Annotated in this window: 56 protein-coding genes, 2 pseudogenes and 2 riboswitches (2 of these 60 only partly in view); of the genes and pseudogenes, 45 read left to right on the top strand and 13 right to left on the bottom strand. The window is 36.3% G+C overall.

Annotation, left to right across the window (positions count from 1 at the left end; all coding sequences use genetic code 11):
* On the top strand, nt 1–229 hold the 3' portion of the coding sequence (locus IGL98_RS10720; protein ID WP_206842103.1) for an Asp23/Gls24 family envelope stress response protein. The gene continues 194 nt to the left of window position 1, outside the view; only the last 229 of its 423 coding nucleotides appear in the window; its start codon lies beyond the left edge, outside the window; its stop codon occupies nt 227–229.
* A gap of 103 nt (nt 230–332) precedes the next feature.
* Here the strand turns inward: IGL98_RS10720 and IGL98_RS10715 are convergent, their stop codons facing one another.
* Entirely contained in the window at nt 333–800 is a 468-nt protein-coding gene (locus IGL98_RS10715; protein ID WP_206842100.1) for a methylated-DNA--[protein]-cysteine S-methyltransferase, read from the bottom strand.
* Nucleotides 801–891: 91 nt separating this feature from the next.
* Between IGL98_RS10715 and IGL98_RS10710 the strand changes: the two are divergent.
* The 8 genes and pseudogenes from IGL98_RS10710 (at nt 892) to IGL98_RS10675 (ending at nt 7,640) form a co-directional block, all read left to right on the top strand.
* Nucleotides 892–2,271, top strand: a pseudogene (locus IGL98_RS10710) (bifunctional metallophosphatase/5'-nucleotidase).
* Nucleotides 2,272–2,305: 34 nt separating this feature from the next.
* Nucleotides 2,306–2,965, top strand: coding sequence for a YutD family protein (locus IGL98_RS10705; protein WP_206842094.1), 660 nt, complete (start codon nt 2,306–2,308; stop codon nt 2,963–2,965).
* A 6-nt stretch (nt 2,966–2,971) separates the two neighbouring features.
* On the top strand, nt 2,972–3,742 hold the full coding sequence (locus IGL98_RS10700; RefSeq protein ID WP_206911509.1) for a TIGR01457 family HAD-type hydrolase: 771 nt from the start codon (nt 2,972–2,974) through the stop codon (nt 3,740–3,742).
* Between the two features lies 1 nt (nt 3,743).
* A complete protein-coding gene (locus IGL98_RS10695) occupies nt 3,744–4,385 on the top strand; it encodes a TIGR01906 family membrane protein (protein WP_242590059.1) in 642 nt (213 codons plus the stop codon).
* Nucleotides 4,386–4,578: 193 nt separating this feature from the next.
* The gene (locus IGL98_RS10690; RefSeq protein ID WP_206911510.1) at nt 4,579–5,211 is read left to right on the top strand and encodes a MarR family winged helix-turn-helix transcriptional regulator; all 633 of its coding nucleotides are present in this window, start codon (nt 4,579–4,581) and stop codon (nt 5,209–5,211) included.
* Nucleotides 5,212–5,358: 147 nt separating this feature from the next.
* A complete protein-coding gene (locus IGL98_RS10685; RefSeq protein ID WP_206911511.1) occupies nt 5,359–5,928 on the top strand; it encodes a DUF1836 domain-containing protein in 570 nt (189 codons plus the stop codon).
* Entirely contained in the window at nt 5,921–6,778 is an 858-nt protein-coding gene (locus IGL98_RS10680) for a DegV family protein (protein ID WP_206911512.1), read from the top strand. The genes IGL98_RS10685 and IGL98_RS10680 overlap by 8 nt, the downstream gene beginning before the upstream one ends.
* Nucleotides 6,779–6,974: 196 nt before the next feature.
* Nucleotides 6,975–7,640 (top strand): MIP/aquaporin family protein, encoded by a 666-nt coding sequence (locus IGL98_RS10675; protein ID WP_206842080.1) that lies wholly within the window; start codon nt 6,975–6,977, stop codon nt 7,638–7,640.
* 57 nt (nt 7,641–7,697) lie between these two features.
* Here IGL98_RS10675 and IGL98_RS10670 read toward each other — a convergent pair whose 3' ends face one another.
* A complete protein-coding gene (locus IGL98_RS10670; RefSeq protein ID WP_206911513.1) occupies nt 7,698–8,465 on the bottom strand; it encodes an SDR family NAD(P)-dependent oxidoreductase in 768 nt (255 codons plus the stop codon).
* Nucleotides 8,466–8,649: 184 nt separating this feature from the next.
* On the opposite strand from IGL98_RS10670, the gene IGL98_RS10665 reads away from it, so the two are divergent.
* Nucleotides 8,650–9,015 (top strand): MerR family transcriptional regulator, encoded by a 366-nt coding sequence (locus tag IGL98_RS10665; RefSeq protein WP_206842074.1) that lies wholly within the window; start codon nt 8,650–8,652, stop codon nt 9,013–9,015.
* Between the two features lie 50 nt (nt 9,016–9,065).
* On the opposite strand, the gene IGL98_RS10660 is transcribed toward IGL98_RS10665, so the two are convergent.
* The gene (locus IGL98_RS10660) at nt 9,066–10,025 is read right to left on the bottom strand and encodes a S66 family peptidase (protein WP_206842071.1); all 960 of its coding nucleotides are present in this window, start codon (nt 10,023–10,025) and stop codon (nt 9,066–9,068) included.
* Between the two features lie 198 nt (nt 10,026–10,223).
* On the opposite strand from IGL98_RS10660, the gene yycF reads away from it, so the two are divergent.
* The 7 genes from yycF (at nt 10,224) to IGL98_RS10625 (ending at nt 17,844) form a co-directional block, all read left to right on the top strand.
* Entirely contained in the window at nt 10,224–10,928 is a 705-nt protein-coding gene (yycF, locus tag IGL98_RS10655; protein ID WP_206842068.1) for a response regulator YycF, read from the top strand.
* 6 nt (nt 10,929–10,934) lie between these two features.
* The gene (gene walK, locus IGL98_RS10650; RefSeq protein ID WP_206842066.1) at nt 10,935–12,764 is read left to right on the top strand and encodes a cell wall metabolism sensor histidine kinase WalK; all 1,830 of its coding nucleotides are present in this window, start codon (nt 10,935–10,937) and stop codon (nt 12,762–12,764) included.
* Nucleotides 12,761–14,068, top strand: coding sequence for a YycH family regulatory protein (locus tag IGL98_RS10645; protein ID WP_206842064.1), 1,308 nt, complete (start codon nt 12,761–12,763; stop codon nt 14,066–14,068). The genes walK and IGL98_RS10645 overlap by 4 nt, the downstream gene beginning before the upstream one ends.
* Nucleotides 14,068–14,949 carry a two-component system regulatory protein YycI gene (locus tag IGL98_RS10640; protein WP_206842062.1) on the top strand — a complete coding sequence of 294 codons (882 nt, stop codon included), beginning with the start codon at nt 14,068–14,070 and terminating at the stop codon, nt 14,947–14,949. Before IGL98_RS10645 ends, IGL98_RS10640 begins: the two co-directional genes overlap by 1 nt.
* Before the next feature lie 53 nt (nt 14,950–15,002).
* A complete protein-coding gene (locus tag IGL98_RS10635; RefSeq protein ID WP_206911514.1) occupies nt 15,003–15,809 on the top strand; it encodes an MBL fold metallo-hydrolase in 807 nt (268 codons plus the stop codon).
* A gap of 266 nt (nt 15,810–16,075) precedes the next feature.
* The gene (locus IGL98_RS10630; protein WP_206842058.1) at nt 16,076–16,981 is read left to right on the top strand and encodes a permease; all 906 of its coding nucleotides are present in this window, start codon (nt 16,076–16,078) and stop codon (nt 16,979–16,981) included.
* Between the two features lie 14 nt (nt 16,982–16,995).
* Complete coding sequence (locus IGL98_RS10625; protein WP_206842056.1) at nt 16,996–17,844, top strand: TIGR03943 family putative permease subunit; 849 nt, start codon at nt 16,996–16,998, stop codon at nt 17,842–17,844.
* 34 nt (nt 17,845–17,878) lie between these two features.
* Here the strand turns inward: IGL98_RS10625 and IGL98_RS10620 are convergent, their stop codons facing one another.
* The 3 genes from IGL98_RS10620 to IGL98_RS10610 form a co-directional block, all read right to left on the bottom strand.
* Nucleotides 17,879–18,307 (bottom strand): GNAT family N-acetyltransferase, encoded by a 429-nt coding sequence (locus IGL98_RS10620; RefSeq protein WP_206842055.1) that lies wholly within the window; start codon nt 18,305–18,307, stop codon nt 17,879–17,881.
* Nucleotides 18,308–18,388: 81 nt separating this feature from the next.
* Nucleotides 18,389–18,871: a threonine/serine exporter family protein gene (locus IGL98_RS10615; RefSeq protein WP_206842051.1), complete on the bottom strand. Its 483-nt coding sequence runs from the start codon at nt 18,869–18,871 to the stop codon at nt 18,389–18,391.
* A 54-nt stretch (nt 18,872–18,925) separates the two neighbouring features.
* Entirely contained in the window at nt 18,926–19,678 is a 753-nt protein-coding gene (locus IGL98_RS10610) for a threonine/serine exporter family protein (protein ID WP_206842049.1), read from the bottom strand.
* 234 nt (nt 19,679–19,912) lie between these two features.
* Between IGL98_RS10610 and IGL98_RS10605 the strand changes: the two genes are divergently transcribed.
* The 9 genes from IGL98_RS10605 (at nt 19,913) to IGL98_RS10565 (ending at nt 26,671) form a co-directional block, all read left to right on the top strand.
* A complete protein-coding gene (locus IGL98_RS10605) occupies nt 19,913–20,611 on the top strand; it encodes a DUF554 domain-containing protein (protein ID WP_206911540.1) in 699 nt (232 codons plus the stop codon).
* A gap of 96 nt (nt 20,612–20,707) precedes the next feature.
* Nucleotides 20,708–21,097, top strand: a complete 390-nt coding sequence (locus IGL98_RS10600) for a GyrI-like domain-containing protein (RefSeq protein WP_206842047.1) — start codon at nt 20,708–20,710, stop codon at nt 21,095–21,097.
* Between the two features lie 216 nt (nt 21,098–21,313).
* Nucleotides 21,314–22,345 (top strand): N-acetyl-gamma-glutamyl-phosphate reductase, encoded by a 1,032-nt coding sequence (gene argC / locus IGL98_RS10595; RefSeq protein ID WP_206911515.1) that lies wholly within the window; start codon nt 21,314–21,316, stop codon nt 22,343–22,345.
* Nucleotides 22,346–22,397: 52 nt separating this feature from the next.
* A complete protein-coding gene (gene argB, locus IGL98_RS10590; protein ID WP_206842042.1) occupies nt 22,398–23,150 on the top strand; it encodes an acetylglutamate kinase in 753 nt (250 codons plus the stop codon).
* Complete coding sequence (locus IGL98_RS10585; RefSeq protein ID WP_206911516.1) at nt 23,147–24,325, top strand: acetylornithine transaminase; 1,179 nt, start codon at nt 23,147–23,149, stop codon at nt 24,323–24,325. The genes argB and IGL98_RS10585 overlap by 4 nt, the downstream gene beginning before the upstream one ends.
* A gap of 6 nt (nt 24,326–24,331) precedes the next feature.
* On the top strand, nt 24,332–25,264 hold the full coding sequence (gene argF, locus IGL98_RS10580; RefSeq protein ID WP_206911541.1) for an ornithine carbamoyltransferase: 933 nt from the start codon (nt 24,332–24,334) through the stop codon (nt 25,262–25,264).
* Between the two features lie 359 nt (nt 25,265–25,623).
* Nucleotides 25,624–25,893, top strand: coding sequence for an IreB family regulatory phosphoprotein (locus tag IGL98_RS10575; protein ID WP_010760982.1), 270 nt, complete (start codon nt 25,624–25,626; stop codon nt 25,891–25,893).
* Entirely contained in the window at nt 25,890–26,318 is a 429-nt protein-coding gene (gene ruvX / locus IGL98_RS10570) for a Holliday junction resolvase RuvX (protein ID WP_206911517.1), read from the top strand. Before IGL98_RS10575 ends, ruvX begins: the two co-directional genes overlap by 4 nt.
* A 44-nt stretch (nt 26,319–26,362) precedes the next feature.
* Nucleotides 26,363–26,671 carry a DUF1292 domain-containing protein gene (locus tag IGL98_RS10565; RefSeq protein ID WP_069646511.1) on the top strand — a complete coding sequence of 103 codons (309 nt, stop codon included), beginning with the start codon at nt 26,363–26,365 and terminating at the stop codon, nt 26,669–26,671.
* Between the two features lie 193 nt (nt 26,672–26,864).
* Here IGL98_RS10565 and IGL98_RS10560 read toward each other — a convergent pair whose 3' ends face one another.
* From IGL98_RS10560 to IGL98_RS10550, 3 genes are read right to left on the bottom strand one after another with little or no spacing between them, the layout of a single operon-like run.
* Nucleotides 26,865–28,034, bottom strand: coding sequence for an FtsW/RodA/SpoVE family cell cycle protein (locus IGL98_RS10560; RefSeq protein WP_206911518.1), 1,170 nt, complete (start codon nt 28,032–28,034; stop codon nt 26,865–26,867).
* The gene (locus IGL98_RS10555) at nt 28,031–29,212 is read right to left on the bottom strand and encodes an FtsW/RodA/SpoVE family cell cycle protein (RefSeq protein ID WP_206842035.1); all 1,182 of its coding nucleotides are present in this window, start codon (nt 29,210–29,212) and stop codon (nt 28,031–28,033) included. The genes IGL98_RS10560 and IGL98_RS10555 overlap by 4 nt, the downstream gene beginning before the upstream one ends.
* Complete coding sequence (locus tag IGL98_RS10550) at nt 29,209–30,135, bottom strand: LCP family protein (protein ID WP_206842034.1); 927 nt, start codon at nt 30,133–30,135, stop codon at nt 29,209–29,211. Before IGL98_RS10550 ends, IGL98_RS10555 begins: the two co-directional genes overlap by 4 nt.
* Nucleotides 30,136–30,425: 290 nt before the next feature.
* Nucleotides 30,426–30,595: riboswitch (M-box (ykoK) riboswitch) on the bottom strand.
* Between the two features lie 446 nt (nt 30,596–31,041).
* Here IGL98_RS10550 and alsS point away from each other — a divergent pair.
* Entirely contained in the window at nt 31,042–32,703 is a 1,662-nt protein-coding gene (gene alsS / locus IGL98_RS10545; RefSeq protein WP_206911519.1) for an acetolactate synthase AlsS, read from the top strand.
* Nucleotides 32,704–32,716: 13 nt separating this feature from the next.
* Entirely contained in the window at nt 32,717–33,430 is a 714-nt protein-coding gene (gene budA / locus IGL98_RS10540; protein ID WP_206842030.1) for an acetolactate decarboxylase, read from the top strand.
* Nucleotides 33,431–33,475: 45 nt separating this feature from the next.
* Here the strand turns inward: budA and rnhC are convergent, their stop codons facing one another.
* Nucleotides 33,476–34,405: a ribonuclease HIII gene (gene rnhC / locus IGL98_RS10535; RefSeq protein WP_206911520.1), complete on the bottom strand. Its 930-nt coding sequence runs from the start codon at nt 34,403–34,405 to the stop codon at nt 33,476–33,478.
* Nucleotides 34,406–34,825: 420 nt separating this feature from the next.
* Between rnhC and rimP the strand changes: the two genes are divergently transcribed.
* From rimP to IGL98_RS10485, 10 genes are all read left to right on the top strand, one after another.
* Nucleotides 34,826–35,299 (top strand): ribosome maturation factor RimP, encoded by a 474-nt coding sequence (rimP, locus tag IGL98_RS10530; RefSeq protein ID WP_010760992.1) that lies wholly within the window; start codon nt 34,826–34,828, stop codon nt 35,297–35,299.
* Nucleotides 35,300–35,423: 124 nt separating this feature from the next.
* The gene (gene nusA, locus IGL98_RS10525) at nt 35,424–36,605 is read left to right on the top strand and encodes a transcription termination factor NusA (RefSeq protein ID WP_069644957.1); all 1,182 of its coding nucleotides are present in this window, start codon (nt 35,424–35,426) and stop codon (nt 36,603–36,605) included.
* 18 nt (nt 36,606–36,623) lie between these two features.
* Nucleotides 36,624–36,920: an RNase P modulator RnpM gene (gene rnpM, locus IGL98_RS10520; protein WP_206842023.1), complete on the top strand. Its 297-nt coding sequence runs from the start codon at nt 36,624–36,626 to the stop codon at nt 36,918–36,920.
* Complete coding sequence (locus IGL98_RS10515) at nt 36,913–37,215, top strand: YlxQ-related RNA-binding protein (RefSeq protein WP_206842020.1); 303 nt, start codon at nt 36,913–36,915, stop codon at nt 37,213–37,215. The genes rnpM and IGL98_RS10515 overlap by 8 nt, the downstream gene beginning before the upstream one ends.
* Nucleotides 37,216–37,227: 12 nt before the next feature.
* Complete coding sequence (infB, locus tag IGL98_RS10510) at nt 37,228–39,840, top strand: translation initiation factor IF-2 (protein ID WP_206842017.1); 2,613 nt, start codon at nt 37,228–37,230, stop codon at nt 39,838–39,840.
* A gap of 33 nt (nt 39,841–39,873) precedes the next feature.
* Complete coding sequence (gene rbfA, locus IGL98_RS10505; RefSeq protein WP_069644953.1) at nt 39,874–40,224, top strand: 30S ribosome-binding factor RbfA; 351 nt, start codon at nt 39,874–39,876, stop codon at nt 40,222–40,224.
* Nucleotides 40,225–40,419: 195 nt separating this feature from the next.
* Nucleotides 40,420–41,691 carry a PcsB-like coiled-coil domain-containing protein gene (locus IGL98_RS10500; protein WP_206911521.1) on the top strand — a complete coding sequence of 424 codons (1,272 nt, stop codon included), beginning with the start codon at nt 40,420–40,422 and terminating at the stop codon, nt 41,689–41,691.
* A gap of 257 nt (nt 41,692–41,948) precedes the next feature.
* On the top strand, nt 41,949–42,869 hold the full coding sequence (gene truB, locus IGL98_RS10495) for a tRNA pseudouridine(55) synthase TruB (RefSeq protein WP_206842008.1): 921 nt from the start codon (nt 41,949–41,951) through the stop codon (nt 42,867–42,869).
* 17 nt (nt 42,870–42,886) lie between these two features.
* On the top strand, nt 42,887–43,834 hold the full coding sequence (ribF, locus tag IGL98_RS10490; protein WP_206842004.1) for a riboflavin biosynthesis protein RibF: 948 nt from the start codon (nt 42,887–42,889) through the stop codon (nt 43,832–43,834).
* Between the two features lie 161 nt (nt 43,835–43,995).
* Entirely contained in the window at nt 43,996–44,223 is a 228-nt protein-coding gene (locus IGL98_RS10485; RefSeq protein WP_206842001.1) for a hypothetical protein, read from the top strand.
* A gap of 93 nt (nt 44,224–44,316) precedes the next feature.
* Here the strand turns inward: IGL98_RS10485 and IGL98_RS10480 are convergent, their stop codons facing one another.
* Complete coding sequence (locus IGL98_RS10480; protein WP_206841999.1) at nt 44,317–45,210, bottom strand: LysR family transcriptional regulator; 894 nt, start codon at nt 45,208–45,210, stop codon at nt 44,317–44,319.
* A 25-nt stretch (nt 45,211–45,235) separates the two neighbouring features.
* Nucleotides 45,236–46,117, bottom strand: coding sequence for a LysR family transcriptional regulator (locus tag IGL98_RS10475; RefSeq protein WP_206841996.1), 882 nt, complete (start codon nt 46,115–46,117; stop codon nt 45,236–45,238).
* A 691-nt stretch (nt 46,118–46,808) separates the two neighbouring features.
* Nucleotides 46,809–46,979: riboswitch (M-box (ykoK) riboswitch) on the top strand.
* A gap of 105 nt (nt 46,980–47,084) precedes the next feature.
* Between IGL98_RS10475 and mgtA the strand changes: the two are divergent.
* The 6 genes and pseudogenes from mgtA to dnaJ all read left to right on the top strand — a co-directional run.
* Nucleotides 47,085–49,757, top strand: a pseudogene (gene mgtA, locus IGL98_RS10470) (magnesium-translocating P-type ATPase); the annotation flags it as partial.
* A 182-nt stretch (nt 49,758–49,939) separates the two neighbouring features.
* Nucleotides 49,940–51,097: a radical SAM family heme chaperone HemW gene (gene hemW, locus IGL98_RS10465; protein WP_206911522.1), complete on the top strand. Its 1,158-nt coding sequence runs from the start codon at nt 49,940–49,942 to the stop codon at nt 51,095–51,097.
* A 208-nt stretch (nt 51,098–51,305) separates the two neighbouring features.
* On the top strand, nt 51,306–52,349 hold the full coding sequence (hrcA, locus tag IGL98_RS10460) for a heat-inducible transcriptional repressor HrcA (RefSeq protein WP_206841986.1): 1,044 nt from the start codon (nt 51,306–51,308) through the stop codon (nt 52,347–52,349).
* Nucleotides 52,350–52,390: 41 nt separating this feature from the next.
* Nucleotides 52,391–52,954, top strand: coding sequence for a nucleotide exchange factor GrpE (gene grpE, locus IGL98_RS10455; protein ID WP_206841983.1), 564 nt, complete (start codon nt 52,391–52,393; stop codon nt 52,952–52,954).
* 66 nt (nt 52,955–53,020) lie between these two features.
* The gene (dnaK, locus tag IGL98_RS10450; protein WP_206911523.1) at nt 53,021–54,850 is read left to right on the top strand and encodes a molecular chaperone DnaK; all 1,830 of its coding nucleotides are present in this window, start codon (nt 53,021–53,023) and stop codon (nt 54,848–54,850) included.
* A gap of 196 nt (nt 54,851–55,046) precedes the next feature.
* Nucleotides 55,047–56,213, top strand: a complete 1,167-nt coding sequence (dnaJ, locus tag IGL98_RS10445; RefSeq protein WP_206911524.1) for a molecular chaperone DnaJ — start codon at nt 55,047–55,049, stop codon at nt 56,211–56,213.
* 60 nt (nt 56,214–56,273) lie between these two features.
* Here the strand turns inward: dnaJ and IGL98_RS10440 are convergent, their stop codons facing one another.
* The gene (locus tag IGL98_RS10440) at nt 56,274–57,212 is read right to left on the bottom strand and encodes a helix-turn-helix transcriptional regulator (protein ID WP_206841976.1); all 939 of its coding nucleotides are present in this window, start codon (nt 57,210–57,212) and stop codon (nt 56,274–56,276) included.
* 283 nt (nt 57,213–57,495) lie between these two features.
* On the opposite strand from IGL98_RS10440, the gene IGL98_RS10435 reads away from it, so the two are divergent.
* Nucleotides 57,496–57,671, top strand: the beginning of a protein-coding gene (locus IGL98_RS10435) for an energy-coupling factor transporter transmembrane component T (protein ID WP_206841975.1). 712 nt of this gene lie beyond the right edge of the window; 176 of the gene's 888 nt are visible here — the first part of the coding sequence; the start codon lies at nt 57,496–57,498; its stop codon lies beyond the right edge, outside the window.

Raw genomic sequence — 57,671 nt, 5'->3', positions numbered from 1 at the left:
AGTTGGCACAAAACAAGTGGCTGTTGATGTATCAGTGATTTGCAAATACGATGTCAATATTTCAAATGTTTTTGATCAAACCGTTGAAAAAGTAAAAGAAGCAATTGCTTATATGACAGGCTTAGAGCTAGTTGAATTTAATATGAGCGTAGATGATGTTATGACGAAAGAACAATATTTGGAAAAATATCGTGGGAAAGATAGCGATGACAATAAGGGCAACAGCTAATAGGTAGTAGATATATTTTTCATTCTATTTAGACAACAACAAAAATAATGGGAAGCAGAACGAAGACCGTTTTGTTTCTCATTATTTTTGTTGTTTTTGAAAGTTAATTTTTATTGAGGGATACATGTTCCACCTGCAGTAAAAATATTTTGATACTAAGCCTATCATGTTCAGAACTACCTAAGTAACCTGTCAATTTTCCATTTTTACCAATTACTCGATGGCATGGGACAATTATTGGAATGGGATTTTTACTATTGGCCTGACCAATTGCTCGAACGGCTTTGGGTGAATCAACAGCTTGGGCAATATCTAAATAACTGCGAGTTTCACCAAAAGGAATTTTAGAAAGCGCGTGCCAGACTTTTCTTTGAAATTCAGTACCGCTGCGAATGGATAAAGGGACAGTAAAATGTGTACGTTTACCAGCAAAATATTCTGTGAGTTCTTTGGCAGCAAGTTCTGTAAAAGGATTCGTTTTATGATGAGCGAGCTCAAAAAAAGAAAGAGCGCTTAGACCTTCATCATCAGCATCCAACCAGATCGAGCCGAAAGGAACGTTAATTTTCATTTTTTTCTCCTTTGTTTGTGTGGTTACTTTATTATACTCTATCGAGAAGTATGGTACTATATTTTTATATACTGAAATCGGGGGCGATAAAATGGAAGAAATCGTCATCTTTCATACAAATGATCTACATTCACATTTAGAAAATTGGCCCAAGATCAGAAGATATTTGATAGGTCAAAAAGAAGAATATGAGAAATCTGGTAAAACAGTTTTGACCGTCGACTTAGGAGATTTTGTTGATCGATGGCATCCATTGACTGAAGCAACCGATGGTCAAGCGAATATTGAACTGATGAATGAGATTGGCTATGATGCAGCAACAATTGGAAATAATGAAGGTGTTGGAAATTCTAAAGAGCAGTTGAATCATTTATATGATCATCGGAAATTTGATGTATTATTGGGAAATTTATTTGACTTAGAAACGGGACAAGCACCTGATTGGGCAAGATCATATAAAATTATCGAAACAACAGAAAAAACAAAAATTGGTTTGATTGCGCTCACTGCACCTTTTCCTTTGACTTATAATCCAAATGGTTGGGATATTCGTTCAACGAAAGAAATGCTGCCGCAATTGATCAGAGAAATCCAACCGTAATGTGACGTTTTAGTCTTAATGAGCCATTTGGGTATCGATGAAGATATTAAAATCGCCAATGAATTTCCAGAAATCAATGTATTATTAGGATCCCACACCCATCATTTATTTAAACAAGGTGAAAAAATCAATGGCACACAACTTTCAGCTGCTGGGAAATTCGGCTATTATATTGGGGAAGTTCACCTAACAATCAATAATGGCAAAATCGTTCGTAGTGAAGCTAAAGCAGTATCAACAGAGCAACTGCCTACATTATCTGCAGATCAAAGTGAAATAGAGGACTATATGGGGTTAGGTCATCAGTTATTAAAAGCAAAAAAAATCGCAGTAATTCCCCATTCTTTATTGGTTGATTTAAATGCTGAACATCCCTTGATCGTAACCACTTTAAAAGCTTTGAAAGAAAAAGGGCAGACGGATGCTGCGATTTTAAACAATGGCTTATTTTTATCAGACATACCAAAAGGAATCGTTGATGCAGATCAACTGCATGAAACACTGCCTCATCCAATGCATTTGATTCGCGTGACTTTGTCTGGCGCTGAATTGATTCGAATGGTCAAAGAAATGGAAAAAAACCGACATTACTTGCGTAAGTTTCAAATTACAGGTATGGGCTTTCGTGGTAAAGTATTTGGTGAACTATATTATGATGGACTAAAGTATGATAAACAGAAAAGACAAGTTTTATGGCAAAATCAGCCAATTGATTTAGAACGGAAATATACATTTACCACTGTTGACCATTTCATGTTTATTCCTTTTTTCCCAACAATCGAGCTTGCGGGAGAAGTTGACTTTATCTTTCCAGAATTTATCCGAACCGTTTTAGCTAACTACTTGAACGAGCACTACCCAATCCTATAAAAACAAGGTATAATAAAATCTAGGCGGTGAAAAAATGACAGAAAAAGTAAAAAAACCATACAAATCAACTAAACCAGTTAAACATAAAGAAGAACCGGCAGTAACCTTAACAGATGAAATCACAGCTGTCCTTGAAGAGATAAAAGAAGAACCTGTCAAAGAAAAGAAAAAAGGCGAAATCGTAACACTCATTGATGATGTTCACGTAACGATCGGTGCTCGCGAGTATCTTTTAGTAAAAAATCATCGGGAAGCCTTTGATACAGAAAGATTAGGAGAACGTTTTAGTGATGTTCTTTCAAGATATGATTATATTGTTGGTGATTGGGGCTACGATCAACTTCGTTTGAAAGGTTTTTTCAATGAATCCAATCGTAAAGCAGCTCCTGAACAAAGAATCGATACACTAGAAGATTATTTATATGAATATTGCAATTTTGGCTGTGCTTATTTCGTGATCGAACGAGTTGGTGGGAAACGTGAAAAACAACAAACACGGCGCAAGAAACCAAATAAAAAACCAGTGAATCAAACGCAAGCACACACGGAAGAAAAACGTGTACCAGTGACTAATAAAACGAAACCAGTGATCAAGAACCGTAAAGAAAATGAACCGAAAAAAGCTGTCATTGGTAAGAAAGAGAACGATACCAATAAAGGCCGCTCATTTACTATTCGTCAACGTGAGGAGTAATCATTCGTGAAGAAGCAATATAAAGGATATTTAATTGATTTAGACGGCACGATTTATTTAGGGAAAGAAGTCATTCCAGCAGGAAAACGATTTGTTGAACGCCTGCAAGAACTGAAACTGCCTTTTCTTTTTGTGACTAATAATACGACAAAAACACCTGAGGCAGTCGCTGATCGATTAGCACAGGAGTTTGAAATTCAGGTATCAGCTAAGACTGTCTATACAGCAAGCCTTGCAACGATCGATTACATGAAAGAACAAGGTAAAGGAAACCGAGTTTATGTAATCGGAGAATCTGGTCTTGTTGATTTGATTTTATCTGCAGGTTTTGAGTGGGATGAAGAAGAACCAGATTATGTTATTGTGGGACTAGATACTGATATTAATTATGAAAAATTTGCGACAGCCGCACTGTGCATTAGAAATGGTGCAACTTTTATTGGCACCAATCCAGATAAGAGTATCCCGACAGAACGTGGTTTATTACCTGGAGCGGGTTCATTTATTTCTTTAATTCAAACCGCAACACAGACAGATCCAATCATGATCGGAAAACCAAATGCGGTCATTATGAATGAAGCGCTAAAAGTCATGAAAGTGAATAAAGAAGATGTAATTATGGTTGGCGATAATTATGAAACAGATATTCAGTCGGGACTTCAAAATGGAATCGATAGTTTACTTGTTTTGTCAGGATTTACGGCGAAATCAGCAGTTCCAAGTTTACCTGAACAACCCACCTATGTAGTGGATTCTTTGGATGAGTGGACTTTTTGATATGAAAGAAAAAGGTTGGATTTGGCGAGAGCGAGCTGGAATCGTATGTTTGATTTTGACGATCATTTCTTTAAGCGTTGCGATCACTATCAATTTTCGTCTGTTATATGTTTTTGATATCGATTCATTAAAGATATTAGACTATGTAGATATGGACAAGCCAACATTACTAAAAAACTTTGATCAGTTGATGGCCTATTTAAATAATCCGTTTAATCATACATTGAAATTATCTGATTTTCCATCATCAAAAAGTGGAGCATTCCATTTTTACGAAGTAAAACGTCTTTTCTTACTCTGTTATGGTGTACTACTTTTGACAGTGATTCCAAGCGGCATCTTTGTTTTCCGTTTGATCAAGTCAAAACGAGTATGGCGTTTGATTCGTCCGTTTCAATGGGGAATGATCATTCCAGTATTTTTTGGTGTTTTAATGGCTATTGGATTCGATCGATTCTTTGTGGCATTCCATGGCGTATTTTTTAATAACGATGACTGGTTATTTGATCCGGCTACTGACCCGATCATCAATGTTTTACCAGAACAATATTTTATGCATAGTTTTATTTTGTTTTTTGTTTTGCTAGAACTGTTCTTCTTTATCGGAATCGTTTTAGGAAAAAGGGAATTAAAAAAATTATAGATAGAATTTTAAATCTCTAGAAGCAGACTCAATGAGTTGCTTATGGAGTTTTTTTTATTACACAGGTAGCTTTGTAAAAGGAAGTGAAAACAGTAATTTATTCTTATTCATTAATTGTTGACATTTTAAACAGGTGCCTTTATAATATAAAACAGATAACTGATTTATATTATATTTTATGGAGGAATCTATTATGGAAGAACAAACATTGATGGAACAGTTTCTAAGCTTACAAGCAATGATGCAAAGATATTTTATGAAACGTCGTAGAGAACATGGACCTTTCGGGAATCCACATAGAGGGCAAGGGAGAGTTTTAAATCTGTTAAAACTTAAACCAGAAACAACGCAAAAAGAGCTGTCTTACTTGTTAGATATGCGTCCGCAATCTTTAGGTGAGCTCTTAGGTAAATTAGAGAAAAATGGTTATATAAGTCGTGAACCATTGGAAAGCGATCGTCGAGTGATGGTGATCCGTTTAACGGAAGCTGGAATGGCAGCAGCTGATAATAGTAAGCAAGAAGAAGAAACGATTTTTGATGTATTATCAGAATCTGAACAAGAATCATTCAAAATCATCATGAGTAAATTGCTCGAAGCACTAGAAGCAGAAATTCCTGAAGAAGAGCGTGACTTTAGAGGTCCTCATATGCGTGGCAGACATGGAGGGCACGGTCGTGGTTTTGGTGGAGGTCCTGGTAAAATGGAGCCAGAATTTGATCCTCGTGATATATTTGGATCACCTGATTTTCCAAAAAGAGGAAAATTTGGTTTTGATTCGTTCAAACGAAATACAGAAGACGATGATGGGTTTAATGATTTTTAATAAATGTTGATTGGATATACTAAAACAAGCTTTCTTTAATGAGTAAGCTTGTTTTTTTATTACTATTTTCAATCTAGTTTCAACAACTAGATTGAATGTTTTTGAAAAGAATGTTAAACTGTTTTAGTAAATAGAAGGAGGGATCTTGTGAATGAAATAAAATCCTCTTTAGAAATTTGGGGAAAAGAATTGGTGGATGTCCACTTGCCACGATGGCATGAATTGCCGGAATTAGAATTATATATGGATCAAGTCATCACACTAGTTGAACGGTACTTGTCACCAGTTATTTTAAAGGAAAAGCATACCTTGCTAACTTCGTCGATGGTCAATAATTATGTGAAATTAGGACTGATACCAGCCCCAAATAAAAAACGTTACAATCAAAAGCATTTGGCTTTTTTAATAGCCATTACGCTATTAAAGCAAGTTCTAACTATACCGGAAATCAAACAAGGCATTCTTTATCAAGGTGTAGCAGTTGGTATTCGTGAAGCATATAATCTTTTTTGTGACGAACAAGAAGTAGCCTTAGCAGTAGTTGTTGCTCAAGCCTTAGGAAATGAACCAGTTGCAGCCTTTGATCAACCCATACCAGTAGAATTTTTAATTGTAAAAGGTGCAACTTTATCATTTGCTACCAAATTATTTACTGAAAAGGTCATTGAATTAGCACAAAAAAAATTAGAAGAAGATGGAGAAAAAGTGGATGAATAAAGAGAAAATTGCATTATTAGTAGATTCGGGGACAGATGTGCCTAAGGAGTTAGTTGAGCAATATGGAATGTACATGATTCCGTTGCAAATTATATATAAAGACCGCATTTATACAGATAAAGTAGATATCACACCAGAAGAAGTTTACGAGCGTTTAGCTGTAGAAATTCCGAGTACATCATTGCCAGATGGTGAAACAATCACGAAAATTTTTGAAAAAATCAAAGCAGACGGTTATGAAAAAGTATTGGCTGTGACAATTTCCAGCGGATTGAGCGGGACGTTTAATGTGGTTCGTTTGATTGCAGAAGAATTTGAAGGATTAGAAACATTCGTTTTGGATACAAAAAATATCGGAATAGGTAGTGGTCTTCAAGCGATTGAGGCAGCTAAATTGGTTGAAGCGGGTCTTCCGTGGAATGAAATTAAAACAAAATTAACGAATAATGTAGCGAAAGCCAAAGTTTTCTTCAATGTTGCCACACTTGAATATTTGCAAAAAGGTGGACGGATCGGTTTGGTTGCGTCGATTTTAGGAACGGCGTTAAAATTAAATCCAATTATTTCTTGTAACGGTGAAGGTGTTTATCATACCGTAGCTAAAGCACGAGGTAGAAAGAAAAGCTTAGATAAAACGTTCGAATTAGTAAAAGCTTTCGTTGGAGATCATAAGAAATTTGTATTAGCAGTTGCCCAAGGACAAGCAGTAGAAGAATCGGAAAGCTTTTACGAAAAGCTGAAGGAACAGTTTCCTCAAGCAGAAAAGATTTATTTTGGTACGATCAGTCCAGCTTTAGTTGTTCACACAGGACCAGGACTTTTAGGAATCGGAATCCAGCTTTTAGACTAAATTTAAATACCAACAAAGGTACATTTATTAGATGCTTTTTGTTGGTATTTTTTTTATTTTCCTCTTATGATTATATGTATCAATCATATTGAGATATTACTCACTGAACTTTCTCTCAATTTTAGTTGAAACTATCACGAAAATTTTCATGAATGTGATAATCTATTTAAGAATAAAAGTGAAGGGAGGGAAATATATGAAAAAAGCAATTGCAGAATGTCTTGGAACATTTATCTTGGTTTTCTTTGGTACAGCGACAGCTGTTTTAGGAGGCGGGATTGAAGGTATTGGTACAACTGGAATCGCTTTGGCTTTTGGTTTGACGATCATTGCAGCAGCTTACAGTATTGGTACGATCTCTGGGGCTCATTTAAATCCAGCAGTTTCATTGGGAATGTGGGTCAATAAACGAATCTCAACAATGGATTTAGTTTATTATATCGTTGGTCAAATCATTGGTGGTTTGATTGCTTCTTTTGCTTTGTTATCAATTTTGAATGCATCAGGAAGAGAAACAACAAACTTAGGTCAAAATGGTTTTGGCGACTTTAGCGCAGTTGGTGCTTTAACCGTGGAAATTATTTTAACATTTATTTTTGTTTTGGTTATCATGACTGTCACAAGTGCCAAAAAAGGCAATGCGAAACTTGCAGGAATCGTAATTGGTTTGACATTAACAATGATTCACTTGGTGGGAATTCCGCTAACTGGTACATCTGTCAACCCAGCTAGAAGCTTAGGTCCAGCAATTTTTGCAGGTGGAGAAGCATTATCTCAAGTTTGGGTATTTATCGTAGCACCACTGATCGGTGGTATACTTGCTGCTTTAGTTAGCAAATACTTACTTGATACTGAAGAGTAAAACCAAAAAAGTGCTTGATAGAATCATTCTATCAAGCACTTTTTTTGTGTAAGACCCTTACATATTTTTAATTCCAGTTTGGTAATGAGCAAAAATTGGACCAGACAAATCAAACTTAAAAGTATTACGATCAACAAGACCGACGACTTCTTGACTTTGATAAAGTTCTATGAGAAATTGAGCCATTTCTTTTGCAGTGTGAAATGTTCCAAAACCTTTAGTATAGTCATAAGTTTTTGAGCCATTAGCAACTTGAGCAAATTCTGTTTCAGTAGCGGCTGGCGCTAAGACTTTTGCTTTAAGAGGAGACTCTTTGGTTTGTAACTCCAAGGCAATCGCCTCAGTAAATGCACTTACATAAAATTTTGTTGCACAATACGTAGCGGCATTTGGAACATTTTTGTATCCACCAGCAGAAGAAACGTTAATCAATTGTGTATTCTCTTTTTGTTCATAATCTGTGACATAAAGAGAGGATAGTAACGTTAGGGCTTCGATATTCAAATGCAACATTTGACTGACCTTTTCTAAATCTTGGTCAGCGACTGAATGGTAATAGCCAAAACCAGCGTTATTGATCCATGTTTCAATGTCATAAATTTTTAAATCCTGGTACAGATCAAGTACGTTTTCTTTTTGAGATAAGTCGACGGTTTTATTCACGATTTCAAGAGTAGGATGTTCTAATAAAATTTCCTCTTTCAAATGATCAAGTAGATCAGTCCTTCGAGCAATTAAGATAAGATTTTTCCCTAGTTTTGCAAATGCTTTGGCGGCTTCCAAACCAATTCCTGAACTTGCGCCTGTGATTACTATGTACTTCATATTATTCCTCCTAATTTAAAAGCGTAGCGGACTCATTCAACTCTGACAGATTTTAAGAATTAGCAGAGCGTAGTGTTAGCCCGTGAAACAAGATGATGCTAAAACGTAAACTGAGTGGTACAATCGAAGTATAAGGGTTAGAGACGACTCTAAAGCAACAAAAAAATAAAAGAAGGGAGAAAATATGTATACAATCAGTGAATTTGCAAAGAAAATTGGCATCAGTGAGCATACGTTACGGTATTATGAAAAAGAAGGATTGATTGAACCAGCTAGAGATGAACACAATTATCGTGTTTTTGGTGAAGAAGAAGTGGAGTGGGCGAATTTTGTGATCAAGCTAAAAAACACAGGTATTTCGCTAAAGGATATCAAAAAATATACTCATTTAAGAAATCTCGGAGATTCAACGATCACAGAACGCAAAAACTTATTATTAAACCATCGAATAAAAATCCTAACCGAATATGAAAGAGCGAAAAGTCATCTTGACTTACTGGATAATAAAATTACATTATACGAACAGATGGAAAAAAAGTATAAAAAATAAACCGTATACTGTTTGATTGTTGAAAAAAGCAAACAGTATATGGTTTTTGTTTAGAAAAAGGTAATCATTTTTGTTGTTGTATCGACTGTCGCTTGATCTCCGATCGGGATTGTGAAAATCGGTTGTGTATGACCAAAGTTCATATCATAAATCACGGGAATCTCTCGTAATAAAGGATATTTTGATAGAATTGCTAAAAGCCGTTCTTCGGTCATTTCGGTTTCTTTAGGAAAACGTCCGATCAGTAAGGCTTGAGGATGTTTCACTACTTGGAGCAAGGCAGCTAATCCACGAGCAAAATCATGATAATCATCTTCTTCAGCAGTTTCTACAAATAAAATAGCACGTTCGAGATTTGGTAAAAAACGAGTACCAAAAAGCAATTGAAAAGTGCCTAAATTACCGCCATAACAAGTTCCAGTCACAGGGACCGAGTGGCTGTAGACTTTCCAAGCATTGGCTAATAATGTACGTTTTGGGTCGGGTAAATACCATTCATCTTGGCTCCATGATTCAGAGGCAGATACATCAAACGCTTTTTCATCAGTAGTTGCTTGCAAAAAAGTTTCAGTTTGATAATCTTGCAGTTCATCCATTTGGAAACTAGAAAAATGTGGGCCCACATACGTAAGTAATTTTGTCTTAGCCGTAATCGCATTACACAATGCTGTGATGTCGCTATAACCGCAAAAAACTTTTGGATGTCGTTTAATTAGTTCAAAATCTAGGTAAGGCAGTAATTCATTACTATTGAAACCGCCAATCGCTGTTAAAATTCCTTTGACATGATCATCTGAAAAAGCTGCATGCAGATCTTTCACTCGGCTCATGATCGAAGAAGAGCCAAGGATGTCATATTCATTCGTATGTTCAGCAAAGGTGACGTTAAACCCTAAAGCTGTCAATTTTTCCTCAGCGGATTTAATACCCAGATCCGTTAAACGTGAAAAACTGCTGGATGGTGCAATGACTCGAATTTCATCACCTGCTTGTAATCGTGGTGCTTTCATTTTATCGCTTCCTTCTAAAAAAACTTATTCCTAATTATAGTCAGAAAGCCTTTGTTTTTGCAAGATATAGATAAGAAAGGGTAAGGATTTTTTCTCAAAGATGAAACAGTGGACAAAATAAGGTATAATAAGAGAGAATATGGTTAGACTACGAAAAGACAAAAGACAAAAGACAAAAGAAAAAGAGGTGCCTCTTATATGAAAAAAATATTAGTTGTAGATGATGAAAAGCCGATTTCGGATATTGTAAAATACAACCTTACTAAAGAAGGATATGAAGTCTTCACAGCTTATGATGGTGAAGAAGCTGTTGAAAAAGTAAAAGAAGTAGAACCAGATTTGATCATCCTTGATTTGATGTTACCAAAAATGGATGGACTGGAAGTAGCAAGAGAAGTTCGTAAAACTTATGATATGCCAATCATTATGGTGACAGCTAAAGATTCTGAAATCGATAAAGTTTTAGGATTAGAATTAGGTGCAGATGATTATGTGACTAAACCATTCTCTAATCGCGAACTCGTAGCCCGGGTAAAAGCAAATCTACGCCGTGGTGCTACAAGCGCTAAAGAAGCAGAATCAACGACACAATCGGAACTTACGATCGGAGATCTAACGATCCATCCAGATGCTTATATGGTATCAAAACGTGGCGGCAAGATTGAGCTGACGCATCGTGAGTTTGAATTGCTTTATTATTTAGCTAAACATATCGGTCAAGTGATGACTCGTGAGCATTTACTTCAAACGGTTTGGGGTTATGATTATTTTGGTGATGTTCGTACAGTGGATGTTACTGTGCGCCGTTTAAGAGAGAAGATTGAGGACAGTCCAAGTCATCCGACTTATTTAGTCACACGTCGAGGTGTTGGTTATTATCTTCGAAACCCTGAACAGGAGTAGTGAGTTATGAAGAAAAAAGTTCACTTTTTTCAATCAGTAAATTTTAAGATCGCATTGTCTTTTATTTTGTTATTATTGATTGCGATCCAAATTATCGGCGGATACTTCATCCGTGAACTGGAATCGACAACAATTAATGACTATAAACAAAATGTTGATCGACAGGTCTCCCAACTAGCCAGTACGCTTAGTCCAAAGCTAGGTGAAAAAGACCGTGATCGAACAGAGATCGATGCCAATTTGAAAAAAACATTAAGTGATTTTTCAGCTTCTGAAACAATTGAAGCTCGTGTAGTGGATGATAAAGGAATTGTCAGAGCAACAAGCGATTTAAATCGGCAAGGAATCGTTGGTAAAAAAAATGATTATCGTGACTTGAATGACTTCAGTGCAAAAAAATATTCAGCCATTGATAATGATAAACGTGTATATATCAATGTTCAGCCTATCCAATCCCCGACTGGCGACACAGTCATCGGGGTTCTTTATGTTAAGAGTAATACAGAAAACAAATATCAAGAGATCACTGACACAGCTCGAATCTTTTTTACGGCTTCACTAATAGCTGGTGCGATCTCGATTATTGTTACGATTTTGATTGCAAGATCGATTACTCAACCAATCGGCGAAATGCGAGAACAAGCGTTACGAATTGCCAAGGGTGATTATACTGGTAAAGTCAAAGTCTATGGTAAAGATGAGTTAGGCCAACTGGCAGAGACATTCAATCAGCTTTCTGAACGGATCGAAGAAGCACAAGAAACGATGGAAGCTGAACGGAATCGTTTAGATAGCGTATTGGCTCACATGACAGACGGAGTAATTGCGACAGATCGGCGAGGTAAAGTTATTACGATCAATGAAATGGCCCTTTCTTTATTAAATGTGAAAGACGAAGATGTGATTGGCTCTTCTTTACTGGAATTATTAGATATCGAAACGGATTACACACTACGGAAATTACTGGAAGAGCCAGAAGAGATTTTGATTGATCGTTCTTTATCGTCTATGGAAGAAGACCAAATGATCATTCGTGTTGATTTTGCAATGATTCGCCGAGAATCTGGCTTTATTACGGGGCTTGTTTGTGTACTTCATGATGTAACGGAACAAGAGAAGAATGAGCGTGAACGTCGCGAATTCGTTTCCAATGTTTCACACGAGTTACGGACACCTTTAACAAGTATGCGGAGCTATATCGAAGCGCTGAGTGAAGGGGCTTGGGAAAATCCTGAGATCGCACCTAATTTCTTAAAAGTCACCTTGGAAGAAACGGATCGAATGATTCGGATGATCAATGATTTATTGAATCTTTCAAGAATGGATTCCGGTAACGGTGAATTACAGTTAGAATATGTCAATTTCAATGAATTGATCAATTTTGTTTTGGACCGATTTGATATGATGGTTGAAGCAAATGATAAAAATTATACGATCCATCGTGAGTTCACCAAACGTGATTTGTGGGTGGAATTAGATACAGATAAAGTGATTCAAGTTTTGGATAACATTTTAAATAATGCAATCAAATACTCACCAGATGGCGGAGAAATTACATGTCGTCTACTTGAAACCCACAATAACGTTGTATTCAGTGTAACCGACCAAGGATTAGGTATCCCCAAAAAAGATATCAACAAGGTCTTCGAGCGTTTCTATCGTGTGGATAAAGCACGTGCGAGAGCACAAGGTGGAACAGGACTCGGTCTCGCCATCTCAAGAGAAGTAGTGAAAGCTCACAATGGTGCAATCTGGGTGGAAAGTCAAGAAGGCCAAGGCTCTACCTTTTATATCTCCTTGCCTTATGAACCTTATGAGGAGGATTGGTGGGAATGAAAATAACAGAAAAAATCGTAAGATTCGGTTTGATTTTCTTAGTGCTGCTCAGTTTATACTTTTCGGTTAGCATTTGGATCAGTTCTTCAAAAAAAGAACAACCAATCAAGAATGATTCACAACTTGCGACTACTGTTGTGAATGAACGATTAGATACAGATGTATTTTTACCATTACACTTGGTTCGTATGCAAAATGGAAAATCAGAAATGAATACGAGTGAAAATCTAATCACGAATATTCAAAACGAAATAAAACATAGTTCATTTGGTAAATTGACTCAAACGGTTGTAGGTGATTCAGAGCAATTTGAAAAATACTTATCAATGGAACAAGGGTTTGAATTGCTTTATGAAGGACCGTTTTTATTAAGTGAATATATTTCTGTATATAATTTAAATCTTCAGCTAACGGATCTCAGTGCTGATCAAATTTTCTTTACGTGTATTCAAGTGGATTTAGCTCAAAATAAAATTCGCTTCTTGGATTTTAACCGTAAAGATGTCTATGAAGCGTCGATTACAATAGATAATGAAAAAGTTTTAAATTTAATGAACAAAGTCGGCGTGCAATATAACCAAATTTCAGATCAACAAGCTGTTGCAGGGAAACATTATTATTTGTCAGAAGACCAAAAAATGAAAAAATATAGTTATATTTTAGCCTCTCAGCCTGTAACAAAATTTAGAAATGCCTTTTTCTCTAACACCGATAACATTCAAACGAATGAAGACAGCAAGGATCTATCCTATACAAGAGGTAGTGAACGGCTGACTGTAGACGAAAAACTTGGGACGATTCATTTCAACGGTAATATAGAAGCTAGGACAGCGAAAGATAATATTTATTCTGATAGTTTTAATTATATAAAAAAATTAGGAACGAACATGGGGAATATTCGCTACTTTGATCGGACTGATACGGAAATCAATTATCGTACGTTTGTAGAAGGATTTCCGGTCTTTAGTGAAAATGATAAAGGCCAAGTTCGAATCACGATTGGAAACGATAAAGCTGAAAAATCAAGTGTCGTAATCGAAACAAGTGTTGATACGATTCAAGTACCGATTCCTTCAGAAGAAGAAGTTGTTCTGAAAAGTACTGAAAGCTTATTAGAACAATTGATAGCAAATGGAGCGAATTCGGAAAAAATTAATTCAATGATGATCGGTTATACTTGGCATAAAATTGAGGAAATAACGCAAGTTGTTGATCTCACTCCAGAATGGTACATTCGCTATGACAACAAATGGTATCCAGAACGTGAATTACTGGAAAAACTAGCGAATTTGGAGGTGGAATAATGGACTTCAAACGAATTGAGTGGATTTTTTTCCTCGCTTTTTTGGGCTTAAATATGTTCCTTTTCGGTATTTATCAAGAAGGATTAAAAGAAGAAAACAATGTTTCTTATTCTGATCAGACCGATAGCATTGAAAAACGACTAAACAAAGATGGGATTTCATATAAAGGAACGCTTTCCGGAGAAAAAAAGGAAGGATACTATTTAAGCGGTGAACAGACGAATTTTTATGATGCAATTCAAGCTGAACGAGAAACTAGAGACCGTAATTTCTTTAAAAACGGAATCGAAGTAGTCGATAACTCATTGACCGTTTATCCTCAGATGAATTATGCTCAAACAAGCTACTTTATTGATGAAAAGAATGTTGAAAAATCATTAGAAGCGTTCTTAAATGATAGAGATAGTGTTCTGTTTGGGAGTCAATACCGTTATTTACCGGATTTTTCCATTTTAGATGGAGAGTTTCCAGAAATTATCGTTTCTCAAAGCTATAAGAGTATTCCATTTAAAGATGACACAGCTCAAATTTCATTAAAATTAGAAAAATCAGATGAGACGGATGGTTTACACAAAATCTATAAGTATACGCAAACTCATATTCAAGGAATCGAAGAACTACGTGATAAGATGGATTTATCTTCTGAACGGGATGCAATCGAAACCTTGTACATCAATAATAAGATTCCAAGTAACGCTAAAATCACCTTTAGAAAACTAGCTTATACGAGAATTTATAAAATTCGTGAGAAAAATGTATATGTTCCTGTGTGGTTTGTCGGCATCAAATCCAGTGGTAATAACTTACAGATCGAACAGGTGAATGCTATGAGCAATACGATTATTACAAATAATAGTGTGCCAAAGGTGGAAAATCAATAGTGATGGATGTATAATAAGTAGCTGTAGACCAAAGAAGGGAAGCGAGAAGAAAAATGAGTCAAGAAAAAGCTTTTAATATCAGCATTCTTGCTAGCGGCAGTACAGGTAATTCCCTTTTTATTGAAACAGAGAAGAAAAAGCTGCTTATAGATGCAGGGCTAAGTGGAAAAAAAATTACATCCTTACTAGCTGAGGTCGACCGTAAACCAGAAGATTTGGATGCTATTTTAGTAACACATGAGCATCGTGATCATATTCATGGTGTCGGTGTTTTGGCTAGAAAATATAAATTAGATGTCTATGCGAATGAAAAAACATGGGCAGCGATGGATCCTTTGATTGGAAATGTTGCTGTTGAGCAAAAACATATCTTTGATATGGGCAAAATTTTGACCTTCGGTGATATGGATATCGAGAGTTTTGGTGTTTCTCATGATGCAGCGGCTCCGCAGTTTTACCGTTTCTTTAAAGATAACCGCTCGTTTGTGATGCTGACAGATACAGGTTATTGCAGTGATCATGTTCGTGGAACGATCAAAGATGCGGATGCGTACCTGATCGAAAGCAATCACGAATTAGAAATTTTACGAATGGGGCCATATCCTTGGAGTTTAAAACAACGAATTTTGGGCGATAAAGGACATTTGTCTAATGATGATGGTGCATTAACGATGGCTGATGTGATCGGGGATCATACAAAAAGAATCTATTTGGGGCATTTGAGTAAAGAGAATAATACCAAAGAACATGCTAGGATGGCGATGGAGTCTGTTTTAGCTGAAAAGGGTCTAGGTGTGAACTTTGACTTTAATGTATACGATACAGATCCAGAATCAGCATCAGAGTTATTTGCAATTTGATGGGTAGAAACAGAGCTTAAGAAAAAATCGGTTAGGGTTGAACGGTTCTCACAAATCGCAAAAGGTAATTATTGTGATTTGTGGGACTCCAAAGATCCTAACTTTTTTTGTTATGCAATGAAAATGTTATATAAGTTTTAATTAAATATATCTTGCCTTGAATTTTTGTGGCAGTAGCAGTATAGTTAATTATATTTTGGAATGTTAAAAAAACAGATGCAAAGAATAGGATTGCTGGTGTTATTTTTAGCAGAAGGAGGAATTAGATGTTTCAGTTTTTACCTCATTCAGTTTTGCAAATGGGCACTATTTTTTTATCGATCGTAATCGAAGCGTTGCCGTTCGTCATGCTTGGGTGCGTGATATCAGGCGCATTACATGTTTTTTTAACGCCGGAACGAGTGAAACGATTACTCCCTAAAAATAAATTTTTATCGATCATTGTGGGAAGCTTTTTAGGATTCTTTTTCCCCTCTTGTGAATGTGGAATTGTGCCAATCGTGCATCAATTTGTTAAAAAAGATGTGCCGACCTATACAGCTTTTGCTTTTATGATAACGGCACCGATCATTAATCCAATTGTTCTTTTTTCAACCTATATTGCATTTGGAAATTCTGTGAAATTTGTTATTTGGCGTGTGCTTGGCAGTATGCTAGTGGCGCTAGTTGTGGGTGTTTGGTTGGCGTATATCAATAAAGAACCGATCTTACAGGATTCTGCTTTTGATAGCACTTGTGCTATAGAGGATGAAGAGCATCAACATGAAAAAGAAACGTTTTGGCATAAATGCTGGTCTGTCCTCACACATGGAATCGATGAGTTTTTTGATACAGGACGTTATTTGATTTTTGGTTCACTATTAGCGGCTGCTATGCAGACTTATTTACCGACAGGTGCGATGTTACAGCTAGGGCATACAAAACTTTTAGCAATTCTAGTCATGCTTGTTTTAGCCGCAACTTTGTCATTATGTTCTGAGGCTGATGCTTTTATTGGTTCTTCGTTATTGAGTTTATTTGGTAATGGCCCAGTCGTTGGGTTTCTCGTTTTTGGACCAATGGTAGATATCAAAAATTTATTAATGATGAAACGTTATTTTAAGACATCCTTTATGTTAAAATTTGTCGGTATTGTAACGGTTGTTGTTAGTCTTTATGCATTAGCAATCTAAGGAGGGAAGTAAAGATGATTCGATTTTTGATTTTAATTGGCTATACGACGTTGATGATGTTTTTACAAGTATCGGGCAGGTTGAATCAATATATAAATGTTCATTACCGCTACTTAGCTATTTTATCGATGCTACTTTCTTTCGTCTTAGCGATGGTTCAGTTGATTCTATGGAATAAAGAGGACGATAAAAAGACAACAGAACATCATCATCATCACGAAGAGGAGCATGATCATGGATTAAATAAGCCTTACCAAAGAGGGATTGCTTATGTATTACTGGCATTGCCTTTGGTTGTCGGTTTTATGTTTCCAACCGTTAGTTTGGATACGTCGATCGTTGAAGCCAAGGGGTTCAATTTTCCCTTAAGTAAAGAATCTGTTGGTGATCCGGATGTACAAACGCAGTATCTAAAACCAGACACTAGCATTTATTTTGATAAAACAGATTATGATAAACAGATGAAACAAGCGCTGACGCGTTATATCAAAGATGATAAAGTGACTGTTACTGAAGAAAATTACTTAGAAGTGATGGAACTGATCTATAATTATCCGAGTGAATTTATTGGAAAGACAATTTCTTATAAAGGTTTTGCATTTAATTCTTCACAAAATGAGGAAGCAAATATGTTTGTTTTTCGTTTTGGTATCATTCATTGTGTGGCAGATTCAGGAGTATTTGGATTATTGACACATATGCCAGAAGGACAGACATTTAAAAATAATGACTGGGTAGAAGTAACCGGAACAATCCATTCTGGTTATTATGCACCATTTAAGCGAGAGATTCCAATGGTGGATGTTACGAAGGTAAAACAAGTTGAAGAACCAAAAAACCAATATGTTTATCGTTCGTTCTAGAAAAAAACAGCCAAAAATCGGCTGTTTTTTTTGTTTATTTTTCCCAGACAAGCTGATATTCCAATTCGCCAGTACTATCTATTTGTTGATTTGTTTGTTTAAATCCTTGTTTTTTATAAAATTTCACAGCATTTTGATTTTTCACATAGACTGAAAGACTTAATGTATCATGAGTACGTTTCGCTTCGTTTAGTAACTTTTGACCGATTCCTTTACTACGATAGTTACTCAGTACGAAAATCCCAGCGATATAATTCTCATTCATGCCTAGAAACGCAATGATTTTATTGTTTTCACTATAAGTATAAAGATCAGCTTGAGGTAGTTGTTTTCTTACAAAAGTGAGATTATCTTTCCAGTAAGATTCTGGAATAAAGGGATGTGCTTCGCAATTAGCTGTTAGCCAAATGTTCATTATCTCTTCTAATTCGATAGGTGTTAGTGTATTGATTTTTTTGATCATTTTTCTATTCCTCCTAATAGTTATTTATGAAAGAATACAGAGTGCACTCATCAATTCACCTCTTTAATGTGTTATTTAAAATTAGTGTTTGTCTTCTTCTTTTTTTCTAATCAAGCTGACTATTTCTCGTTTTTCTCTAAAGTTGCGAATATTATGATTCAAAACTTCAGATAAAACTAAACCTAAAGCAATTGCCCCTGCGATCATGATAGCTTGTACGCTTGAATAAACGGCAGTTTCGTAGTTTCCTATTACTAAATTTCGTACGGCTTGATAAGCAAGTCCGCCGGGCACTAAAGGAACCATTCCTGGAATATTGAAAATAGTAACAGGTAATTTTAGTTTTCGTGAGCAGATAAAACTAACGGCAGCAACACTCAAGGCACCTAATAAAGATCCTAAAGCAGCATTAGCGCCTAATTGAGTCGAAAACCAATAGAACATCCAGCCGGATGCACCAGACAAACCACACGCAACTAGCGAACGTCTAGGCACATTTGTGATAATAGCATAGGCCGACGAAGCTAAAAAACTAAATGAAAACTGAACCAGTAAATTGATCATTCGAAAACCTCCAAATTCTTATAAATGAGCGGCTTAAATTGGCGAAAGTTTTTCCTAATAAAACAATTGAAAAACAAACGCAATGGCAAAACCGATCATGGAAGACGTCATCATTGCCTCTGTTCCTCTAGAAACACCAGAAAGGTAATGCCCTGCTAATAAATCTCGTAAGGCATTCGTAATCTGAACACCAGGGACAAGCGGCATCACACAGCCGATAATAATCATATCCTGATTAACCCCTAATCCGATCTTACTGCTTAAAAGAGCCGCACAACCAATAAAGAAGGCAGCTAAAAATTCCGAAAGAAATTTAATACGTAATACTTTCAAACTGGCGTAATAAAGAATATAACCCAAACCGCCGATCAAACAAGTCAAAAGTAAATCAGCCCAAACACCACCAAATAAAATCATGATCGTTCCACTGACAACCGCAGCACTGACAAACCTCATCCACAAAGGGAAAAACTTCCGTTCCTGTTCTAAGGTTTTTAGTTGTTCTAAAAGGTCATCTAGTGTGTAAAGTCCGGTGACATATTCTCTAGAAAGCTGATTGATTCTGGACACTTTCTCTAAATTAATCGAACGGTTTAAAATTTGAACCATCCGAATGGTTGATGTGCCATCTAGCCCTACGAAAAGACCTGTTTGAGTGACATAGGTAACGAGCCGATAATCTCCTGATGCCAAAGCAATTCGACTCATTGTATCTTCTACCCGATACATTTCCGCATCACTTTCCAGCATGATTTTTCCAGCTAGCAAACAAGTTTCTAAGACTTTTTCTATATCTATCGTTGCCATTTATTTTCCTCACTTTTAAGTTCTATCATCTTATCTAAGATTAGTATAGTTGATTATGGCTAGAAAAAATAGCACGGAACAATAAAAAGATAATTCTCTATCAAGCAGTCTGCACAAACAACAAAAAAATTTTTTATCATTACAAGAATATTTAGACATTACAATGTCCCTTTAACACTTCTTATCGTATAATAGGAAAAAGTATAGAAATACAGAATGATTGGGATGAAAAAGATGATTTTATTAGGATCGTTGGTCAATGGAGTAACTATTATAATTGGCAGTTTACTAGGTGCTGTTTTACGCAATATTTCAGAACAAATGAAAGATACCGTAACAAAAGGTATTGGCCTAGGCGTTTTAGTCTTAGGCATTCAAATGGCTTTTAAAACCTCGTCTTTTATTGTGATCCTAATCAGTTTATGTTTGGGAGCAATGGTGGGAGAAGGAATAGGCATTGAAGACAAGATGAATGAGTTTGGTTTGAAGCTAGAAAAACGTTATGCAAAACCTGGTAGTAATTTTGCTGATGGATTTGTGACCGCATCGTTGATTTTTCTGATTGGATCGATGGGAATCATTGGCGCAATCGAAAGCGGTGTGGCGAATAATCATCAAACGTTGTTTACAAAAGCTGTAATGGATGGCTTTATGTCGATCATGTTGACAGCAACATTAGGTGTAGGCGTTCTTTTTTCAGCTGTACCTGTTTTTCTTTATCAAGGAACTATCGCGGTATTTGCTAGTGTCTTGATGCGTTATATTCCTAAAGAGCTGCTGGATTTACTAATGGGGGAAATCAGTGCCATCGGTGGTTTGATGATTTTTGCAATTGGATTGAATATTATGAGTATTACTAAAATTAGAGTATCGAATTATTTGCCGGCAATTCTTATTTTGATTGGAATAATCACGGTGAAATTTTATCTGTGATCAACTTAAAAAAGTGGAAATTGAATGAAATGCTGACAGACAGTTGTCATCATTTTTGTGTTAAGCTCAGTTTATAAATGAAAAGGAGTGAAGGAAATGACCATTCAATTAACAGAAAAAACAATCAAAGGCAAGAAAATCCGCACGAATAATCATCGCTTGGATGAAATTATCGCTTTGTGGAACAAGGTACCTGACATGCATCTAGATGGAGAGTTTTTCGCGGTATATTCAAACTATGAGAGCAATTTCAAAGGGGATTATGATTTGTTGGTAGGGAGTGAACAAGCTGATTTTCCTGAAATCTCAATCATTCGTGCCGGTGAGTATGTAGAAATTCCAGTAGCAGAGGCAAGTCCAAAAAGTGTAGGGGAAACTTGGCAGAAAATTTGGGAAGACGACGCGTTAGAAAAAAAACGTACCTATTTGACCGATGTTGAACATTATAAAGCAGATGGGACAATCGTAATTTATCTTTCTGTATAAATGTATAAAAATTATTTAGGGTCTGGAGAAAAGCCAATCGAGCTTTTCGCCAGGCTTATTTTCATTTAAATTAAAATGATTATCAATAAAAAGTGCATATTTATTTAAAAATGAATGATAAACTAATAAAAAACCATTGACTTGTATAATGAGAAAACTTATAATGTAAAAAACAACACTCTTTTGATAAAAATAAAAAGAAAAGAAGTGAAGCAAATGAAAGTCTCAATTGTTGGTGTGACTGGGTATAGTGGGTTGGAACTTTTACGTTATCTTAGACAACATCCATTTGTTGAAGTTGTTTCGATCCATAGTCATTCAATGAATAAAAAATCATTAGAGGATGTTACCTCTCATTTAAAACAACTTATTTCTTTACCCTTAGAAAAAATCGATCCTGATGAAATTATGAAAAAAAGTGATCTGGTCTTTTTAGCAACGCCTTCTGGTATTTCAAAAGAGTTGGCACTGCCTTTTATTGAAGCTGATTTTCCTGTGATCGATTTATCGGGAGACTTTCGTTTAAAAGAAGTTGGGGAATACGAAAACTGGTATGGCACAACTGGTGCTTCAATGGATATACTTCAAAAATTTGATTATGGTTTAGCTGAGTATCGAGACAAACCTCGATCAAAGTGGATCGCGAATCCTGGTTGTTACGCGACGGCGGCAGAGTTATCTTTAGCTCCATTATTGAAAGATGATAAATTAGTTTTAGATTCCATCGTTATTGATGCGAAATCAGGTGTTTCAGGTGCAGGCAAAGGATTATCGCAAATGACTCACTTTTCTGAAACACATGATAATATGACGTTGTACAAAATGAACAGCCATCAGCATATCCCAGAAATCATCCAACAGTTAAAAAAATGGGAACCACGCCTTTCAGCGATCCAGTTTTCAACCACTTTGATTCCAGTGACTAGAGGCATTTTCTTAACCGCTTACGCTAAACTAAAAGAGCCGATTTCTGACGAGAAATTAGTTCAGTTATATCAAGCACATTTTGAAAAGAGTCCTTTTATTCGGGTCCAAGAGGTAGGTCATTATCCTGTACTTAAGCAAGTGATTGGTTCTAATTACTGTGATATTGGACTAGCCTATAATCCAGAAATGAACATGGTTACGATCGTAACAGTCATCGATAATTTAGGCAAAGGTGCAGCTGGACAAGCGATTCAAAACTTGAATATTTTTGCTGGTTTTGATGAACGGTGCGGTCTGGATCATATACCGATGTATCCATAAAAATTGATTATCAACTAAAATGAAGGTTCAAAACTTAGAGGGAGCGGCAATTATGAAGAAGGTCATTGTTATAAAGATGGGTGGAGTAGCCAGCGATAACTTAACAAAATCATTTTTTGAACAGGTCGATCAATGGCAAAAAGAAGGGAAAAAAATTGTGGTCGTTCATGGTGGCGGACATTATATTTCTGAAATGATGCAGCGTTTAAATGTACCTGTAGTAGTCAAAGATGGTCTGCGGGTAACGACAGAAGAGACGTTAAAAATCACCCAAATGGTGTTGATTGGTCAAGTACAGCCGATGATTACCACTCATTTTCAGCAAGAAGGATTTTCAGTCGTGGGCTTAAATGCCTCTTGCGGTCAAATCATTACAGGAACGTTTCTCGATAAAAATACATTAGGCTCAGTTGGCGAAGTCAAGCAAGTGGATACAGAATTGTTAGAACATCTACTTGAAACTAAGCATATTCCAATCATTGCCCCCTTAGGCTTAACGAAAACAGGCGAGTGGCTGAATATCAACGCAGATCATGTAGCCTGTAAAGTAGCGGAGGAATTGCAGGCTGAAAAATTGTATCTGTTAACGGATGTTCCAGGTGTGAAAAAGGAAAATCAATGGCTAAAAGAACTGTCCACCAATGAAATTCCCCAACTTAAAACAGCCAAAATCATCAAAGGCGGAATGCTGCCAAAATTAGAAAGTGCTGTAACGGCGATCAAAGGTGGCGTTAAAGAAGTTCATATCACAAATCAAATCCAATACGACGGAACCATTATCAAATCAAAGGAGGTTTTTGCATGAGTTACTTATTTCCGAACTACCAAAGAAAAGAGCTGGAATTGATCAAAGGTTCTAACTGTACACTGACGGATCAAACTGGGAAAAGTTATCTTGATTTTACTAGTGGTATCGGCGTAATGAATTTAGGGTATAATGATCCTGAACTAAATCAAGTACTATTGGAACAAGCTAATCTTTTATGGCATACACCGAATTTATATGAAAATCATTTACAAGAACAAGTGGCTGATAAATTAGCAAATGGTAAAGAGTATGTCAGTTATTTTTGTAACAGTGGAGCAGAAGCGAATGAAGCTGCAATTAAATTAGCTCGTAAAGCAACTGGTAAAAGCAAAATCATTACCTTTACAAATTCATTTCATGGTCGAACATATGGTGCGATGAGTGCAACCGGTCAAGACAGTATTCATGCTGGTTTTGAGCCATTAGTTCCTGATTTTATTTATGTACCTTTTAATGAACTTGAGCTATTAAAAGCGGAAATCGACCAGCAAACTGCAGCGGTCATGTTGGAGTTGATTCAAGGCGAAGGCGGTGTATTACCAGCTGAAGAGTCATGGATTCAAGCTGTACAGTCCCTTTGCAAAGAGTATGGGGCCTTGTTGATCATCGATGAAATTCAAACCGGAATCGGTCGGACAGGCACTTTCTATGCTTATGAACAGTATCAGATCGAACCTGATATCTTTACATTGGCGAAAGGCTTAGGCAATGGAATTCCTGTAGGAGCAATGGTTGGTAAAACTAGTTTGGCAGAATTTTTTGGTCCTGGCAGTCATGGTTCTACTTTTGGAGGAAATAAGTTAGCGATGAGTGTTGCTTACAAGGTTGTTGAGCGCATCAATCAACCAAAATTTTTGCAGGATGTTCAGAAAAAAAGTCAACAGCTTTATACAGGGCTAAAGCAACTAGCAGAAAAAACTTCAATGATCAAAGTGATTCGTGGTAAAGGATTAATGATTGGTATCGAGTTAGCAGATCAAGATACGTTGAAAATTGTATTGGATCAATTAGAAATCGAAGGTTTACTCACATTAAAGGCTGGTCAAACCGTTTTACGTCTGTTACCACCATTAACAATCACAGAAAAAGAAATTGATCAAGGAATAATGATCATTGAAAAAGTCTTACATAATCTAGCTAAACAGACAGGCTTTTCAGAAAAGGGAGATTGATAAATGATGAATTCCATGTATGGCAAAAGTATTTTAAATTTAACAGAGTTAACGAAAGAAGAATTTCTATCGATCATTGAACTAGCTGTAGCGATAAAAGCTGATCCTGAAGCGTATAGAGGCGTTTTAGCTGGGAAAATATTAGCTATGATTTTTGAAAAAAACAGCACTCGAACACGTATTTCATTTGAAGCGGGGATCATTCAACTTGGCGGTCAAGCGATAGTTTTAGATTCAAAAAGTACGCAAATGGGTCGGGGGGAACCGATCAAAGATACTGCTAAAGTGATGTCCAGTTATGTGGATGGGATTATGATCCGTACCTATTCAGATCAAATGGTTGCTGAACTCGCAAAGGAAGCGTCAATTCCTGTTATCAACGGACTAACAGACGATCATCATCCGTGTCAAATACTAGCTGATTTTCAAACGATTTATGAACAAAAAGGGAAGCTAGAAGGAATCAAATTAACGTATATTGGCGATGGAAATAATATGGCACATTCATTTTTGATCGCTGGAAGTTTGGTGGGGATGGATATCAGTATCGCAACGCCCAAAGGCTATGAACCAAAGCCAGAATTTGTTGAACTTGCTAAAAAGAATGCAAAAGTAAGTGGCAGTATAATCGAAATTGTGAATGATCCAGATCAAGCAGCCAAAAATGCCGATGTTTTAGTAACGGATGTCTGGGCAAGTATGGGCGATGAAAGTGAACAAAAAGAACGGGAAGTAGTCTTTAGGGAATTCCAGATCAATAATCGACTTTCTGTTCAAGCTAAAAAAGATTATTTATTCCTACATTGCTTACCCGCTCACAGAGGAGAAGAAGTATCAGCTGATATTATTGATGGAATACACTCTATGATTTATGAAGAGGCAGCTAATCGTCTCCATGCTCAAAAGGCTTTGATGGTCAAACTCATGGCAAATCTATAGAAAAGAAATGATACTAGACGATTTTTCGTTTTGTGTCATTTTTTGTTTTTGGAAAGATGTGTCAATAAAAGCCAAAATAAACAGATCAATAACACGACCTCATTGATATTTATCTAACTATAAACACAAAAAGCTCCTTTATTCTTTGTCCACTTCATTAAAAGGATAGACAATAAAAAAACAGTTTATTTCGTTTGCTCAAGTTAAAATCGATTTAACTGTCAAATAATCAGCCAATTTCCTTAAATTTAAAGAAAATCTTTAATATATAGCAGAAAATGTGAAGTTTTGTTTGTAGTTTCGGTTTGTTTTTAGTAGAATGAAACTGTATGAATAGAATAAAAGTGAGGTGTAGATAAATGGGTTTTACAGATGAAACTGTACGTTTTGATTTTGATGACAGCCGTAAGAAGGAAGTAAGTGAGACTCTGGCTACTGTATACAAGGCTTTAGAGGAAAAAGGATATAATCCGATCAATCAGATTGTGGGCTATTTGCTTTCTGGAGACCCGGCCTACATTCCTCGTTACCAAGACGCTCGAAATTTGATTCGTCGTCACGAACGAGATGAAATCATGGAAGAGCTGGTTAAATATTACTTATCTGATCATGGAATCACTATTCGATGAGAGTAATGGGACTTGATGTTGGTTCTAAGACAGTAGGAATTGCTGTCAGTGATCCATTTGGCTGGACAGCTCAAGGCGTGGAAATCATTCGGATCAATGAAGTACAGGAAGAATTTGGTTTTGAACGTTTAGCGGAATTAGTCAAAGAATATGAAGTAACTCGCTTTGTTGTGGGCTTACCAAAAAATATGAACAATTCGATCGGACCTAGAGCCGAAGCGTCAATGGCGTATGGAAAGAAAATCGAAGAGATGTTCCAAATCCCTGTTACCTATCAAGATGAACGTCTGACCACGGTTCAAGCAGAACGGATGTTAGTTGAACAAGCAAACACATCCAGAGCAAAGAGAAAAAAAGTAATCGATAAGGTAGCTGCTGTCATGATTTTGCAAAATTATTTAGATGGCGCTAGCAATAAAATTTAATCGACTTGTAAAAAACAAGTGTAAGATAAAAGGAGAGCAAAACAATGGCAGAAGAGCATAACCATGATCACGATCATGAAGGACATGAACACATCACTTTAGTTGATGAACAAGGGAACGAAACGTTATACGAAATTCTTTTAACAGTTGACGGACAAGAAGAATTCGGTAAAAATTACGTACTTCTTTATCCAGCTGGCGTTCCAGAAGAAGATGATGTTGAATTGCAAGCTTACGCTTACATCGAAAACAACGAAGGAACAGAAGGCGAATTACAACAAATCGAAACAGATGCTGAATGGGATATGATTGAAGAAGTTTTCAATACGTTCATGGCGGAAGAAGAAGAATAGAAATTGAATGAGAGCTGAATCCTTGATATATAAGGGTTCGGCTTTTTTTGATTTTACGAATACCGATAGGTAAAAAAGAATCGATTAGTACATTGCCTATATTAAGACAAAATAAAAAATAGAACTATAAAGCAATTTTATAAAAACTCACTTCATAGTTCTATTTTAAATTCAAACCACTAGACAGTTTTTGCTACACTTTCTCCTTCTGATAATACATCGAAAGAATCAATCCAACCCCAATAAAATTAGCCAAATAAGCTGTACCGCCCTGACTAATAAAAGGCAAAGGGATCCCCGTCAAAGGTAACAAACCAATATTGGACCCAATATTTTCAAGAATATGAAACAAGAAATACATAATCACACCCGTCGTAATATACGCATAAAATTCACGTTTCGCATTTAGCGTACAGATCAGCATTTGATAAATTAGATAAAAGAATAACAGAATCAACGCACAAGTGCCTACAAAACCATAAGCCTCACCAATTACAGTGAAAATCATATCAGATTCTCTAACGGGGACGTAGATTTGTAAATTCGACAGACCTTTCCCCAACATCTCTCCAGACCCGATAGCAGTCAGACCACGAGCTTGCTGAAATGAAATTGAATCTGCATATTCAAAAGGATTGAGCCAAGCGTGGATCCGATTAAACTGATATGGCTGAAAATGAAGATAGGAAAGGATTGTTTGTCCTCGTTCGGTTAAAACCAACAAAATACCACTGACGCCAATTACACCTAAAACCCCAAAACCGACCGTTAAAATCTTCCAAGAGCAACCAGAAACAAGTACCATACCAAGAAAAATAGAAATAAAAACTAAACTTGTCCCAAAATCTTTTTGATAAAACATTAAAGCAAAAACAGGGAGGCTGACAAGTGATAATTCACCTAATAAACGAAAATCTTCTTTTAAAGTCGAAGGATTCGACGATTTTTGTCTTCTTCTCGTAACGATATAGGCCAACATCAAAATATAGCCTAATTTCATGAATTCTGATGGCTGAAAGGAAATTGGCCCTATACGAATCCAACGTTTTGTACCTGTTGCAGCTGCCATTATTGGATCATGAAATTTTATAAGTAAACTCATTAGAAATAACGATAAACCGTAAAGAGCAGGAGTAAATTTCCATAAATATTTTATCGGAATGAACATTGTAACAAACATTGTGACAATACCTAAAATAGTCCATAGAAGTTGTTTCCTCAATAAAGGTGCAACTGATTCAACAGAAGGATCTGCATGGAATGCACCATACTGAGCAATGAAACCGACTAATATCAAAAGAAAGACAGGCAATAGAAGGGCGTAATTCACTGGTTCGCTTTTGGTATTTAACATTTTTCTCATGCCATACCTCCTTGTTGCCTAGATGTTTCTCTAATCTCTGTAGCGCGGGCATTCAGAGCGATGCCAAGCGTAATACTCAGTATCAGTAAGCTAGATCCGCCATAACTGATGAAGGGGAAGGTCAATCCAGTCATTGGAATAAAACCTAACAAACTGCCTACATTTACAGCGACTTGAAGTAAAAGTAACATCCCGCAACCAATATAAAGATAAGAATAATAAAGATTTTTTGATCTTATTGCAAGTAAAAATAAGTGAGCAACCATAAAGAATACTAAAAATAAAATCCCTAAAGAAAAAATCAAGCCCAACTCTTCGATACAAATAGCAAAAATAAAATCTGTATCAGGAGCTGGAAGGAAGCCTTTTTTCTGAATACTATTGCCTAATCCTAATCCCCAAAAACCGCCATTATGCATAGCATAGTAGGCATTTGACGTTTGAAATCCTTTACCAGTTGGATCGATAAAAGGGTTTTGCATCACTTCAAAACGTGTCACTAAATACCCAAATTTTTGTGGCATCCAATTTGTTGGAATCGACAATAAAAGAACTGTTCCTAACCGTTTTATCGCAACGAAACCAATTAAAGCTATCGACATAAACCAAGGAGAAAGTCCACTAGATAAAAACAAGACTAAAACAAGAATGAAAATCATTGATGCTCCAGCGATATTTGGCTGCAAAGCTACAAAAAACATAAAGAAAATAGCAACTAGCAGTGAGCGTTTATGATCCTTGAATCTAAATGGGACAAGTGTGTCCGTTTTAGCTAAATTGGAAGCTAAATAAAGGACAATTACTAAAGGAACTAACTCAGATGGTTGAAACAAAAGCACCCCCAAGTTTATCCAACGCTTGGCACCGCCAACACTGGTCCCTATAAACGGTAAAGCGACAATGGATAGGAAGGTCATGGTCAAAATAAAATACATCATTTTAGGTTTCCGAAGAACTGCCAAGTTAATTCGATAAACAAAACTCATACAAACGATACTAAAAAGAAAATACATGGTTTGCTTAATTGCTTTACTAGAAGTTCCAAGATCACTATCTAATAGTTGATAAGAACTTGAACTATAGACCATTAGAATGCCAATGACGCATAAGATAAAATAAGGGATCAAAATATAAAAGTCTAAATAATGCATCTTTGAGAATCTCTTCATTTGTTTCATTTTGCAGCTCCATCATTCAAAAAGTTATGAATGGCTTCTTGGTTTTGTTTCTCGTCTATTTCTAATACACTGCCTGCATCAGTGTAATCGTTAAATGACCAGCTCCCTTTAACTGGTACAGATAATGTTTCAAGACTTTTTACGTTCCCTGTTAGAAAATCTTTTGCCAAGTCTACTAGAAGGTCAGTAGGAATATTTGTATCTAAGTAACCGACAGCTTCACCAGCAATTTTTGGAAGTTGCAAGAAGGAAACGGCATCTTTAGATTGTTTTGCTAAGGCGTCCATGACCTGTTGTTGTCTTCTTACACGACCAAAGTCACCTTCTTCGTCCATTCTAAAACGAGCATACTGTAACAATGTATTGCCATCCATGGTTTGTTTGCCTTTTTTGATGTCGACATTGTCTAAATTGATATCTTTTTCAGCATCGATCTCAATCCCTTTTGGATAAAGCTCATTGATCAATCGAATAAAATTATTAAAATCAGCTGAAATATAATAATTGATTGGTAATCCAAAAGAGTCATTAAGGACTTTTCTAGTTAATTCTGCTCCACCATATGCATAAGCTGCATTGATTTTTTCTAATCCATGACCAGGAATTGATACATAAGAATCTCTCATGATCGAGACTAATTTTGGTTGCTTAGTTTCACTATTATAGTGGGCGACCATCAAAGTATCTGCGCGTCCGCCATCTTCATCATCTTCACGACCATCATCACCAATTAACATAATCGTGATTTCTTTCATATTTGTCTGTTGATCACCAGAAAAATTAGTATTTTTGCTCTTGTTCACTTGAGATTGAGCTATTTTTTTCCCGTTATGAAAATTGATTGCCGTGTAACTCCCGATTCCTGTAAAAATCAAGAGAACAAAAAGGATCATACAAATTAAAAATTTCATTCCTGTTTTCATTTTTTATTCCTCGCTAATCATTTTAATTGATCATCAAATAAAGTTTGGCTTTAGGAATTGATTTAGATGGGGGATAAAAAGAACTTTTTACTAAAAATAATGAATCACAGTAAGTTCGAAATAAAAGAAGAATCTCTATACCATGTCATAATGAAGAGACATTTTCTTCTTCAATTTGTATATCCACCTCCAAAAATCAAGAATTCTGTCAACATTATTTATCAAAACAAAAAACCTCCGCTTAGAATAACTCAGCGAAGGGGAATTGATTTCAGCACAAAAAGAGCTTTTCATCATTCTCATCGTTGAGTTTTAGCACTATGAAACGTAAAAAGCAGAGCTTTTAGCTACTTTGTGAAAAGCCTTAATTCGACAATTCCTGTCCTACCCATTACTGTCTTTCGACATTTTTGAGCAGTAGCCTGTGTTTCCATAGGAGCCTCACCTAACAAGTTATTCAGATCGCCCTAAATATAGTGAATATCTCAGCTAAAGTCAATGAAGTAAATATTAATTTTTTCATAATACGATGACCGTAAATCTAATAAATTTGTTATTTAAAACAGATAATTCTGTTTGGTAGAGGATTCTAGCCTTCGAATAGAAATTATTAAAAAAATGTAGCTTACTGTTTTCTTTACTCTTTCTTAAACATAGGCTTAAAGAATCATTGCGTATTAAACTGAAGACTTTATCAGAAATAAGAAACTTTGTTTTTCGTCTGTGTTTTTTTGGGGAAACAAATGATTAAACAAAAAATAGTTTGCGTGCTATACTTAGGAAGTAGTACAGCTTTTTCAACTGTATTATAATTGATGCTTTTTTATTATATTTATCAGTTTATTTCTTTCATATATAAGGTTAATTTAGAAATGAAACATGATGGAAAAGGGAGTGTAACACAAGATGGATAAAAGTAGAAATGGTGCTGAAGTGATTGTAGAAAGTTTGAAGAATCATCAAGTTGATTATGTCTTTGGGATTCCAGGTGCGAAGATCGATGGTTTGTTCAACGCGTTAGTCGATGATGGTCCAGAGTTGATCGTAACGCGTCATGAACAAAATGCAGCATTTATGGCGGCTGCTGTTGGACGTTTGACGGGAAATCCAGGTGTAGTGGTTGCGACAAGTGGTCCAGGCGCAAGCAATCTAGCAACAGGTTTGGTGACCGCGACAGCAGAAGGAGATCCTGTACTGGCGATCGGTGGCCAAGTGAAGCGAAGAGACTTACTAAAATTAACACATCAAAGCATGAACAATGCTGCCTTATTTGAACCTATCACCAAATACAGTGCGGAAATTCAAGATCCAGAGACGATTTCTGAAGTTTTAGCAAATGCTTATCGATTAGCAAAGTCGTCTAAAAAAGGGGCCAGTTTCATCAGTATTCCTCAAGATGTTGTTGATTCTCCAGTAGAATCTATCGGTATAAGACCGCTAAGTGATCCAAAAATCGGTTCTGCTTCGTCAGAAGATATCGAGTACCTTTCAAAACAAATTCAAGCCGCGGAGTTACCTGTTTTATTGGTGGGGATGCGGGCTTCTACTGAAAAAGAAGCAAAAGCAATTCGTGAAATTGTTGAGAAAACCAAGATTCCTGTTGTTGAAACGTTCCAAGCCGCTGGTGTGATTTCTAGAAAATTGGAAGACCATTTCTTTGGACGGATTGGACTGTTCCGCAACCAACCGGGTGATATGTTGTTAAAACGTAGTGATTTAGTTATTGCTGTCGGCTATGATCCAATTGAATATGAGGCGAGAAATTGGAATGCAGAAGGAGATTCCAAAATTATCGTGATTGATGATACGCCAGCTGAAATCGACCAATATTTTCAACTGGAACGAGAATTGATCGGGGATATTGCAGAGACATTAACGGTTCTTTTACCAAGTATTGAGGCAAAAGTGTTATCTGAAAAAGCGATAGCTTATTTAGATCTATTGCATGAAAAATTAGTAAAACGGGACGATGTTAAAGAGCGGGTGGATAAAGGCTTGATCCATCCTCTAGAAGTTATCGAGACACTACAAAGTATTGTAACAGACGAGATGACAGTAACAGTTGATGTGGGTAGTCATTACATTTGGATGGCTCGTCATTTTAGAAGCTATGAACCAAGACATTTGCTTTTTAGTAATGGTATGCAGACATTAGGTGTGGCACTCCCTTGGGCGATTTCGGCAGCATTGGTTCGACCAAACACGCAAATCATATCTGTCTCAGGGGATGGTGGATTCTTGTTTTCTGCTCAGGATCTTGAAACAGCAGTTCGTAAAAAACTGAATATCATTCATTTGATTTGGAACGATGGACGTTATAACATGGTTGAATTTCAAGAGCAGCTAAAATATCATCGGATTTCAGGTGTGGATTTTGGCCCTGTTGATTTTGTGAAATATGCCGAAGCTTTTGGTGCAAAAGGATTAAGGGCAGAAAATGCTCAAGAATTAAAAGCAGCTATTATGGCAGGAATAGAAACAGAAGGACCTGTCGTAATCGATATTCCAATTGATTATCAAGACAACGAAAAACTTGGCGAAACGATTTTACCAGATCAGTTTTATTAGAAAGGTGATAACAATGACAAAAGAAACAGTCTTATATCAGCACGGAACGTTAGGTGCTTTAATGGCAGGCTTGATGGATGGGACTGAAACGATCGCTAATATTTTAAAAAAAGGCGATTTTGGGATCGGTACTTTATCTGGATTAGATGGAGAATTGATCATTTTAGATGGAAAAGCTTTTCAAGGAAGAGAAGATGGCGCCTTGATTGCAGTAAACGATGATCAAGAAACACCATATGCCGCAGTGACGACATTTAAACCAACCATCGTTTTTCCGGTGAACGGCCCAGTAGATCATTTGAAAATCAACGCATTGATCCGTGAACATTTAAAAAGTGAAAATCTTTTTCATGCAATTAAAATTCATGGGAACTTCAAAGAAGTCCATATTCGAGTAATGCCCAAACAACAAAAACCATACAAACGTTTAGTTGAAGTATCGAAAGAACAGCCAGAGTTTGTTAAAGAAAATATGGCTGGTACCGTAGTGGGCTTCTTTACTCCTGAACTATTTCAAGGGGTTGCAGCAGCTGATTTTCATTTGCATTTTATAGACGATGAGCAAACGTTTGGTGGACATTTGATGGATTTTGAATTGGAGACAGGAACAATCGAGATCGAACCGATGGATTCTTTATTACAACATTTCCCCAAAAATGATGAAACGTTTATTCATACAGCAATTGATTATGCTGATTTAGATAAAGAAATTCAAGAAGCGGAATAGAAAAACGCCTAAGACAGATTTTGATAATGAGTCTTAGGCGTTTTTTTATTTTGCAGCAATTTTTTTCGCTTTTTCTGTATTTGCAAAGTGAAGTTTAACGTATTTACTTAGTAATTCCATTCCACCTTTGGCTAAAACTTTAGCTGCAACTTTATCTGAAGTAGCTCCAGCACCAGAAGGCACTTTTATTCCTAATTCTTTTGATTCTTTATCTAATTCTTCCAAAAAAGCTGCTCGGCTAATGATTGAAGCAGCCGCAACTGCTACATGATATTGCTCACCTTTTGTAATAAAGAACAACTTTTCACTGACTTGATTTTGTTCACTTCGTACATATTTTTTATAATTTGCTTCTGGTGTAAATTGATCGATCAAAATTGCTTCTGGTTTAGATGGCGCAATATCGTTCAATAATAAATGGATTGCCTGATTATGTAGGGCAACTTTCATATGAACAGCGTTGTATTTAGGCTGTATCTGATTGTATTTTTCTGGTTCAACAATTAAGAGTCTATAAGGAATCAATTCTTTAATAACTGTTGAAAGTTGTATGATTTGAGGGTCGGTCAGTTCCTTTGAATCTCGTACGCCAAGCGCTTTTAGTTTTGCCACCATCATTTTATCGACATAAGCTGCACAAACTGTGACGGGACCAAAATAACTGCCATTACCAACTTCATCGCTACCTAAAACGGAAAGCTGACTGAAATTAGCTGGTAATGTTGTTGCTGTTTTTGAAGATGAGCTACGTGCTCCTTTACTTTGTAGTGAATTGCCCCATTTAGCTGCTATTTTTTCTGCATCCGGACCTTGAAATACTACTTTTCCAGAGGTATACGCTGTAATCGTTGTGCGTCCAACTCTCGCAACAAAATCAGTATAAGGCTCCGTTTTATTTAAACGATTTTTTTCATAGTAGACATGCATTTTTTTCATTGTATCTTTGGTTACTTTGATTACTTGTGTTTGTGACATTGGATGCTCCTTTCAAATCTTCTTTTCCATAGTAAAACAAAATAATGGAAATGTGAAGTATGTTTCTTTAAGGAAAAACTTAAATTTAATAGAAGGTAATAGCGATCTAATAACGTACATTTGAGTTTTTAGACTATCTATGGTAGAATAAACTATAAGTAATGATACTAGTTTGAGTGAGCGGATTTCTGCTCACTCTTTTTAATGGAGTAACGTAGGAATAAAGCATAATGAAACGTTGATTTGTTCCACTTTTCATTGTCGAGCTGCATGAACCAATACTTCGGAAAAATGATAATTATTGCTGTCGGTAAAAAGTACCGAAATCGATAATGCCTATTTTTCTGTCAGTGCTAATTGGTTCACTCCGCTTTTCTAAAAATCTAGTACGTTACATAAATCTCGAAGGAGGCGAAAATTTTGAGTAGTGTTGTGGAAACTGTTACCGAGTTAGTCACACCAATCTTAGAAAAACAAAATTTTGAACTTGTGGAAGTAGAGTTTGTCAAGGAAGGAAGAGACTGGTTTCTCCGTGTCTTTATTGATAAAGAAGGCGGTATTGATATCTTAGACTGTGCGCTTGTTAGTGAACAGCTGGATGAAAAGCTTGATGCTATGGATCCTGATCCGATTCCTCAAGCATACTTTCTGGAAGTATCCTCTCCGGGAGCTGAACGTCCGTTGAAGAAAGAAAGCGACTATGAAAACGCAGTTGGAGAATACATTCATGTTTCACTTTATCAAACGATTGATGGTGAAAAACAATTTGAAGGTATCTTAAAAACAGTAGATAAAGATCAGTTGACCTTGACAGTCAAAATCAAAACAAGAGTCAAAGATTATACATTTGAACGAAAAAATATTGCAAAAGCTCGTTTAGCAATTCAGTTTTAAATAAGTAAAAACATCAAGCAGAACGCTTCAGTTTTTGTTTATCACGAGATGCAAGAATCGACCCGCAAGAAGTCGATCAGCTCCGTTCACCTTTCATTTAGACAGTAGGAGGAAATGAGAAAAAATGAGCAAAGAAATGTTAAATGCACTAGATGCATTAGAAGCTGAAAAAGGTATTTCTAAAGAAATTGTGATTGATGCACTGGAAGCAGCATTAGTTTCCGCATATAAAAGACATTATGGGCAAGCCCAAAACGTTGAAGTAGAATTCGATGGAAAAAAAGGAAACATCCATGTTTATGCCGTTAAAGAAGTAACAGAAGAAGTCTTTGATTCGCAACTAGAAGTATCATTGAAAGAAGCGATGGAAGTTAATAAAGCATACGAAATGGGTGACAAGATCCGTTTTGAAGTAACGCCAAAAGATTTTGGTCGTATTGCAGCGCAAACAGCGAAACAAGTTATCTTACAACGTGTTCGTGAAGCAGAAAGAAATATTATTTATAACGAATTCAGCGCTTATGAAAATGATATCATGCAAGGAATCGTTGAAAGACAGGATCGTCGTTATATCTATGTAAACTTAGGAAAGATCGAAGCTGTTTTATCTAAACAAGATCAAATGCCGAATGAATTTTATCAACCTCATGATCGTATCAAAGTATACGTTTCAAGAGTTGAAAACACATCTAAAGGCCCACAAGTTTTCGTTAGCCGTAGTCATCCTGATTTACTGAAGCGATTATTTGAACAAGAAATCCCAGAAGTGTATGATGGAATAGTAGAGATCGTGAGTATTGCTCGTGAAGCAGGAGATCGTTCAAAAGTCTCTGTTCGCTCAACTGATCCGAATATCGATCCTGTCGGAACTTGTGTAGGACCAAAAGGGCAACGAGTACAAGCCATCGTTAACGAATTAAAAGGCGAAAATATGGACATCGTTGAATGGAGCGAAGATCCGGCGGTGTTCATCAGCAACGCGTTGAATCCAGCGCAAGTAGTTGACGTTATTTTCGATCCCAACAACAACAAAGCTTGTACAGTAGTCGTTCCAGATTATCAGTTATCACTTGCTATCGGTAAAAGAGGTCAAAATGCTCGTTTAGCAGCAAAACTGACTGGCTTTAAAATCGATATCAAACCAGAGTCTGAAATGGAAGCTTACTACGCAGAACTTGCGGAAAATCAAGAAACTCCTGAAGAAGAAGTACATGATGAGGCTATTGTGGCATCTGATATGACTGCTGATGATTACGAAAACGTTGAGTTTGAAGAAAAAACAGCAGAAGATGAAGAACAAGTCTAACGATTTGGAGGGAATAAAATGAAAAAAAGAAAAATCCCGATGCGCAAATCAGTTGTTTCAGGCGAAATGAAACCCAAAAAAGAATTAGTTCGAATCACGCGTTCTAAAGAAGGCGAAGTGGCAATCGATCCTACAGGGAAAATGCCAGGACGAGGAGCTTACGTTTCACTTGAACCTAAAGAAGTCCAGGACGCTTGGGACAAGCATATCTTAGACCGTGTGTTGGAAACAACATTGACAGATGATTTTTACCAAGAATTATTAGACTATGTTGAACACCAAAAAGCACGGAATGAGTTGTTCGGCAATGGATAAAGAAAAAATATTGAATTTATTAGGTTTGGCTATGAGAGCTGGAAAACTAGTGACCGGTGAAGAATTGACTATCGGTGATATCAGAAGCAATAAAGCAAAATTCGTTTTTGTTGCCTCTGACGCTAGTGATAATACAAGAAAAAAAATCAAGGACAAATGTTCTTATTATAAAGTTCCTTGCACTGAGTCGTTTTTACATTCAGAGTTAAGTCACGCGATCGGTAGAACACGTATGGTAATCGGAATCAATGATCAGGGCTTTGCGACGAAGTTCAAGGAACTAATCAAAGGTTAGGAAGGTGATTGCATGGGGAAAAAAAGAATTTATGAATTAGCAAAAGAGATCAATCAATCAAGTAAAGATGTTGTCGAAAAAGCACATGCTTTAGGTATGGATGTGAAAAATCACATGGGCGCAATTTCTTCTGAGGACGAATCAAAACTTCGCAACTCATTTGGAGGAAATAAACCTGCAAATACACAACACAAACCTGCAGCAAAACCACAAGCAACACAAAGTGGTCAAGGGCAAACAAAACCAGCAAATCCAAAACCAGCTAACCAAAATGGAAATAGACCAAACCAAAATCAAAATAGACCACAACAAAATGGACAACAAAATCGTCCGCAACAAAATAACCAAAACCAAAATCGTCCAGCACAACGAGGACAACAAAATAATCAAAATCGCAACAACCAAAATCGAAACATGCAAGGAAGCAGCCAAAATATGACTCAAAACCATTCGAATCAAGGACAGCAAAATCGTCCGCAACAAAACAATCAAAACCGTCCAGCACAAGCAGGACAACAAAATACCCAAAACCGTAACAATAATCAAAATCGTAACACACAAGGTAGTACACCAAGTAACAACCAAAATCGTAATACACAAAACACAAATCAAACTCGTCCAGCTACACAAACAGGACAACAAAATCGTCCACAACAGGGACAAACTAGCAATAACGCACAAGGAAATCAAAACCGTAACAATACGAATACTGGAAACCGAGGCAATAGTTTCGGCGGAGGCGGAGGTCAAAATCGTAACCGTAATGGCTACAACAACCAAAACCGCAACAGATTCAACAAAAAAGGCAAAAAAGGTAAATACCAAGAATCAACAAAACCAGCAGTGCCAGCACGTAAATTCCGTGAATTGCCAGATGTATTAGAATATACAGAAGGAATGAACGTTGCAGACATCGCGAAGAAAATTCACCGCGAACCAGCTGAAATCATCAAAAAACTATTTATGATGGGTGTTATGGTCAATCAAAACCAATCATTAGATAAAGAAACGATTGAATTGTTAGCAGTAGATTACGGTATGGAGCCACAAGAAAAGATTCAAGTTGATGTTGCGGATATCGATAAATTCTTCGAACCAGAAGCATTAGTTGAAGAAAATCTTGTGATACGTCCGCCAGTTGTAACAATCATGGGACACGTTGACCATGGTAAAACTACTTTGTTAGATACATTGCGTAATTCACGCGTAACTTCTGGCGAAGCAGGTGGTATCACTCAACATATTGGTGCATATCAAATCGATATCGATGGAAAACCAATTACTTTCCTAGATACACCAGGACATGCTGCATTTACAAGCATGCGTGCTCGTGGAGCAGGTATCACAGATATTACGATCTTAGTCGTTGCAGCGGATGATGGTGTAATGCCGCAAACGGTTGAAGCAATCAACCATGCAAAAGCGGCTGAAGTACCAATCATCGTAGCTGTCAATAAAGTTGATAAACCAGGTGCTAATCCTGATCACGTTAAGCAAGAATTAAGTGAACATGGTTTAATTCCAGAAGAATGGGGCGGAGATACGATCTTCGTAAATATTTCAGCGAAATTCAATCAAAACATCGAGGAATTACTAGAAAATATTCTTTTGATTGCCGAAGTAGAAGACTTGAAAGCTGATCCAACCCAACGTGCAATCGGTACAGTAATCGAAGCTCGTTTAGATAAAGGTAAAGGACCTGTTGCTACATTACTTGTTCAACAAGGATCATTACGTGTTGGGGACCCTATCGTTGTTGGGAATACCTTTGGACGTGTCCGTGTGATGACGAATGATATCGGCCGTCGCGATAAAGCTGTAGGGCCAGCAACACCAGTTGAAATCACTGGTTTGAATGATGTGCCGCAAGCAGGGGATCGTTTTGTAGTCTTTGAAGATGAAAAAACAGCTCGTCAAGCTGGTGAAGAACGTGGCAAACGTGCACAGCTTGAACAACGTTCATCAAATAATCGTGTAACATTAGACAACTTGTTCGAAAGTCTAAAAGAAGGCGAATTGAAAGATGTTAACGTGATTATCAAAGCAGATGTACAAGGTACAGCTGAAGCTCTTGCTGCTAGCTTACAAAAAATCGAAGTTGCTGGCGTTCGTGTGAAAATCGTTCACTCGGCTGTTGGTGCAATCAATGAAAGTGACGTTACACTTGCCGCAGCAAGTAATGCGATCATCATTGGATTTAATGTTCGTCCAACACCACAAGCGAAACAACAATCAGATCAAGAAGAAGTAGATATTCGTTTACACCGTATCATCTACAAAGCAATCGAAGAAATCGAAACAGCGATGAAAGGTATGCTTGATCCTGAATTTGAGGAAAAAATTACTGGTCAAATGACGGTTCGTGAACTTTATAAAGTATCTAAAGTTGGAACGATTGCTGGTTGTTACGTAACTGAAGGTTCTATCCGTCGTGATAGTGGTGTTCGTGTGATCCGTGAAGGAATCGTTATCTTTGAAGGCAAACTATCTAGTTTGAAACGTTTCAAAGACGATGCCAAAGAAGTTAAACTTGGCTTTGAATGTGGTGCAATGGTTGAAAACTTCAATGACCTTAAAGTTGACGATGTAATCGAAGGCTTTGTTATGGAAGAAATCAAACAATAATACCAACTAAAGTAAGAAAGAAGGAGAAACAGTATGGCAAATTATCGTGACCGCCGAGTAGGTCAAGAAATTATGCGTGAAATCAATGATATATTGAGAAAACGCGTAAGAGACCCACGTGTGCAAGATATTACAATTACAGATGTTCGAGTAACTGGAGATCTGCAACAAGCGACGATTTATTACAGTTTGTTATCTGATCTAGCTTCTGATCAACAAAAAGCGCAACAAGGATTAGATAAAGCCAAAGGATTGATCCGTAAAGAATTAGGCCAACGTTTGACATTGTATAAAACGCCGGAACTGATTTTTGAACAAGATGAATCTGTTCAGTATGGTAATCATATTGATGAGTTGATTCGTAAATTGAATCAAGGTGAATAGAAAATAGAATACTAAAAAGCCGAAGAGGATCATTCCTTTTCGGCTTTTTTACTTATTTTTTGTAATAGACTTATTTTTTGTAACTATATTGAAAGAAACTGTAATGTTTTTATCGATCAAATAAATAAAAAATATGATATCATATATAGTACAAGTCTAATCAAAGACACTGTTGAAGAAAATGGAGGGTTAATAGTGAAGAAAAAGAATTTGTCATTATTAATAGTTAGTATGGTTACAGTTGCAGGAACAATAGTACCAATTAGTTCGTTGGCCGAGACAACTGATAAAAAAATAGAACAACAAGATAAAGAAATTTCAGCATTAAAAGAAAAACAAAAAGGTGTAGCAGCACAAATCAGCTCATTAGAAGAAGAAATTTCTTCGATCTTTGATGAAGGTGTTTCGCTTAATAAACAAAAAACGGAATTAACAAAAGAATCTGAACAACTAAAAAAAGATATCGCTGCTCTAGATGTGCGAATCAATAAAAGAACGGAAGCAATTCAAAAGCAAGGAAGAAACGTTCAAGTGAATGGACAAGGAACCCAAATTCTGGATATGATTTTAAATTCAGAATCAATTACCGACGCTGTCGGACGAGTTCAGGCGATTTCTTCAATTATGACAGCAAATAATGATTTAGTTAAACAACAAAAAGAAGACAAGGCGCTTGTTGAAAGTAAAAAATCGACTATTCAAACGAATCTAGCTAATGTAGAAAAAGCAACGCTTCAGCTTGAAAAAGAACAAGAAAATCTAGTTGCCAAGCAAGCAGATTTGAATGTTCTAAAAGCAGAAGTAGACTCTGAAACATCAGGTGCCGAAAGCTCAAAAAGTAAACTTCTAAAAGAACAACAAGAAGCATTAAAAGCTCAGCTTGATAAAGAAGCGAAAAACAAAGAAGCAAAAAAAGTTGAGACTGCTAAAACGGACGCTACAAAGGCTGATACCTCGAAAGCACCAGAAAAAACTACTGCTCAAAGCGAAAGCACTACGGAGAACACTACGGATCCGTCCAACACTGGTGAAACAAATCAATCGACGGATAATCCCAACACTGGGAATAACGGAAATGACCAAGAAAGTACTGGATCATCAGAAAAACCGGATGATCAAGTAAAACCACCTGTTACTTCTGGTGATGCAACGTTTCAAGCTCTAAATTCTTTACGAGCAGCTCATGGATTGAATCCAGTGAGTTGGGATGCGGGACTTGCAGCAGCAGCTAGTAGTCGTGCTTCGATGATGCAAGATTACCAAGTGCCTTCCGATCATTGGAACAGAGGAGATGAAGTGATTGCCTTTATGTTTGCTCCAGGTAATTCTGTCATCATGGCATGGTATAATGAGACTAACATGACCTCACCATCTGGAACAGGTCACCGAGATTGGGAGTTGAATCCTGGCATGACACGTGTTGGATTTGGCTATGCTGGTGGTGTAATTGTAGGACATTCTGCGTAACAACAATGAGGTTGGGACAGAAGTGTTTAACTCCGAGAAATAAGAAGGAGTTGCTTCTGCTCCCACCAACTATTCAGCCTCTTGCATTAAAATAATAGCGTGAAGCAAAACCTCTTTTCTCGTTTTGTTTTACGCTTTTTTATTTTTGGAGCGGTCAAAGGCAAGATCTATTCAAACGAGTTTTAAAAAAATGAATTTCTCTTCTCTTCTATGCTATAATAAATCAGTTGATACTTAAATTTTGGAGGAACAATTAGATGGACGGTATTTTACCTTTATGGAAAGAAGCTGGCATGACAAGTCATGACTGTGTTTTCAAACTAAGGAAAATTTTACATACAAAAAAAATTGGTCACGGCGGTACTTTAGATCCTGATGTTTCTGGGGTTTTACCTATTTGTATTGGAAAAGGGACGAAAGTAATTGAATATATGGTTGATTCTGGTAAGACATATGAAGGAGAAATTACGCTTGGTTTTTCTACGACAACAGAAGATGGTAGTGGTGAAGTAGTTGAGAAAGTAGTGTTGTCTAAACCTTTTTCAAATGAAGAAGTTGATGCAGCGATGCAGACGATGACCGGCGTTATCACACAAATCCCACCGATGTTTTCAGCAGTAAAAGTCAACGGAAAACGCCTTTATGAATATGCTAGAAATGGTGAAGAAGTGGAACGTCCAGTGAGAAAAGCGACAATTTATTCTTTTGAACGCACTAGTGAGCCTGAATTTGATGAGGTTAAAGGAACACAAAGCTGGCGCTTTAAAGTTGTTTGCGGTAAAGGGACTTATGTTAGAACTTTATCTGTAGACACAGGTCTTGCCTTAGGAGTGCCTGCGCACATGTCTGATTTAACACGCACTGCAAGTGGGGGCTTAACGGCGGAGCAATGTTTGACTTTAAAACAAGTTGCAGAAAAAATGGAACAAAATGAAATCAATAAAACATTATTGCCCATTGAAACAGCCATTGATCGATTTCCACGTATCGATTTATCTAACGAACTTTATCAGAAAGTCAAAAATGGTGTTCGATTAAGTCCGATTGAATTGACTTTAACGGAGATGCCGCAAGACTTAGTCGCTTTATTTTATCAAGATCAAGTGGTGAGCTTATATATGGCACATCCAACTAAACCTAATGTATTGAAACCTAGCAAAGTGCTACGAAATAATTAATAGAAAGAAGTTTTATCATGCAAATCATTCCAATTCGACATCCTTATAATTCAGAACAAATTCCAGCTGATGACGTTGTTATGGTCTTAGGCTTTTTTGACGGTGTTCATCGTGGACATCAAAAAGTAATTGAAACAGGTAAAAAAATTGCGATAGAAAACGGCTTGAAACTAGCAGTAATGACGTTTAATCAGCATCCGTCTATTGTTTTTCAAAAAGTATTACCTGAGAACATGAAATATTTGAATAGCTTAGAGCAAAAAGAACGATTGATGGAAAATTTAGGTGTAGATATTTTATATGTGATTGAATTTACTTCGGCATTTGCGTGCCTAGCACCGCAGGAATTTGTAGATCAATATATTGTCGGACTAAATGCCAAAGCCGCAGTTTCAGGTTTTGATTACACTTATGGACCCAAAGATATTGCCGATGTTGCTCATTTACCAGGCTATGCCAAAAATCGATTTGAGGTTGTTACGGTAAGTAAGGAAGAGTTAGATGGCGCAAAAATCAGTTCAACAAGAATTCGTGAATTGATGGAGCATGGTCGAATGGAAGAAGTGACGGAACTACTTGGCTACGTTTATGAAACCCAGGGAACAGTGGTGCATGGTGATGCTAGAGGCCGTTTGTTAGGCTTCCCAACGGCTAATATCAAAGTGAAAAGTACTGTTCGTCTGCCTAGAATTGGTGTTTACGCTGTGAAAATTCAAGTTGGAAACAAATGGCATGTTGGTATGGGATCGATTGGACACAATGATACCTTTGGTGATGGCCGTGAGTTGACAGTGGAAGTTTATATTTTGGATTTCCATCAAGATATTTACGGTGAACAAGTAACGGTACGTTGGAATCATTATTTGCGGGATCAGGTCAAGTTTGACGGAGCAGAAAATTTAATCGTGCAGTTAAAGCAAGATGAACAAGACACTGCCGACTATTTTTTGAATAATCCCATTTAATACTCCTTTTAATAAAATATGAATACAGCTTTTAACAGAACAGCTAGTGTAAACAAAGTAATAGCTCTATAAGTATTTTAGGATGGTTCATCTTTTTTATTCTGTCATAATTGAAGATAAGCAGAAATAGTTGCTTATTAATTATTAGGAGGATGAAGACTATGAAAAAAATCATTTTAGGAGCAACAGTTTTGCTATGTTCAGTGGCTTTAGTAGGATGTGGGAAAAATTCGGAAAAGAATAAAGATAAATCCGAAACGTCCTCGTCCTCCCAAGTTGAGAAAAGTAGTAGTTCTGTAGAATCCAGCAAAAAAGAGAAGCATGAAAAATCTGGTTCCAAAGAAGCTGATAAAAAAACTTCAGAATCTAGTGCACAAAAGAAAAAGTGATCCATCAAGTTTATTCTGATTTTGAGAGGGAAACAAAACTTATAGTGAGTTTTGTTTCCCTCTTTTTTTGATCATCAATTCCGTTGCTAGGAGTCAATAAAACGAAGCGTTGGTAAAAGATGACAATACTTGTTTTAGTTGAGTTCCCATATATTTATTTTTAAGATAATAAATAGACATTACTCTCATAGGAAGACTTTCGTGATTGATCGATATGATGTTTAGAGCGTCAAGATGACATTCTAAATACTGTGGAACGATTGAAAAAGTATCTGTGTTGTTTACCATATAGAGGATCAATTCAGTAGTGTCGACTTGAATATCATGCTCCTGAGATCTTTCAGGAAGATGAATAGCCATCCAATCATAAATTGTTTTTGTTTCGAGAAACGTTTTATTAAAAAAAATAAACGGATAGTCGTTAAATAAGTCTAAAGTGATTGTGGCGTTGTTTAAAATTGGATGCTCTTTTCGTATGATCATTTTGTATTCATTGGAATAAATATCTATTTTATTGATTGTAGAAGGCACATTTGTTATGGAAGGACCAATCCCAATATCGGATTCCAACGTTTCAAGTGATTTGAAAATGTTGTCTGAAATAATCGTATTTATTCTTAAATGTTTATATTCATGAAACAAAGCAGAAAGAGTATCGTTTAATTTAAATTCTAGGTCATTTAAAAAAAGAGAAACTTTGATCGTTGTCATATTAGGTTCTTTTGTGGTAGAAAGGTCATTGATCTCTTCACAAATATAAAACATTTCTTGTTTGATCCGCCAACAATGAGTTTCCAATATTTTCCCAGCTGGAGTTAGTTGACAGTCTCCACCATTTCTAAAAAATAAGGCTGTTCCAATTTCGTCTTCAAGGTTTTTTATTTGCTTACTTAGTGCAGCCTGTGAAATAGCAAGTTTGGTACTCGCTCTAGTGAATTGTTTTTGCTCACATAGTGTTAAAAAGTAATTTAAATGGGTTAGTTCCATAATCATATACTCCTTTCAAATAAAATTAAAAAATATATTGAAGCTGTTCAATTAGATATTCATGTGTTTTTGAGAGCGGAGAGCTTGAAGAATAGCCAATAGAAATATTTCTAAATGGACCCTCAATCATCTCGACAGACACAACATTTAAGTGATGAGGAATTGAATCTACCAACGAATAGGGTAGAAATGCCACACCAAAGTCTTGATCGACTAGATTTAATATTGAGATTGTAGAAGGAAGTTCATAATAGCGATTATCCTTAAGTTCAGGATGATTTGATTCAATCCAAGAATGGATTATTTTTTTTTCGTAAATTTTATTCGAATAATTGATTAGAGGTATTTGCAGCAAATCTTCTGCCGATAATTCATTCAAATTGGCAAATTTATTTTTAGTACTAGTGAAGACAACATATGATTCAGAGAAGATCAACTCACTTGTTATTTTAGAATTTGTTTCTGATAAAATACCAATAGCGATGTCAATGTCATTATGTTCTAACACCTCTTCTAAGTTTTCGTAATAACTGTATTCAAGTGAAACAGAAGGATAGTATTTATGGAATTCTGTTAATAATTTAGCAATTAAATAATCAATATCGGGTAAATTAGTACCGATTTTGATTGTTGCAGTTTCACCAGTATGAACGAGCAAGTTGATTTGATTAACAGCCATTTCAAATTCTTGAAAAATTTTTTCTCCTCTTGTCTTTAAAACATGTCCTTCAGGTGTTAACTTATTATTACCATAATCCCTTGTTATCAATTGAGCATGTAGTTCCAGTTCTAATTCGCGAATATGAGTGCTCAAACAGGGTTGAGAAATCCCTAATTCCTCCGATGTCTTAGTGAAGCTTTTGTTTTTACATAACGCTAAAAAATAGTCTAAGTGCTTTAGTTTCATCTTCACATCTCCTTCACTTGAGAAAAATAAAATTCTATTTACAACCAAGATAAAATAATTTTAGATAAAATAGTTCTTTTTTTTCAAAAATATATAAAAAATTAATAGTACATATTATTAACTGGAAATAATTACACTCTATTTTATAAGAAGGAATAAATTTAAAGTAAGTAGGAAAAGAGCCCCTTCAATTGGTGATAGCAAACCAATTGAAGAGGCTTTTATCAGTAAATTGCCTTCTGATAATAAATGATGAACTTTAAATTACGCACTGTAAATAAATTATTTACTTGCTTATTGTATGCTTAATGATGGATTTAAACCATATCATTTTATTTATAGCACTATTCTTTTTTTGTACAGAGTGCATAAGGAATTCTGGAGAAAACAAATCCCACTTCGCAGGAAAGACGAAGTGGGATTTATCAGAGTTAACTTTGTAAAAAGGAGTATGGATTCTGCATAAACGAAGTTGGGAAGTTCGTCTATAAAACTATCATAAATAAAAATGATCGATCTAACTATCTTTTTTTATTCATAGCTGTATTCATTTTTACGAATGATTCGTTGATAACTAATAAAAAGTATTTTGATTTTAAGTGGATGTATAAAACAACATTCGAAAAAAGTTATAGCGGTATAAGTTTTTAAGTCTATAAAAAAAGGCCGTAACTCATTAGAATAGTAGTGTAATTCTTCTTGTTAGGTGAGGCTCTTATACAAACACAGGCTACTGCCCAAAAATGTCGAGAGACGCCAATGGGTAGAACAGGAACTGTCGAATTAAGGCTTTTCTTAAGGTAGCTAAAAGCTTAGGCTTTTTACGTTGTATAGTGCCAAAACTCAACGATTACGAAGACTCACGGAAAAGCGGGCTGAGTTTTCAGTGCGCTCTTTTTGTGTGGAAAGGATGTGGTTCCCGTGTCGGAAGATAGTTCGATAGAAAGCGAATCAACTAAAAGAAAAGAGGATAATCCAGATGCAAAAAGAAATGAAGAACATGATCCATGATAAAGCGTACCAAAAATTAGCTAATTTATCTATCGATAAAGTATTAGAGAGTTTTTCGTCTTCCTGGGATGGATTAAAAGCTAGAGAAGTTCAACGCTCAAAAGAAAAATTTGGTGTAAACAAAATCACGGATGATAAAAAGAAATCATTTATTTATACTGTGATAAAATCTTATGTTACGCCATTCACTGTTGTTTTAATGATACTTGCAACTATCTCATTTTTCACCGAATATGTCTACGCTGATCCAAGTGAAAAAGATCTTGCTGGTGTTTTGATTATGCTGGTCATGGTTTTATTAAGTGGCACGATGACACTGGTTCAATCAGTAAAATCAAGCAATGCGGTTAGTAAATTACAAAATATGATCCAAATCACTGCAACAGTCACGAGAGAAAATAAAGAAATGGAAATTCCGATGGATGAAGTTGTTTGTGGCGATTTAGTTAAACTTTCGGCTGGCGACATGATTCCAGCAGATTTACGTTTGATTCATGCTAAGGACTTATTTGTTTCACAATCAGCCATGACTGGAGAAAGCTTTCCAGTTGAAAAAAAAGTTAAAAATTTTGTTTCTACAAATAACAACCAAACGGATTTTGAAAATCTATTATTTTTAGGTAGTAATGTAGTCAGCGGTAGTGGAGTTGGTGTAGCTGTTCGAGTTGGCGATCATACATTATTTGGAAAAATTGCACAAGATGTAGCAGATGACGAGAAAAAAACAAGTTTTGAATTAGGGGTCAATAAAACAACTTGGCTGTTGATTCGTTTTATGATGGTTATCACGCCAGCTGTGTTTTTGATCAATGGGATCACGAAAGGCAACTGGAGTGAAGCGTTGATGTTTGCAATTGCGACAGCTGTAGGACTTACACCGGAAATGTTGCCGATGATCGTTACAACTAATTTAGTTAAAGGCTCTAGAGATATGGCAAAAGAAGGCACGATCATGAAAAATGTCAATGCCATTCAAAATTTTGGTGCGATGGATATTTTATGTACAGATAAGACAGGAACACTAACACAAGATAAAGTCATTTTAGAATATCACTACAACACTTCATGTCAAGAAGATCAAGAAGTCTTACATTCTGCTTTTTTAAATAGTTATTTTCAAACGGGTCTACGAAATCTGATCGATAAAGCAATTATTGAAGCGACATCAAAAGAATTATCCATTGACGAAGAAGATTACTTTAAAATCGACGAAATTCCTTTTGATTTTAATCGTAGAAGAATGAGTGTAGTGGTCAAAAATAGAAGATCTAATCAAAGTTCCTTGATCACTAAAGGAGCAGTTGAAGAAATGCTGCAAGCTTGTTCTTATATCAATCAGCATGGAAACATTATTCCACTCACTCCTGAAGTTAAAAAACAAGTTTTAAAAACAGTGAAAGAATTAAACGAAGATGGCTTACGAGTATTAGCGATCGCTGATAAAAAAGTCAACAATCAATTAGACGATTATTCTGTTGAAGATGAGAAAGAATTAGTTTTACAAGGCTATCTAGCATTTTTAGATCCTCCAAAAGAAACAGCTGCTGCAGCAATCAATGCGTTAAAGAACAATGGCGTTTCGGTGAAAATTTTAACGGGTGATAATCAGTTAGTTACACGATCTGTTTGTAGAGAAGTTGGTCTTGGAACCGAAAAAATGATCGATGGTTCAACGATAGCTAAATTATCTGATGTTGAGTTAGAACGTACAGTCAACGAATACAATATCTTCACGAAAGTGACACCAGACCAAAAAACGAAAATCGTTAAAGCTTTGAAAAAGAACGAAAAAACAGTTGGGTTTATGGGAGACGGGATCAATGATGCTGGAGCAATGAAAGTATCTGATGTAGGAATTTCTGTAGACACGGCAGTTGATATTGCAAAAGAATCAGCAGATGTCATTTTACTACAAAAAGATCTTATGGTTCTAGAACAAGGAATCATATCTGGACGCAAAGTGTTTAGTAATACAATGAAATATATCAAAATGACGGCAAGTTCAAATTTTGGTAATGTATTTTCTGTTATTCCAGCAAGTATCTTCTTACCTTTCTTGCCAGTTGCACCGATTCAATCACTTTTCTTGAACTTGATTTATGATACATCGTGTATGTCTGTTCCATGGGATAATGTTGATGCAGAGTATGTAGAGAAACCTAAGAAATGGGAAGCAAAATCGATTGGTTCATTTATGAAATGGTTTGGACCGACAAGTTCAATTTTTGATATTGTGACCTATCTATTTATGTATTTTATTATTTGTCCAGCAATTTTGGGCGGAAGTTTCTTCTCGTTAACAGCTGATAAACAACTAGTGTTTATTGCGATTTTCCATGCAGGTTGGTTTATTGAATCATTATGGTCACAAATGTTGGTGCTTCACATCTTGAGAACACCGAAGATACCATTTCTTCAAAGTAGGGCATCTGGAATACTTACGCTAGTTACATCGATCGGGATTTTAATTGGAACGATTTTACCATTTACCAACCTAGGAGCAAGTATCGGATTTGCACCATTACCAGGAAATTACTTTTTCTATTTGATTCCAACAATCATTGCGTATTTATTTTTAGTAACGGTGATAAAAAAAATATATATGAGAAAATATCAAGAGTTACTCTAGACGGAAATTTTTATGACACTTTGGATTCTATGCAAGAGCCGAGGTGTCATTTTTTGTCGTCAACCTGAAGAATTTATTGAATCAAATTAGAACATTTTAGGAGTGAATATGGTAAGATAAGATGCGTCTTCTATTATAGTTACATAAAAAGTAGAAGACTTCTAAATTGGAGGAATAAAAAATTGAAAAAAGATACAAATGGTATTTCAGCATACATACATATCCCATTTTGCGAACATATATGTTACTACTGTGACTTCAATAAAGTTTTTTTAGAAGGTCAGCCAGTAGACGAGTATATCCAAAGTCTTTTGACAGAAATCCGTTTAACAAAAGAACAATACCCAAGTCGTAATACTGAAACAATTTACATTGGTGGCGGAACACCTACTTCACTTTCAGCGGAACAATTAGCTGTTTTGTTGAAAGGTGTGCGAGAATTATTGCCGTTTGACGATAAGAATGAATTTACTGTAGAAGCAAATCCTGGAGATTTAACGCAAGAGAAGTTACAGGTCATGAAAGAATATGGTGTAAATCGCTTATCGATGGGAGTTCAGACCTTTGATAATCAGTTGTTAAAAAAAATTGGACGCAAACATACAGCAGAAGATGTCTATGATACGATGAAGTTTTTAGAAAAAGAAGATTTTTTTAATGTGAGCATCGATTTGATCTACGCTTTACCGGGTCAAACCTTAGAAGGCTTCAGAGATACGCTAAAACGAGCAATAGAACTTGATTTACCACACTATTCGCTGTATTCACTGATTTTAGAAAATAAAACGATGTTTATGAACTGGGTACGACAAGGTCGCCTGCAGTTACCTGATCAAGAAGTTGAAGCACTAATGTTCGAAGAAACGATCATCGCAATGGAAAAAGCGGGACGTCATCAATATGAGGTTAGTAACTTTGCGTTAAAAGGGCAAGAAAGCCAGCATAATTTGGTTTATTGGAATAATGATCACTATTATGGTTTTGGGGCAGGAGCTAGTGGCTATCTAGGACATACGCGTTACCGCAATCATGGTCCAATTCAGCACTATTTAAAACCACTAAGAGAAAATCAGCTGCCTACTGTTGAAACGGAAATTTTGACACTAAACAATCAAATGGAAGAAGAACTTTTCTTAGGTTTACGAAAAATGAGTGGCGTTTCCAAGGTGCGTTTCAAAGACAAATTTGGTTTATCTTTAGACCAAGTATACAAAGAGACGATTCCAGAATTAGTTCATAAAGGGTTATTATTGGAAAATGAAAGCCATATCCAACTTACAGAGCAAGGACTTTTTCTAGGGAATGATGTATTTGAAGCATTTTTGATTGATAAAGAATAGAGATAAAAGTTGACAGCTTATTTATAAGTTTTAGGAACGAAACGATAGTCGAAAAGACTTTTGTTTCGTTCTTTTTTATTTTTTTAGCACTCGACGACAAAGAGTGCTAAAAAAGTATGTTTTTCTCTTGACAATTTTGCAAGAACTTGCTATATTAATAATTGTATTAGCACTTGAACAACATGAGTGCTAATGAAGGGTGGTAATTATGATAACAGAAAGACAAAAGAATATTTTGCGACTTATCATCCAAGAATACACAAATACAGGAAGCCCTGTAGGATCAAAGAAACTAATGGAAGAAGGAATTAAGTCAAGTTCGGCAACGATTCGTAATGATATGAAAGCTTTAGAAGAGCACGGATTATTACTAAAGACACATTCGTCTTCCGGTAGAATTCCTTCAATGGATGGTTATCGCTACTATGTGGATCATTTATTGAGTCCTACTGAAATCGAACATGATGAATTAGAAACGATTCGCCATTCATTTGGGAAAGAGTTTCATGAAATCAATGACATTATTGAACAATCAGCTGAAATCCTTTCTGATTTAACAAGTTATACTGCTTTTTCGTTAGGTCCTGAAGTGAAGGAACGAAGACTGACTGGTTTTCGAATTGTTCCATTAAACGAACGCCAGATCATAGCAATCATCGTGACGGATAAAGGTAATGTGGAAAGCCAAGTATTTGCGATCCCAGCATCTGTTTCAAGTCAAGACTTGGAGAAGATGACCCAAATCATCAATGATAAATTGGTGGGTCAGCCGCTATTGACCGTTTATCATCGTTTACGTACTGAAATTCCGATGATTTTACATCGCTATTTCCAAACACCGGATGGTATGATGAATCTATTTGACGCAATGTTAGGACATGCTTTTGAAGAAAAAGTTTTTGTCAGTGGTCGGATGAATCTTTTAGACTTTGGTGTACAAAAGGACATCACACAACTAAAATCAGTTTATTCCTTTATACAAAATACAGATGCGATCACGCACTTGTTGACGGCAGATGAAAAGGCTGATACGCAAATAGCGATTCGGATCGGTTCGGAAATAGGGAACGATTTACTTGACAATATGAGCATGATTACTGCAACATATGAAGTGACAGGTCACGGTAAAGGAACGATTGCTTTATTAGGACCGACAAGCATGCCATATTCAAAAATGTTTGGATTAGTGGATGTTTTCCGCCATGAATTAGCTTCAAAACTTGGTGCTTATTATCGGTTCCTTGATGAATAAGTGAAAAGTTGAAAATATAGAATTCTAATAATTCTACGGAAATGAGAAGGGAAGTTGCCAGAGTGAGTAATAAAGAAGAAACAAATGAAGAATTACAAGAAGAACGCATGGACGCTATCGACGATTCAGGTGTATCTGAGGTAGAAGCAGAAATGACAGAACTTGATAATGCCAAAGCTGAATTATCAGAAATGGAAGATAAGTTTTTAAGAGCACGAGCTGAAATTGCCAATATGAGCAATCGTTTTAAAAATGAGCGTGAATTGCTCGTTCGTTATCGTTCACAGGATTTAGGGAAAAAATTATTACCTTCGATCGATAATTTAGAACGTGCGATGGCAATAGAAGTCGATGATGAACAAGGAGCAAGCTTGAAAAAAGGCATCTCGATGGTTCTTGAAGGCTTACAAGCTGCATTGAAAGATGAAGGCATTGAAGAAATCCCAACTATGGGCGAAGCTTTCGATCCTAATTTACATCAAGCAGTCCAAACGATTCCGGCAAACGATGAAATTCCAGCCGATACAATCGTTGAAGTATTACAAAAGGGTTATAAATTACATGACCGCGTTTTACGAGCAAGCATGGTTGTTGTTGCACAGTAACGACAAAAAATGTTTGTATAATATAAATTGAAAAAAATTAAAATAGAAGATAGGAGATCATTAATTATGAGTAAAATTATTGGTATTGACTTAGGAACAACAAACTCAGCAGTTGCAGTATTAGAAGGCGGAGAAGCAAAAATCATTGCGAATCCAGAAGGTAACCGTACGACACCTTCAGTAGTATCATTTAAAAATGGAGAAATCCAAGTTGGTGAAGTTGCAAAACGTCAAGCAGTGACAAATCCACATACAATTGCTTCAATCAAACGTCATATGGGTGAAGCTGGATACAAAGTAGAAGCAGATGGAAAATCTTATACACCACAAGAAATTTCTGCAATGATCTTACAATATCTAAAAGGTTTCGCAGAAGATTATTTAGGTGAAAAAGTTGATAAAGCGGTTATCACTGTTCCTGCTTACTTCAACGATGCACAACGTCAAGCAACAAAAGACGCTGGTAAAATCGCTGGTTTAGAAGTTGAACGTATTGTCAACGAACCAACTGCTGCAGCATTAGCATATGGTTTAGATAAAACAGATAAAGACGAAAAAGTGTTAGTATTTGACCTTGGTGGTGGTACATTTGACGTATCGATTCTTGAATTAGGGGATGGCGTATTCGACGTATTATCAACTGCTGGTGACAATGAACTAGGTGGAGATGACTTTGATAACAAAATCATCGACTACATGGTAGCAGAATTCAAAAAAGAAAACGGTGTTGACTTATCTAAAGATAAAATGGCTGTTCAACGTTTGAAAGATGCTGCTGAAAAAGCGAAAAAAGATTTATCAGGTGTTACTTCAACTCAAATCAGCTTACCATTTATCACAGCAGGAGACGCTGGTCCATTGCACTTAGAAATGAACTTAACTCGTGCGAAATTTGATGAATTAACTAGCGATTTAGTAGAACGTACGAAAACTCCTGTACGTCAAGCATTGAAAGATGCTGGTTTGAATCCTTCTGAAATCGACGAAGTTATTTTAGTTGGTGGATCTACTCGTATTCCAGCTGTAGTAGAAGCTGTTCGTAAAGAAACAAACAAAGAACCAAACAAATCAGTTAACCCTGATGAAGTAGTCGCAATGGGTGCTGCAATCCAAGGTGGCGTTATCACTGGTGATGTGAAAGATGTCGTATTATTAGACGTAACACCATTATCACTAGGTATCGAAACAATGGGCGGCGTATTTACTAAATTGATCGATCGTAATACGACGATTCCAACAAGTAAATCTCAATCATTCTCAACAGCCGCTGATAATCAACCAGCTGTAGATATTCACGTATTACAAGGTGAACGTCCAATGGCCGCTGATAACAAAACATTAGGTCGTTTCCAATTAACTGATATTCCAGCCGCTCCTCGTGGTGTGCCTCAAATCGAAGTAAGCTTTGATATCGATAAAAATGGTATCGTAAATGTTCGTGCTAAAGATTTAGGAACACAAAAAGAACAAACTATTACAATCAAATCTTCATCAGGTTTATCAGATGATGAAATAGAACGTATGGTTAAAGATGCTGAATCAAATGCTGAAGCAGATAAAGCTCGTAAAGAAGAAGTTGACTTACGCAACGACGTTGATGCTCTGTTATTCACTGTTGATAAAACATTGAAAGAATTAGAAGGCAAAGTAGATGCTGAAGAAGTTAAAAAAGCAGAAGATGCTCGTGATGAGTTAAAAGCAGCTGTTGAAGCGAATGATATCGAACAAATGAAAGAAAAACGTGATTCATTAAACGAAATCGTTCAAAACTTAACAGTAAAACTTTATGAACAAGCAGCGCAACAACAAGCGCAAGAAAATCCTGAAGCTGCACAAGGTGGAGCAGATGATGTTGTAGATGCTGACTTTGAAGAAGTAGAAGGCGACGATAAATAATCGTTAACAAGCTGGCAAAGACCAAAGTCATCGCTTTGGTCTTTGCCTATCTTTATTTGTAGATAAATACTAGCAAATTAAGGGAAGCTATTTTGCTTTTGCTTAATTTGTGGTATGATTACAACGATGTTTTTATGCAAATAAGTTGGCGTCGATCCTTTTTTAAATAAATGGAATAATAGTTGGAGGGGAACTAATGGCTACGAAAAGAGATTATTATGAAGTCCTGGGTTTAGCAAAAGGCGCTTCAGATGATGAAATAAAAAAAGCTTACCGTAAGCTTTCCAAGCAATATCACCCAGATATCAATAAAGAAGCAGATGCTGAAGATAAATTTAAAGAAGTGTCTGAAGCATATGAAGTGTTGAGTGATCCTCAAAAGAAAGCGGCATATGATCAATATGGTCACGCAGGTACTGATCCAAACTACGGCGGAGGCGCTGGTGGTTTCGGCGGCTTTGGTGGAGGAGGATTCTCCAGCAGTGGTTTTGGCGGATTTGAAGATATTTTCGATTCATTCTTTGGCGGCGGTTCTCGTAGTGTTGATCCGACTGCTCCAAGACAAGGATCTGATTTGCAGTATACAGTCAACCTAAAGTTTGAAGAAGCGATTTTTGGTGTAGAAAAAGAAATCAAATACAATCGTGAAGATAATTGTGAAACCTGTGGAGGAAATGGTGCCAAACCAGGTACTCATCCTGAAACGTGTCACAAGTGTCACGGCTCAGGTTCAATCAATGTTGAACGTCAAACACCACTTGGTCGCGTAATGAGTCGCCAAACCTGTGATGTTTGTCGCGGTACTGGTAAAGAAATCAAAGATCCTTGTCCGACATGTCATGGAACTGGACATGAGAAAAAAGCGCATAAAGTAAAAGTCAATGTTCCAGCCGGAGTAGAAGACGGACAACAAATGCGTTTGGCAAATCAAGGAGAAGCTGGCATGAACGGCGGACCGTATGGCGATTTGTATGTTGTATTCAGTGTAGAAGACAGCAACATTTTTGACCGTGAAGGATCAGAAATTTATTATGATTTACCATTAAGCTTTGTACAAGCAGCACTGGGTGATGAAGTCAAAGTGCCGACTGTTCATGGAGATGTAAAATTAAAAATTCCTGCTGGTACTCAAACAGAAACGAATTTCCGTTTACGCGGCAAAGGCGCACCACGCTTACGTGGCGGAGCCAATGGCGATCAGCACGTGAAAGTTAAAATCATCACACCAAAAAACTTGAATGACGAACAAAAAGAAGCATTACGCACATTTGCCAAAGCTGGCGGTCAATCCGTAAGTGAACAGCAAGAAGAAGGTTTCTTTGATAAGATGAAAGATGCTTTTGGTAGTAAGAAGAAGAAATAAAATAAAAAGCTTTTCAGACTGTACTACATTTCAGTACATGCTGAGAAGCTTTTTTATTGTCTATGATTTTTGATAAAGCTCGAGTAAATTTTCGATACGTTTTCTTAATTCAGTTCTAACATGAGGCGGCTCGAGGCATTCACATTGATTGCCAAAACCTAAAAGTAAATTATAGCCAAATTCATCTTCCATAAAAGGGAATTCAACGATTAATTTCTCAGAATCATTGGAAGGATAAAAACTTAATTGTCCAAATTTATCGATGAGCTGTTCTTTGATCTTATGTGTCACTTTAAGTGTCGTGATCGTAAAATCTTTACCGTAGAAAGTTTCTTTTCCTAATGGTTTTGCTTTAAATTCTCGAGGAACAAAAGTTGAGGATGACAAGCTTAAATTAAGCATTCTGGAAATTTTGAAGGTTCTAAAATCAGCTTTTTCTATGCAATACGCTTGTAAATACCAACTGATTTCCTTTAAAACGAGCCGATAAGGTTCGACAGTTCGTTTGGTTTTTCTTCCTTGATTATCTTCATAGTCAAAACAAAGTAAGCGTTGCTGATCCATGCCAGATTTGATGATTTCTAAAAAAGGCTGCAGTGTATGATTACTGGTCCAAGGCGTTAAATCGATTGCAATTTGGTTCGTTTTGAATTCGATTTCTTCTAAAAAATCAGCTGGAACAAGTGTTTTTATTTTTTCGAATGTTTGATTTATTTGAAGCGGAGATACGTTTTGAGATAAACTCTCTAATGCAATCAGCAATGAGGTGATATCAGTCGAGGTAAAAAATTTTTTATCTATTTTGTAATTCTCCATAATTTGGATACCGCCATTTACGCCGGGAGAAGAGGTTACCGGTATCCCAGCTTCACTAAGAGAATTAATATCTCTGTAAATGGTCCGGACTGAAACTTCCAACATTTCAGCTAGTTGAGAAGCACTGATCTGCTTTTTTTCTAATAAGATCATAGTGATTGCCAGTAGGCGTTCTGTTTTCATCGGAGCATCTCCTTCCTTTTTTTATTGATGTGAATCATTCATCTTATTATAACGAAAAATCTCTTCTAATGGGGAGGAACAGATAAATAAATTTTATGCACTTATGGATAATCAAGAAAGATTGACTTTCGTTAGTTAGATTTATATAATATGAATGTTGCTTTGGGCTACAAACACTATTATATTAATGAAGCAATAGAAATTTTAACGTATTTAAAATAACAGTGTAGGCTGTTTTTTTATTATCCGATAATGAATAACTAGTAGAGAAAGGAAGTCTGATATGAATAAAGCGCTTTTTAGACAACATCATCCGCTAGTTATTTCTTGCTATTATATCCTGATGTTATTGATCGTAATGAGTACGACAAATCCATTGATCATCAGCGTTTTTTTCTTTGGAAGTTTATTCTTTCAGTTGAGTTACTCGAAAGGAAAGCAAAAAATGACAGTATTTTA

The organism is Enterococcus sp. DIV0840, from assembly GCF_050527835.1.
Taxonomy (GTDB): domain Bacteria; phylum Bacillota; class Bacilli; order Lactobacillales; family Enterococcaceae; genus Enterococcus_L; species Enterococcus_L ureasiticus.
This window is presented reverse-complemented; position numbering and strand designations above follow the sequence as displayed.

What these genes read in the sequence shown, in the direction of transcription:
- IGL98_RS10715 (WP_206842100.1), bottom strand. Translation starts at nt 800, where the DNA reads ATGAAAATTAACGTTCCTTTCGGCTCGATCTGGTTGGATGCTGATGAT.
- IGL98_RS10705 (WP_206842094.1), top strand. Translation starts at nt 2,306, where the DNA reads ATGACAGAAAAAGTAAAAAAACCATACAAATCAACTAAACCAGTTAAA.
- IGL98_RS10695 (WP_242590059.1), top strand. Translation starts at nt 3,744, where the DNA reads ATGAAAGAAAAAGGTTGGATTTGGCGAGAGCGAGCTGGAATCGTATGT.
- IGL98_RS10690 (WP_206911510.1), top strand. Translation starts at nt 4,579, where the DNA reads ATGGAAGAACAAACATTGATGGAACAGTTTCTAAGCTTACAAGCAATG.
- IGL98_RS10680 (WP_206911512.1), top strand. Translation starts at nt 5,921, where the DNA reads ATGAATAAAGAGAAAATTGCATTATTAGTAGATTCGGGGACAGATGTG.
- IGL98_RS10675 (WP_206842080.1), top strand. Translation starts at nt 6,975, where the DNA reads ATGAAAAAAGCAATTGCAGAATGTCTTGGAACATTTATCTTGGTTTTC.
- IGL98_RS10670 (WP_206911513.1), bottom strand. Translation starts at nt 8,465, where the DNA reads ATGAAGTACATAGTAATCACAGGCGCAAGTTCAGGAATTGGTTTGGAA.
- IGL98_RS10665 (WP_206842074.1), top strand. Translation starts at nt 8,650, where the DNA reads ATGTATACAATCAGTGAATTTGCAAAGAAAATTGGCATCAGTGAGCAT.
- IGL98_RS10660 (WP_206842071.1), bottom strand. Translation starts at nt 10,025, where the DNA reads ATGAAAGCACCACGATTACAAGCAGGTGATGAAATTCGAGTCATTGCA.
- yycF (WP_206842068.1), top strand. Translation starts at nt 10,224, where the DNA reads ATGAAAAAAATATTAGTTGTAGATGATGAAAAGCCGATTTCGGATATT.
- walK (WP_206842066.1), top strand. Translation starts at nt 10,935, where the DNA reads ATGAAGAAAAAAGTTCACTTTTTTCAATCAGTAAATTTTAAGATCGCA.
- IGL98_RS10645 (WP_206842064.1), top strand. Translation starts at nt 12,761, where the DNA reads ATGAAAATAACAGAAAAAATCGTAAGATTCGGTTTGATTTTCTTAGTG.
- IGL98_RS10640 (WP_206842062.1), top strand. Translation starts at nt 14,068, where the DNA reads ATGGACTTCAAACGAATTGAGTGGATTTTTTTCCTCGCTTTTTTGGGC.
- IGL98_RS10635 (WP_206911514.1), top strand. Translation starts at nt 15,003, where the DNA reads ATGAGTCAAGAAAAAGCTTTTAATATCAGCATTCTTGCTAGCGGCAGT.
- IGL98_RS10630 (WP_206842058.1), top strand. Translation starts at nt 16,076, where the DNA reads ATGTTTCAGTTTTTACCTCATTCAGTTTTGCAAATGGGCACTATTTTT.
- IGL98_RS10625 (WP_206842056.1), top strand. Translation starts at nt 16,996, where the DNA reads ATGATTCGATTTTTGATTTTAATTGGCTATACGACGTTGATGATGTTT.
- IGL98_RS10620 (WP_206842055.1), bottom strand. Translation starts at nt 18,307, where the DNA reads ATGATCAAAAAAATCAATACACTAACACCTATCGAATTAGAAGAGATA.
- IGL98_RS10615 (WP_206842051.1), bottom strand. Translation starts at nt 18,871, where the DNA reads ATGATCAATTTACTGGTTCAGTTTTCATTTAGTTTTTTAGCTTCGTCG.
- IGL98_RS10610 (WP_206842049.1), bottom strand. Translation starts at nt 19,678, where the DNA reads ATGGCAACGATAGATATAGAAAAAGTCTTAGAAACTTGTTTGCTAGCT.
- IGL98_RS10605 (WP_206911540.1), top strand. Translation starts at nt 19,913, where the DNA reads ATGATTTTATTAGGATCGTTGGTCAATGGAGTAACTATTATAATTGGC.
- IGL98_RS10600 (WP_206842047.1), top strand. Translation starts at nt 20,708, where the DNA reads ATGACCATTCAATTAACAGAAAAAACAATCAAAGGCAAGAAAATCCGC.
- argC (WP_206911515.1), top strand. Translation starts at nt 21,314, where the DNA reads ATGAAAGTCTCAATTGTTGGTGTGACTGGGTATAGTGGGTTGGAACTT.
- argB (WP_206842042.1), top strand. Translation starts at nt 22,398, where the DNA reads ATGAAGAAGGTCATTGTTATAAAGATGGGTGGAGTAGCCAGCGATAAC.
- IGL98_RS10585 (WP_206911516.1), top strand. Translation starts at nt 23,147, where the DNA reads ATGAGTTACTTATTTCCGAACTACCAAAGAAAAGAGCTGGAATTGATC.
- argF (WP_206911541.1), top strand. Translation starts at nt 24,332, where the DNA reads ATGAATTCCATGTATGGCAAAAGTATTTTAAATTTAACAGAGTTAACG.
- IGL98_RS10575 (WP_010760982.1), top strand. Translation starts at nt 25,624, where the DNA reads ATGGGTTTTACAGATGAAACTGTACGTTTTGATTTTGATGACAGCCGT.
- ruvX (WP_206911517.1), top strand. Translation starts at nt 25,890, where the DNA reads ATGAGAGTAATGGGACTTGATGTTGGTTCTAAGACAGTAGGAATTGCT.
- IGL98_RS10565 (WP_069646511.1), top strand. Translation starts at nt 26,363, where the DNA reads ATGGCAGAAGAGCATAACCATGATCACGATCATGAAGGACATGAACAC.
- IGL98_RS10560 (WP_206911518.1), bottom strand. Translation starts at nt 28,034, where the DNA reads ATGAGAAAAATGTTAAATACCAAAAGCGAACCAGTGAATTACGCCCTT.
- IGL98_RS10555 (WP_206842035.1), bottom strand. Translation starts at nt 29,212, where the DNA reads ATGAAACAAATGAAGAGATTCTCAAAGATGCATTATTTAGACTTTTAT.
- IGL98_RS10550 (WP_206842034.1), bottom strand. Translation starts at nt 30,135, where the DNA reads ATGAAAACAGGAATGAAATTTTTAATTTGTATGATCCTTTTTGTTCTC.
- alsS (WP_206911519.1), top strand. Translation starts at nt 31,042, where the DNA reads ATGGATAAAAGTAGAAATGGTGCTGAAGTGATTGTAGAAAGTTTGAAG.
- budA (WP_206842030.1), top strand. Translation starts at nt 32,717, where the DNA reads ATGACAAAAGAAACAGTCTTATATCAGCACGGAACGTTAGGTGCTTTA.
- rnhC (WP_206911520.1), bottom strand. Translation starts at nt 34,405, where the DNA reads ATGTCACAAACACAAGTAATCAAAGTAACCAAAGATACAATGAAAAAA.
- nusA (WP_069644957.1), top strand. Translation starts at nt 35,424, where the DNA reads ATGAGCAAAGAAATGTTAAATGCACTAGATGCATTAGAAGCTGAAAAA.
- rnpM (WP_206842023.1), top strand. Translation starts at nt 36,624, where the DNA reads ATGAAAAAAAGAAAAATCCCGATGCGCAAATCAGTTGTTTCAGGCGAA.
- IGL98_RS10515 (WP_206842020.1), top strand. Translation starts at nt 36,913, where the DNA reads ATGGATAAAGAAAAAATATTGAATTTATTAGGTTTGGCTATGAGAGCT.
- infB (WP_206842017.1), top strand. Translation starts at nt 37,228, where the DNA reads ATGGGGAAAAAAAGAATTTATGAATTAGCAAAAGAGATCAATCAATCA.
- rbfA (WP_069644953.1), top strand. Translation starts at nt 39,874, where the DNA reads ATGGCAAATTATCGTGACCGCCGAGTAGGTCAAGAAATTATGCGTGAA.
- truB (WP_206842008.1), top strand. Translation starts at nt 41,949, where the DNA reads ATGGACGGTATTTTACCTTTATGGAAAGAAGCTGGCATGACAAGTCAT.
- ribF (WP_206842004.1), top strand. Translation starts at nt 42,887, where the DNA reads ATGCAAATCATTCCAATTCGACATCCTTATAATTCAGAACAAATTCCA.
- IGL98_RS10485 (WP_206842001.1), top strand. Translation starts at nt 43,996, where the DNA reads ATGAAAAAAATCATTTTAGGAGCAACAGTTTTGCTATGTTCAGTGGCT.
- IGL98_RS10480 (WP_206841999.1), bottom strand. Translation starts at nt 45,210, where the DNA reads ATGGAACTAACCCATTTAAATTACTTTTTAACACTATGTGAGCAAAAA.
- IGL98_RS10475 (WP_206841996.1), bottom strand. Translation starts at nt 46,117, where the DNA reads ATGAAACTAAAGCACTTAGACTATTTTTTAGCGTTATGTAAAAACAAA.
- hrcA (WP_206841986.1), top strand. Translation starts at nt 51,306, where the DNA reads ATGATAACAGAAAGACAAAAGAATATTTTGCGACTTATCATCCAAGAA.
- grpE (WP_206841983.1), top strand. Translation starts at nt 52,391, where the DNA reads ATGAGAAGGGAAGTTGCCAGAGTGAGTAATAAAGAAGAAACAAATGAA.
- dnaK (WP_206911523.1), top strand. Translation starts at nt 53,021, where the DNA reads ATGAGTAAAATTATTGGTATTGACTTAGGAACAACAAACTCAGCAGTT.
- dnaJ (WP_206911524.1), top strand. Translation starts at nt 55,047, where the DNA reads ATGGCTACGAAAAGAGATTATTATGAAGTCCTGGGTTTAGCAAAAGGC.
- IGL98_RS10440 (WP_206841976.1), bottom strand. Translation starts at nt 57,212, where the DNA reads ATGAAAACAGAACGCCTACTGGCAATCACTATGATCTTATTAGAAAAA.